The sequence below is a fragment of the Thermoactinomyces vulgaris genome, assembly GCF_005886755.1.
GTDB lineage: Bacteria > Bacillota > Bacilli > Thermoactinomycetales > Thermoactinomycetaceae > Thermoactinomyces > Thermoactinomyces vulgaris.
Genome location: NZ_CP039710.1, coordinates 969,108 through 1,026,778 on the forward strand (window position 1 = coordinate 969,108; position 57,671 = coordinate 1,026,778).

At 48.9% G+C, this 57,671-nt stretch carries 57 protein-coding genes, 1 riboswitch and 1 other annotated feature (2 of these 59 cut by a window edge); of the genes, 51 read left to right on the plus strand and 6 right to left on the minus strand.

Features of this window, described 5'->3' with window-relative positions; all coding sequences use genetic code 11:
* The 11 genes from leuS to FA954_RS05075 all read left to right on the plus strand — a co-directional run.
* Positions 1-1,243, plus strand: partial view of a leucine--tRNA ligase gene (gene leuS / locus FA954_RS05025; RefSeq protein WP_138614909.1) — the 3' portion only. 1,220 nt of this gene lie to the left of the window's left edge; the window shows 1,243 of its 2,463 coding nt (coding positions 1,221-2,463); the start codon falls outside the window, past its left edge; it ends in the stop codon at positions 1,241-1,243.
* A gap of 133 nt (positions 1,244-1,376) precedes the next feature.
* A complete protein-coding gene (locus FA954_RS05030) occupies positions 1,377-2,009 on the plus strand; it encodes a helix-hairpin-helix domain-containing protein (RefSeq protein WP_049720362.1) in 633 nt (210 codons plus the stop codon).
* 80 nt (positions 2,010-2,089) lie between these two features.
* Positions 2,090-2,204, plus strand: a riboswitch (SAM riboswitch).
* A gap of 101 nt (positions 2,205-2,305) precedes the next feature.
* Positions 2,306-3,454: an aminotransferase class I/II-fold pyridoxal phosphate-dependent enzyme gene (locus FA954_RS05035; protein ID WP_082240634.1), complete on the plus strand. Its 1,149-nt coding sequence runs from the start codon at positions 2,306-2,308 to the stop codon at positions 3,452-3,454.
* Between the two features lie 16 nt (positions 3,455-3,470).
* Positions 3,471-4,631, plus strand: coding sequence for an aminotransferase class I/II-fold pyridoxal phosphate-dependent enzyme (locus FA954_RS05040; protein ID WP_121874199.1), 1,161 nt, complete (start codon positions 3,471-3,473; stop codon positions 4,629-4,631).
* Positions 4,632-4,719: 88 nt separating this feature from the next.
* Positions 4,720-5,277, plus strand: a complete 558-nt coding sequence (dcd, locus tag FA954_RS05045) for a dCTP deaminase (protein ID WP_037994582.1) — start codon at positions 4,720-4,722, stop codon at positions 5,275-5,277.
* A 63-nt stretch (positions 5,278-5,340) separates the two neighbouring features.
* Positions 5,341-5,640 (plus strand): DUF6881 domain-containing protein, encoded by a 300-nt coding sequence (locus tag FA954_RS05050; RefSeq protein ID WP_121874200.1) that lies wholly within the window; start codon positions 5,341-5,343, stop codon positions 5,638-5,640.
* A gap of 93 nt (positions 5,641-5,733) precedes the next feature.
* Positions 5,734-8,157 (plus strand): DNA internalization-related competence protein ComEC/Rec2, encoded by a 2,424-nt coding sequence (locus FA954_RS05055; RefSeq protein WP_138614910.1) that lies wholly within the window; start codon positions 5,734-5,736, stop codon positions 8,155-8,157.
* 96 nt (positions 8,158-8,253) lie between these two features.
* Complete coding sequence (locus tag FA954_RS05060) at positions 8,254-8,811, plus strand: RNA polymerase sigma factor (RefSeq protein WP_037994578.1); 558 nt, start codon at positions 8,254-8,256, stop codon at positions 8,809-8,811.
* A complete protein-coding gene (locus tag FA954_RS05065) occupies positions 8,793-9,482 on the plus strand; it encodes an anti-sigma factor (RefSeq protein WP_037994576.1) in 690 nt (229 codons plus the stop codon). Before FA954_RS05060 ends, FA954_RS05065 begins: the two co-directional genes overlap by 19 nt.
* A gap of 17 nt (positions 9,483-9,499) precedes the next feature.
* Positions 9,500-10,525 (plus strand): DNA polymerase III subunit delta, encoded by a 1,026-nt coding sequence (holA, locus tag FA954_RS05070; protein WP_037994574.1) that lies wholly within the window; start codon positions 9,500-9,502, stop codon positions 10,523-10,525.
* An 87-nt stretch (positions 10,526-10,612) separates the two neighbouring features.
* Positions 10,613-11,182 (plus strand): hypothetical protein, encoded by a 570-nt coding sequence (locus FA954_RS05075; protein WP_037994572.1) that lies wholly within the window; start codon positions 10,613-10,615, stop codon positions 11,180-11,182.
* Between the two features lie 43 nt (positions 11,183-11,225).
* Here FA954_RS05075 and FA954_RS05080 read toward each other — a convergent pair whose 3' ends face one another.
* Both FA954_RS05080 and FA954_RS05085 read right to left on the minus strand, forming a co-directional pair.
* Complete coding sequence (locus tag FA954_RS05080) at positions 11,226-12,515, minus strand: phytoene desaturase family protein (RefSeq protein ID WP_082240625.1); 1,290 nt, start codon at positions 12,513-12,515, stop codon at positions 11,226-11,228.
* Positions 12,516-12,660: 145 nt separating this feature from the next.
* Positions 12,661-13,182 carry a CcdC family protein gene (locus FA954_RS05085; protein ID WP_049720358.1) on the minus strand — a complete coding sequence of 174 codons (522 nt, stop codon included), beginning with the start codon at positions 13,180-13,182 and terminating at the stop codon, positions 12,661-12,663.
* 126 nt (positions 13,183-13,308) lie between these two features.
* Positions 13,309-13,529 (plus strand) — a binding site (T-box leader).
* Positions 13,530-13,583: 54 nt separating this feature from the next.
* Here FA954_RS05085 and trpS point away from each other — a divergent pair.
* Entirely contained in the window at positions 13,584-14,561 is a 978-nt protein-coding gene (trpS, locus tag FA954_RS05090; protein WP_049720357.1) for a tryptophan--tRNA ligase, read from the plus strand.
* 90 nt (positions 14,562-14,651) lie between these two features.
* Here the strand turns inward: trpS and rpsT are convergent, their stop codons facing one another.
* Entirely contained in the window at positions 14,652-14,915 is a 264-nt protein-coding gene (gene rpsT / locus FA954_RS05095) for a 30S ribosomal protein S20 (RefSeq protein ID WP_037994564.1), read from the minus strand.
* Positions 14,916-15,072: 157 nt separating this feature from the next.
* Between rpsT and gpr the strand changes: the two genes are divergently transcribed.
* From gpr to FA954_RS05165, 14 genes are all read left to right on the plus strand, one after another.
* Entirely contained in the window at positions 15,073-16,185 is a 1,113-nt protein-coding gene (gene gpr / locus FA954_RS05100; RefSeq protein WP_037994560.1) for a GPR endopeptidase, read from the plus strand.
* Positions 16,186-16,387: 202 nt separating this feature from the next.
* Positions 16,388-17,527, plus strand: coding sequence for a stage II sporulation protein P (gene spoIIP / locus FA954_RS05105; protein WP_082813523.1), 1,140 nt, complete (start codon positions 16,388-16,390; stop codon positions 17,525-17,527).
* Between the two features lie 22 nt (positions 17,528-17,549).
* Positions 17,550-17,903: a DUF3679 domain-containing protein gene (locus tag FA954_RS05110; protein WP_037994558.1), complete on the plus strand. Its 354-nt coding sequence runs from the start codon at positions 17,550-17,552 to the stop codon at positions 17,901-17,903.
* 135 nt (positions 17,904-18,038) lie between these two features.
* Positions 18,039-19,856, plus strand: a complete 1,818-nt coding sequence (gene lepA, locus FA954_RS05115; RefSeq protein WP_062843142.1) for a translation elongation factor 4 — start codon at positions 18,039-18,041, stop codon at positions 19,854-19,856.
* A gap of 58 nt (positions 19,857-19,914) precedes the next feature.
* A complete protein-coding gene (gene hemW / locus FA954_RS05120) occupies positions 19,915-21,066 on the plus strand; it encodes a radical SAM family heme chaperone HemW (protein WP_082240633.1) in 1,152 nt (383 codons plus the stop codon).
* 94 nt (positions 21,067-21,160) lie between these two features.
* Positions 21,161-22,183: a heat-inducible transcriptional repressor HrcA gene (hrcA, locus tag FA954_RS05125; protein WP_037994556.1), complete on the plus strand. Its 1,023-nt coding sequence runs from the start codon at positions 21,161-21,163 to the stop codon at positions 22,181-22,183.
* An 87-nt stretch (positions 22,184-22,270) separates the two neighbouring features.
* On the plus strand, positions 22,271-23,815 hold the full coding sequence (locus FA954_RS05130; protein ID WP_236533723.1) for a TCP-1/cpn60 chaperonin family protein: 1,545 nt from the start codon (positions 22,271-22,273) through the stop codon (positions 23,813-23,815).
* A gap of 13 nt (positions 23,816-23,828) precedes the next feature.
* Positions 23,829-24,461, plus strand: coding sequence for a nucleotide exchange factor GrpE (gene grpE / locus FA954_RS05135; protein ID WP_062843144.1), 633 nt, complete (start codon positions 23,829-23,831; stop codon positions 24,459-24,461).
* A 47-nt stretch (positions 24,462-24,508) separates the two neighbouring features.
* Positions 24,509-26,359 carry a molecular chaperone DnaK gene (dnaK, locus tag FA954_RS05140; protein WP_138614911.1) on the plus strand — a complete coding sequence of 617 codons (1,851 nt, stop codon included), beginning with the start codon at positions 24,509-24,511 and terminating at the stop codon, positions 26,357-26,359.
* Between the two features lie 125 nt (positions 26,360-26,484).
* A complete protein-coding gene (dnaJ, locus tag FA954_RS05145; protein WP_049720353.1) occupies positions 26,485-27,606 on the plus strand; it encodes a molecular chaperone DnaJ in 1,122 nt (373 codons plus the stop codon).
* 58 nt (positions 27,607-27,664) lie between these two features.
* Entirely contained in the window at positions 27,665-28,609 is a 945-nt protein-coding gene (gene prmA, locus FA954_RS05150; RefSeq protein ID WP_138614912.1) for a 50S ribosomal protein L11 methyltransferase, read from the plus strand.
* A gap of 17 nt (positions 28,610-28,626) precedes the next feature.
* Positions 28,627-29,373, plus strand: a complete 747-nt coding sequence (locus tag FA954_RS05155) for a 16S rRNA (uracil(1498)-N(3))-methyltransferase (protein WP_037994549.1) — start codon at positions 28,627-28,629, stop codon at positions 29,371-29,373.
* The gene (gene mtaB, locus FA954_RS05160; RefSeq protein WP_037994545.1) at positions 29,370-30,716 is read left to right on the plus strand and encodes a tRNA (N(6)-L-threonylcarbamoyladenosine(37)-C(2))-methylthiotransferase MtaB; all 1,347 of its coding nucleotides are present in this window, start codon (positions 29,370-29,372) and stop codon (positions 30,714-30,716) included. Before FA954_RS05155 ends, mtaB begins: the two co-directional genes overlap by 4 nt.
* A 78-nt stretch (positions 30,717-30,794) precedes the next feature.
* On the plus strand, positions 30,795-31,223 hold the full coding sequence (locus FA954_RS05165) for an NUDIX hydrolase (protein WP_037994539.1): 429 nt from the start codon (positions 30,795-30,797) through the stop codon (positions 31,221-31,223).
* On the opposite strand, the gene FA954_RS05170 is transcribed toward FA954_RS05165, so the two are convergent.
* Both FA954_RS05170 and FA954_RS05175 read right to left on the minus strand, forming a co-directional pair.
* Positions 31,220-32,158, minus strand: a complete 939-nt coding sequence (locus FA954_RS05170) for a Na/Pi cotransporter family protein (RefSeq protein WP_037994536.1) — start codon at positions 32,156-32,158, stop codon at positions 31,220-31,222. The genes FA954_RS05165 and FA954_RS05170 overlap by 4 nt on opposite strands.
* Before the next feature lie 93 nt (positions 32,159-32,251).
* A complete protein-coding gene (locus tag FA954_RS05175) occupies positions 32,252-32,635 on the minus strand; it encodes a hypothetical protein (RefSeq protein ID WP_037994535.1) in 384 nt (127 codons plus the stop codon).
* A 102-nt stretch (positions 32,636-32,737) separates the two neighbouring features.
* On the opposite strand from FA954_RS05175, the gene FA954_RS05180 reads away from it, so the two are divergent.
* The 18 genes from FA954_RS05180 to glyS all read left to right on the plus strand — a co-directional run bounded on the left by FA954_RS05180 (position 32,738) and on the right by glyS (position 47,408).
* Positions 32,738-33,082, plus strand: a complete 345-nt coding sequence (locus FA954_RS05180; RefSeq protein ID WP_037994532.1) for a histidine triad nucleotide-binding protein — start codon at positions 32,738-32,740, stop codon at positions 33,080-33,082.
* A 254-nt stretch (positions 33,083-33,336) separates the two neighbouring features.
* Positions 33,337-33,510, plus strand: coding sequence for a 30S ribosomal protein S21 (gene rpsU / locus FA954_RS05185; protein ID WP_037994530.1), 174 nt, complete (start codon positions 33,337-33,339; stop codon positions 33,508-33,510).
* Between the two features lie 44 nt (positions 33,511-33,554).
* A complete protein-coding gene (locus FA954_RS05190; protein WP_425329140.1) occupies positions 33,555-33,968 on the plus strand; it encodes a GatB/YqeY domain-containing protein in 414 nt (137 codons plus the stop codon).
* Positions 33,969-34,030: 62 nt separating this feature from the next.
* The gene (locus FA954_RS05195) at positions 34,031-34,690 is read left to right on the plus strand and encodes an NfeD family protein (protein WP_049720350.1); all 660 of its coding nucleotides are present in this window, start codon (positions 34,031-34,033) and stop codon (positions 34,688-34,690) included.
* A gap of 15 nt (positions 34,691-34,705) precedes the next feature.
* Positions 34,706-35,695, plus strand: coding sequence for a flotillin-like protein FloA (floA, locus tag FA954_RS05200; protein ID WP_413470650.1), 990 nt, complete (start codon positions 34,706-34,708; stop codon positions 35,693-35,695).
* Positions 35,692-35,874, plus strand: coding sequence for a hypothetical protein (locus FA954_RS05205; protein WP_037994524.1), 183 nt, complete (start codon positions 35,692-35,694; stop codon positions 35,872-35,874). The genes floA and FA954_RS05205 overlap by 4 nt, the downstream gene beginning before the upstream one ends.
* Before the next feature lie 131 nt (positions 35,875-36,005).
* Positions 36,006-36,194, plus strand: coding sequence for an alpha/beta-type small acid-soluble spore protein (locus tag FA954_RS13810; RefSeq protein WP_037994523.1), 189 nt, complete (start codon positions 36,006-36,008; stop codon positions 36,192-36,194).
* A 131-nt stretch (positions 36,195-36,325) separates the two neighbouring features.
* Entirely contained in the window at positions 36,326-36,583 is a 258-nt protein-coding gene (locus FA954_RS05215) for a YabP/YqfC family sporulation protein (RefSeq protein ID WP_037994522.1), read from the plus strand.
* A gap of 14 nt (positions 36,584-36,597) precedes the next feature.
* Positions 36,598-37,809, plus strand: coding sequence for a sporulation protein YqfD (gene yqfD / locus FA954_RS05220; RefSeq protein WP_037994520.1), 1,212 nt, complete (start codon positions 36,598-36,600; stop codon positions 37,807-37,809).
* Between the two features lie 4 nt (positions 37,810-37,813).
* Complete coding sequence (locus FA954_RS05225; RefSeq protein WP_049720348.1) at positions 37,814-38,800, plus strand: PhoH family protein; 987 nt, start codon at positions 37,814-37,816, stop codon at positions 38,798-38,800.
* A 13-nt stretch (positions 38,801-38,813) separates the two neighbouring features.
* Entirely contained in the window at positions 38,814-40,958 is a 2,145-nt protein-coding gene (locus FA954_RS05230; protein ID WP_175413172.1) for an HD family phosphohydrolase, read from the plus strand.
* A complete protein-coding gene (gene ybeY / locus FA954_RS05235; protein ID WP_037994518.1) occupies positions 40,955-41,425 on the plus strand; it encodes an rRNA maturation RNase YbeY in 471 nt (156 codons plus the stop codon). The genes FA954_RS05230 and ybeY overlap by 4 nt, the downstream gene beginning before the upstream one ends.
* 17 nt (positions 41,426-41,442) lie before the next feature.
* Positions 41,443-42,132 carry a diacylglycerol kinase gene (locus tag FA954_RS05240; RefSeq protein WP_062843146.1) on the plus strand — a complete coding sequence of 230 codons (690 nt, stop codon included), beginning with the start codon at positions 41,443-41,445 and terminating at the stop codon, positions 42,130-42,132.
* Positions 42,133-42,233: 101 nt separating this feature from the next.
* Positions 42,234-43,139 carry a GTPase Era gene (gene era, locus FA954_RS05245; RefSeq protein WP_037994701.1) on the plus strand — a complete coding sequence of 302 codons (906 nt, stop codon included), beginning with the start codon at positions 42,234-42,236 and terminating at the stop codon, positions 43,137-43,139.
* 82 nt (positions 43,140-43,221) lie between these two features.
* The gene (locus FA954_RS05250; RefSeq protein WP_082813526.1) at positions 43,222-43,356 is read left to right on the plus strand and encodes a YqzL family protein; all 135 of its coding nucleotides are present in this window, start codon (positions 43,222-43,224) and stop codon (positions 43,354-43,356) included.
* 22 nt (positions 43,357-43,378) lie between these two features.
* The gene (gene recO / locus FA954_RS05255) at positions 43,379-44,125 is read left to right on the plus strand and encodes a DNA repair protein RecO (protein ID WP_049720345.1); all 747 of its coding nucleotides are present in this window, start codon (positions 43,379-43,381) and stop codon (positions 44,123-44,125) included.
* A gap of 320 nt (positions 44,126-44,445) precedes the next feature.
* Positions 44,446-45,333 carry a glycine--tRNA ligase subunit alpha gene (gene glyQ / locus FA954_RS05260; RefSeq protein ID WP_082240614.1) on the plus strand — a complete coding sequence of 296 codons (888 nt, stop codon included), beginning with the start codon at positions 44,446-44,448 and terminating at the stop codon, positions 45,331-45,333.
* Positions 45,330-47,408, plus strand: coding sequence for a glycine--tRNA ligase subunit beta (gene glyS, locus FA954_RS05265; RefSeq protein WP_037994511.1), 2,079 nt, complete (start codon positions 45,330-45,332; stop codon positions 47,406-47,408). Before glyQ ends, glyS begins: the two co-directional genes overlap by 4 nt.
* Before the next feature lie 35 nt (positions 47,409-47,443).
* On the opposite strand, the gene FA954_RS05270 is transcribed toward glyS, so the two are convergent.
* The gene (locus tag FA954_RS05270) at positions 47,444-48,352 is read right to left on the minus strand and encodes an apurinic/apyrimidinic endonuclease family protein (RefSeq protein ID WP_138614915.1); all 909 of its coding nucleotides are present in this window, start codon (positions 48,350-48,352) and stop codon (positions 47,444-47,446) included.
* 168 nt (positions 48,353-48,520) lie between these two features.
* Between FA954_RS05270 and ccpN the strand changes: the two genes are divergently transcribed.
* From ccpN to FA954_RS05305, 7 genes are all read left to right on the plus strand, one after another.
* Positions 48,521-49,150, plus strand: coding sequence for a transcriptional regulator CcpN (gene ccpN / locus FA954_RS05275; protein WP_062843147.1), 630 nt, complete (start codon positions 48,521-48,523; stop codon positions 49,148-49,150).
* 29 nt (positions 49,151-49,179) lie between these two features.
* Positions 49,180-49,995, plus strand: a complete 816-nt coding sequence (locus FA954_RS05280; RefSeq protein WP_037994505.1) for a pyruvate, water dikinase regulatory protein — start codon at positions 49,180-49,182, stop codon at positions 49,993-49,995.
* Positions 49,996-50,042: 47 nt separating this feature from the next.
* The gene (gene ppdK, locus FA954_RS05285; RefSeq protein WP_062843193.1) at positions 50,043-52,643 is read left to right on the plus strand and encodes a pyruvate, phosphate dikinase; all 2,601 of its coding nucleotides are present in this window, start codon (positions 50,043-50,045) and stop codon (positions 52,641-52,643) included.
* A gap of 368 nt (positions 52,644-53,011) precedes the next feature.
* Positions 53,012-54,847 (plus strand): DNA primase, encoded by a 1,836-nt coding sequence (gene dnaG / locus FA954_RS05290; RefSeq protein ID WP_037994693.1) that lies wholly within the window; start codon positions 53,012-53,014, stop codon positions 54,845-54,847.
* A 56-nt stretch (positions 54,848-54,903) separates the two neighbouring features.
* A complete protein-coding gene (gene rpoD, locus FA954_RS05295) occupies positions 54,904-55,986 on the plus strand; it encodes an RNA polymerase sigma factor RpoD (RefSeq protein WP_082240632.1) in 1,083 nt (360 codons plus the stop codon).
* Between the two features lie 204 nt (positions 55,987-56,190).
* Entirely contained in the window at positions 56,191-57,330 is a 1,140-nt protein-coding gene (locus tag FA954_RS05300) for an acyl-CoA dehydrogenase (RefSeq protein WP_037994500.1), read from the plus strand.
* Positions 57,331-57,355: 25 nt separating this feature from the next.
* A protein-coding gene (locus FA954_RS05305; RefSeq protein ID WP_037994691.1) for an AMP-binding protein crosses the window boundary here: on the plus strand, positions 57,356-57,671 show its beginning. 1,340 nt of this gene lie beyond the right edge of the window; 316 of the gene's 1,656 nt are visible here — the first part of the coding sequence; the start codon lies at positions 57,356-57,358; its stop codon lies beyond the right edge, outside the window.

Sequence of the window (57,671 nt, forward strand, 5' to 3'; positions counted from 1 at the left end):
GGAAGAACGGGGACAAGGGAAATGGACGGTGAATTACCGGTTGCGGGATTGGTTGATTTCGCGGCAACGCTACTGGGGAACGCCAATCCCGGTGGTTTACTGCGATGATTGCCATATCGTGCCGGTTCCCAAGGATCAATTACCGGTTCTGCTGCCGGAAGATGTTGTTTTTGACGGGAAAAACAATCCGCTTGCCACTTCGGAAAGTTTTGTGCACACCACTTGCCCGAAGTGCGGAAAACCGGCCCGCCGCGAGACGGACACGATGGACACCTTTGTGGACTCTTCGTGGTATTTCTTGCGGTATACTGATCCGCATAATGAAGAAATCCCGTTTGCAAAAGAGAAAGCAGACCGCTTTATGCCGGTTGACGAATATATCGGCGGCATCGAGCATGCGGTGTTGCACCTGCTTTATTCCCGGTTCTTTACCAAAGTGTTTTATGATGCCGGCATGGTTTCGTTCGATGAGCCGTTTGAAAGCTTGTTGACACAGGGAATGGTGTTGAAAGACGGGTTTAAAATGTCCAAATCCAAAGGAAATGTGGTCAGTCCTTTGGAAATTGTGGAGAAATACGGTGCGGATACCGCCCGCCTCTTCATCCTGTTTGCGGCGCCCCCTGACCGCGATCTGGATTGGAGTGAATCCGGTGTGGAAGGGGTTCACCGTTTCTTGAACCGGGTATGGCGTCTGGTCGTACAGAACGAAGAGCTGTTCAAGCAACCGGTCCCGTCTGGTGCGAAAGCGGATGGCAAAACCAAAGAGTTGCGCCGTCTCTTGCATCAAACCATCAAAAAAGTGACCATTGAGATCGGGGAAAGAAACCACTTCAATACCGCGGTGAGCGCGATTATGGAGCTGGTCAACGGATTGTACCAACATGCGGGCGAAACGGATCCCGCCTTGTACAAAGAAGCGTTGGAGACGCTCGTGGTCTTGCTCGCTCCGTTTGTGCCCCATATATCGGAAGAATTGTGGTCCGTGATGGGGAAAGAAGGAAGTGTCCACCAGACAGCGTGGCCGTCTTATGATGAATCGGCGCTGGTCTTGGATGAAGTGGAATTGGCTGTTCAGATCAACGGGAAAGTGCGGGATAAAATCGTGGTGCCAACCCAGGCTTCCCGGGAAGAGATTGAAAAACAAGCGCTCGACAATGAACGGATTAAACATTGGACGGAAGGAAAAACGGTGCGTAAAGTGATCGTTGTGCCCGGAAAATTGGTGAATATTGTGGTGAAATAGATGACCACAGAAAAAACGGTTCGCCCATTTTGGCGGACCGTTTTTTATTTGCTTTGGAAGAAGGTTTTTTTGTGGAATCATGGAATAATTTGTAAAAGCATGTCCTTTGGCGAAAACGGAAAGGGGAAGGCCGATGGTGCAATGGGAGTGGGATTTTACTTCCCGGGAAAAGAAATGGATGATCTTGTCGGGCGGTTTGGCATTGGCGTTGATCGTTTGCCTTGTTTTTATCTGGCAACAGGATGAAAACCCAAATGAATCAGCGTCTCCGCTAACTCCTTATCAGCCTGTGGAAGCGGACGCACCCGATTCGCCGGACACGGCTGAAGAAAAAAATCCATGGGTGATGATCGATGTGAAAGGAGCCGTCAAAAAACCGGGGATTTACCGTCTGGATCCGGAGTCCAGAGTGCATGACGCCATATTGAAAGCAGGCGGTGCCCGGTCCGATGCTGATTTGGACCAAGTCAATCTGGCCGAACGCCTGACAGACGGAAAAGTGGTTTACATTCCCAAAAAAGGAGAAACGCAGCAAGGGATGGCATGGATGAATCCGTCCGCAGACGGAACGGGCGGAAAAATTAACATCAATTCGGCGACGGCTGAAGAACTGCAACAATTAAACGGTGTGGGAGCCAAAAAAGCGCAAGCGATTGTGAGCTATCGTGAGGAAAACGGGCCCTTTCAAAGCATTGAAGAGATCTCCAACGTCCCCGGAATCGGAGAAAAAACACTGGAGCAGTTTCGTGAGCAAATCACTTTGTAGCTCCTTGACTTTTTATTTTGTGAATCGGTATAATGTTCATATCACTTACGGCAACAACTTCATATGGATCAGGAACGATTCTCTTATCCAGAGTGGCGGAGGGACTGGCCCGATGAAGCCCGGCAACCTCGGTGCAGATCAGTGTACCGGATGGTGCCAATTCCTGCAGAAACCCCGGTTTCTGAAAGATAAGAGAAGAAGCTTGAATTTGCGTGCGATTGTGTTCAGCATAAAAGCCTCTTCTCTTATGGGAAGAGGCTTTTTTCATGATTGTCAACATCAAGGGAGGGGCAGCCATGAGATTGGAAACCAGGTTGGCGCAGATCGGCAATAAAAAAGAAAGGACCACCGGCGCTGTCAGTTTTCCGGTCTATTTTTCAACCGCCTATGAGCATATCTCCGGAAAAAGTACAGGCTATGATTATTCGAGAACCGCCAATCCCACCCGTGAGGTGGTGGAAGCCAGCATCGCCGAATTGGAAGAAGGAGATGAAGGATATGCCTGTAGTTCCGGCATGGCTGCGATTCACACCGTGATGGGATTGTTTGAAAAAGGCGACCATTTCATAGTGTCGCTGGATTTATACGGCGGAACGTACCGGTTGTTTGAACAAGTTTTGTCACAATACGGGTTGACGTTTTCTTATGTGGATTTACGCAATCCGGAAGAAATCGCGGAAGCGCTCCAGCCGAACACCAAAGGCCTTTTTATCGAATCCCCCACCAATCCGCTCATGCAGGTGGTCGATATCCGGTCGTTGTGCCGATGGGCCCGGCAAAAAAATTTGTGTGTCATTGTGGACAATACGTTTATGACTCCCTTTTTCCAAAAGCCGCTGACGTTAGGAGCCGACATTGTGATTCACAGTGCCACGAAATACTTGGGCGGGCATAATGATGTGCTGGCCGGATTGATTGTGGCCAAAGGAGAAGAATGGACCGAACGCCTGCGGTTTGTCCACAATTCCATCGGGGCGGTGTTGGGCCCTTTGGATGCCTGGTTGTTGATGCGGGGAATGAAAACATTGGCGCTCCGGATGCAAAAACACCAGGAAAATGCACACAAGCTGGCCAAATTTTTGGCCGCACATCCCCAAGTGGAACAGGTTTTTCATCCGGCCTTCGATCCGGCCGGGCGAAAAATCCTGGATGAACAGGCGGAGGGATACGGAGGCATGATTTCATTCCATGTGAAAGATCCGGATCAAATCCCCTTTATCCTTAATCATTTGAAGATTATTACTTTTGCGGAGAGTTTGGGCGGAGTGGAAAGCCTGATGACTTATCCGGTCACCCAAACGCATGCCGATATTCCCGAAGAGGTGCGGAAAAAGGCAGGCGTGACCGACCGGTTGCTTCGTTTGTCGGTGGGGATCGAACATGCTGACGATTTGATGGATGATTTGGTTCAAGCTTTCCGACAAGCCGCTTCAAAGACGAAATAAAGAGAGGAGATAGATGATGAACTTTGAAACGCAACTGCTTCATAACGGAAATGAAGTCGATCCTGTAACCGGGGCAGTGGGGATTCCTCTTTATCAGTCATCCACCTTTCATCAAAATGTGGACCGGCCCGGGGAATTTGATTACACCCGTTCGGGAAATCCCACAAGAAAAGCGCTGGAGGACACCATTGCCAACTTGGAAGGCGGTGAACGGGGATTTGCCTTTTCCTCCGGGATGGCTGCCATCTCCACGGTGCTGTTGCTCTTCTCGCGCGGGGATCATCTGATTGTTTCCCGGGATGTTTACGGGGGAACGTTTCGTGTCCTGACACAAGTTTTCCGGCGGCTGGGCATTGAAACGACGTTTGTCGATACCACCCGGACCGGGGAAGTCGAACAAGCCATCCGGCCCCAAACCAAAGCGATCTATGTGGAAACCCCGTCCAATCCCCTGCTTAAGGTGAGCGATTTAAAAGAAATTATCTGGTTGGCAAAAAAACACCGATGTTTGACCATTGTGGACAACACCTTTTTAACGCCTTATTACCAACAGCCGCTGAAGTTGGGAGCCGATATCGTCATTCACAGTGCGACGAAATTTATCAGCGGACACAGTGATGTGCTGGCCGGGTTGGTGGTGGCCAAAGACAAAGAGATGGCGGAACGGCTGGAACTGTTGCAAAATGCGTTTGGTGCCGTATTGGGCGTCCATGATTCCTGGTTGGTGTTAAGGGGTCTGAAGACATTGAAAGTGCGGTTGGAACAATCCACGCAAAGCGCGGAAAAAATCGCGTTGTGGCTGAATCAGCATCCATTGGTGGAAAAAGTTTATTATCCCGGCCTCCCGTCAAATGAATGGCATGATTTGCAATGCCGGCAGGCGACTGGGCACGGAGCGGTTCTCTCTTTTGATGTGGGCAGCAAAGAAAAAGCCCGGCAAGTGTTGAAACGGGTCCAACTGCCGGTCGTTGCCGTCAGCCTCGGAGCGGTTGAAAGCATCTTGTCCTATCCCGCGGTGATGTCGCATGCTTCCATGCCGCCGGAAGCAAGGCAAAAGCGCGGCATCACCGACGGTTTGTTGCGGCTTTCGGTCGGATTGGAAAATGCGGAGGACCTGATTGGCGATTTGGCCGCTGCCCTTCAAGAAGAAACGGTTGTTTCTTTTTCTGGAAAATAATACGTCTTTTTCGGGAGACGTTTTTCTTTCAGCCGTCATCATGTAAAATGAGAAAGGAAAATTGATGTTAGAAGGGGTACGTAAAACGATGGCGATCAAATCAGACAAATGGATTCGGAAAATGGCAGAGCAATACAAAATGATTGAACCATTTATTGACCGGAATGTCGGGAAAGGAGAAGCGGTCAGTTACGGATTGAGCAGTTACGGATATGACCTCCGGGTCGCTGATGAGTATAAGATCTTTCACAATGCCTTAAACCCGGTGATTGATCCCAAAGCAATCGATTCGGATTCTTTTCTGGATTATAAAGGGGATGTGTGCATTATTCCGCCCAATTCATTTGCTTTGGCCCGGTCCGTGGAATATTTCCGCATTCCGGAGAACGTGCTGGCGATTTGTGTGGGTAAATCGACCTATGCCCGTTGCGGGATCATCACCAATGTGACCCCGCTTGAACCGGGATGGGAAGGATATGTGACCTTGGAGATTTCCAACACCACGCCTCTGCCGGCCAAAATTTACTCCAATGAAGGGCTTTGCCAGATTCTTTTCTTGGAAAGTGATGAGGACTGCGAAGTTTCCTACCGGACGAAAAAAGGAAAATATCAGTTCCAATCCGGTATTACATTGCCGAAAGTATAGCCATGCATAGAAAACGTGCGGGAAATCCGCGCGTTTTTTGCTGAAGGAGGCTGAAGGTTCAACATGAGCCGGAGAACTTACATCATGGTAGATCATGTTCATTGCCACGACGACATGCCCGTGAGAATCTGTTCCGAACTGGACGAAAACCGGTACGAACTGCGAAAAGTGGAAGTGTTCCGGGACGGAAGCATTGGATATGCTTATGATGATATCGAGGCAGGTCCGACCGGATTGGGAAAGTTGCCGGTTCCGCCGCTGGAGGAGATCGCGCAAGACCCGTATGAAATCTTTTTTCCGAAGGAAATCACCCAAGAAGAGTTTGAACAAATTTGGAAGGAGATAGTGGAGGGCGCACGGTGAATCCGTGCGTTTTTTGGAGTGAAGATAGGCGGCCAAAAGGAAATCGTCGGAAAATGTCGAAAGGAATGGAAACGGAAGAAAGGAAGATGGGCATTGCAGCGTCCTTTTGTGGTTGCAGGAATTGCCTGGGGAGCCGGGATTTTGTTGGCGGACCGGATGGGGAACCATGCGGCTTTGTTCCTCGGACTGGCCGTTTCTTTCTTGCTTTCGGGCGTCTGCTATGATTACCTCTTTCGCAAGGGACGGCCGGTTTGGATTTTTTTGTCGGCGCTGTTTTTGGCCGCTGCGCATTTTTCCTGGGTGGACGGGCAGAATCGGAGCCAAATCCCGTCAACGGTGGAAGGGGAAGAAATGACCGTCGCCGGAACCATCATTTCTTCGCCCGTCGTGGACGGGGATGTGCTCCGCTTTGACCTGAAACTGGACCGCTTGCAACAAAAGGATCGTGTGATCAACGGAAACCGGGAAAAAATCCGGGTTTTCCTTTCACTCCAATCAAAAGAAGAAGCGGAAAAGGCTGGACAATTGCGTCGTTATTCCCGGATTCGGCTTCCGATCCGGATGGAAAAACCATCTCAACGTTCCAACCCGGGGGGAATGGACTACCGGGCTTATTTATTTCGGCAAAAAATTCATTGGACGGGAAAAGGAAAGGGTTTGCATTCTTTGGTGATGTTAAAAGAAGCCCCGCCACATCCGGTGGGATGGGTGGATGCATGGCGGAAGAAGTTGGCCGGACAATTGGAAAAACTGTATGACGAGCCGGTGTCCGGTTATTTGCGCGGCTTGCTGCTGGGGGAGCGCTTGGAAGTGGATCCGGACTGGGAACGGCAATACACCCGGTTGGGCTTGGTTCATTTGTTGTCGATTTCCGGATTGCATGTTACGGTTCTGACCGGGATCGTATATTATATTTTAAAATGGATCGGCCTGACCAGAGAAAAGGCGGCATGGGTTGTCCTCGGATTGCTGCCGGTCTATGCGGTTCTCACCGGTCTCGGAGCCCCGGTGGCCCGTGCGGCGGTCATGGCGGGGTTGACGATGGTTGCCTTGATTTTCCGCAAGCCGGGGGACAGTTTGTCCTTTTGGGGGATTGCTCTTTTGCTTCTGTTGGTGTGGGATCCCTATCAATTGTTTGAAGCCGGATTTCAGCTCAGTTTTTTGTTGACGGCCGGATTGATTGTCTGGACGGAACCGGTGTCCGGACAGCTCACATGGCTCCCCTCACCGCTTCGTTATCCGGTCGCAGGGAATCTGGTCGCGGAATGGCTGTCTTTTCCATTGGTGATTGATCACTTTCATGAATACTCTTTCATGTCTTTGCCCGCTAATCTGCTGTTTGCTCCCATCGTCAGTTTTGTCGTGCTTCCGGTCTCTTTGCTCCTTTTGGGGCTGAGCTGGATCTGGGAGTCCGGGAGCATGGGGGTGGCCAATGTGATGGAAACGGGGATCCGGATGATGCAGGGAGGGATGGAGTGGCTGAGTACATGGAAGGCATTTTGTCCGGCTTTTCCATCTCCTCCAGAGTGGTGGATCCTCCTTTACTATCTCTCTTCGGCGATGGCGCTTTGGTCATGGCTTCGGCGCGGAAAACCGGTTTTTCTTGCGGCAAGCGTGGCGGCACTCAGCCTGCTGTTGTGGGCGGAGCCGGGAAAAGAAGACGTTTTGGCACGCCTTGCTTTTCTGGATGTGGGCCAAGGGGATGCCACGGTCATTGAGACGGCAAACGGTCAAACCGTTTTGGTGGATGGAGGCGGCCATGTACGTTACGATAATCATGAAGCATGGCGAAGGCGAAAGCATCCGTTTCGGGTTGGCGAGGATGTGATTGTGCCTTACTTAAAATCACAAGGAATCCAAAAAATCGATTGGTTGATCCTGACACACGGCGACCAGGATCATATCAATGGATTATTGGATGTGATCCGGCGGTTTCCGGTGCAAAAAGTGGTGCGTAATGCCCGTTTGCCTGCAAATGAGGAGGAACGGCAACTCATGACGGAGCTCCACAGACAAAAAGTTCCGGTCTATGTGTCCCCTGTGGGCCGCACGTTGGAAATTGAAAGGGGAACGGGGTTTGCGTTTTTGCACCCGGATCCGGTCCGGCATGGAGGCAAAGGGGAAGCAACAAACGAAGATTCGGTGGTCTGTTTGTTTTCCGTTCACGGCATCAACGTTTTGTTTCCCGGAGACATCGGCACGGAGACAGAAAAAAGGTTGCTTCAACGCTGGCGTTGGCCGGCAGTGGATATTTTAAAAGTCGCCCATCACGGCAGTGGCTCTTCCACCCATGAAACCTGGCTGGACGTGCTCAAGCCCAAGCATGCGGTGATTTCGGCCGGACGTTACAACACCTATGGACATCCTGCCCCGGAAGTGATTTCGCGGTTGGAGAAAAGAGGCATTTCCATTTGGCGGACCGATCAACAAGGAGCTGTGATCTTTGAGATCGGGAAGAAGGGAATGACCGTCAGTTCCGTCAGGGATGCAACCCGGAAGATGTTCCATTTAAAATGAATCCGTTTTTTCTTTATACTACTTTTGTATACATAAATCTCCTGTTTGCAACTAACATGTGGGAAAATAGGTCAATAAATATGGGGGGTTATTTTTTTGCTTGACTCGGAATTGATTCAGCGGGCACAGGCAGGGGAGCGAAAAGCACTGGTTGAGATTTTGCGACAGTTGGAAACGCCGCTCTATCGCACTGCTTACTACATCATGGGGAATGAACAGGATGCGCTGGATGCAACCCAGGAAGCATTGCTGAAAGTGTATCGGTATTTGCCTTCGTATAAAGGGGATGCCATGATTTACACGTGGGCGCAACGCATTGTCACTAATGTGTGTATGGATATGTTTCGCAAACGGAAGAAGGTGGTGTTCATGGAGGAGGATTTTGTTCAGGAAGATTACCATGCAGGCAAAGAGATAGAAAAGGGCGCCATCATCTCCGATTTAAAGCAAGCGATCCGGCGTCTTCCGATGCCCCAGCAAACAGCGATTATTCTACGGTATGTCCAGGACTATAATTACAAGGAAATTTCAGAAGCCATGAATTTGCCGTTAAATACGGTGAAATCTCATTTGTTCCGGGGACGGAAACAATTGCAAAAGTGGTTGTCCGAATATCAGGAAGGAGGGGATTACCTGTGGCGGATGAAAAAATAAACGAATGGGTGCAACGTGATCTGGATGATGATTTGTCAGAAGCGGAAAAAAAGATGCTAAACAAACATCTGGCAGAATCAGTGAAAGATCGCGAGAACGCTGAGAAGCTGATGGAGGTTTCGCGTCAGCTGTCCCTTCTTCCCAAAGTGGATCCACCCCGCGATATTGTGGGCGATGTCTTGGCTCAAATCGATCAAGAGGAGGCTTCCCGTCTGAAGAGAGAAGCTTCCGTCCGGCGCCGGTTTGGATGGCCGCTGGCGGCAAAGGCATTGGCGGCAGTGGTGGTGATCGGTTTCATTGGCTTTTATGCGTGGATGAATTTTCAACCGGCGGAGAAAGAAAACGGAACCTTCATGGGAGATTCCACCCCGAAGGAAGAAGTGAATGTCCTGATGGAGAAAACGGATGGTCCGGCACCGGACGGGGAATCCGGTGCACAAGTTTGGTCGCCGGATGAAACCTATCAGGCGGAATGGAGACAAGGAACGCTGGTTGTCACCAAAGCGGACGGGACCATTCAATTTGAGCGTTCTTTTGCGGGAACGGGTGCGCGTTTGCAAAAAATCGAGTGGTTGACCGATCAAACCCTGAAAATGACCATTCAGGAAGACCAAAAAGCTCCTCAATCGATCACCATTGATGTGGAGAAAAAGGAAGAAGTTCATCATTAGGGCAAGAGGTGGAACAAGTGGATCATTCCCGTTTGGAAGAATTGAAAAGAAAAGGGCCGCATCCGGTATATTTGCTTTACGGAACCGAGTCTTTTTTGATCGAGGAAACGGTTCGGTGGATGAAAACCAATTGGATGCCTGCCGATGATCCGTTTGGCAACATGATCGCTTTTGATCTGGAGGAAACGCCGGTTCAAATGGTGGTCCAAGAGGCGGAAACACTCCCTTTTTTTGGTGACCGGCGGTTTATTGTCGGGCATCATGCCCATTTCCTCACAAGCGAAAAAAAGGCTGCGGGGATTCAGCATGATGCGGATGCCTTGCTGAAGTACCTGGAAGATCCTCTTCCATCCAGCATTCTTGTGCTGACGGTTTATTCCGAGCAACTGGACAAGCGAAAAAAAGTGGTAAAGGCCTTGCAGAAAAAAGCCTTTACCCTTTCGTTTCCCCCTCTGAAAGGGAAGGAATTGACGGATTGGGTAAAAGGGCGGTTTGCAGCACATCAAGTTGCCATCGATCCTTCCGCATTGAAAGAGTTGGTTCTTTTGGTCGGAGAGAACTTGCAATTGTTGAATCAAGAATGTATGAAGCTGGTCACTTACGCGGGAAGGGGAGGAACGGTGACGCGGCAAACGGTGTCAGAGCTTGTCCCGCGGACACTGGAGCATAATATATTTAAACTGACGGAAAAGATGGCCGAGCGGAAAATTGATCAGGCGCTCATGGTTTGGCAGGATTTGTTGTTTCAAAAAGAAGAGCCGATCCGGATTCTTGCCTTGATGATCCGGCAAATCCGGTTGATGTTGCAAGTCAAAGCCCTGGCAAAGAAAGGGATGCCCGAAAAAGAGATGGCGGGTTTCTTGAAAGTCCACCCTTATCCGGTGAAACTGGCCTTGAAAAACGGTGCCAAATTTACAGAGGACCAACTGCGGCAATTTTTGATTTCCGCCATCGCCACCGACCAGGATATCAAATCCGGAAAAGCGGATAAGGAACTGGCGGTTGAACGGTTACTGTTCGCCATTCATCATTCCTTTGCTTGAAGAAGATGTGCCGATCCTGTTTCCTTCATCAACACAGCAATGCTAAGATACTAAAGAGAAGGGAAGCTGTGGAAGGAGTTGATCAAAATGGATCCGGCAAAACGGAATGAACTGCGTAAAAAGCAGCGGATTTATACCAATGTGCTCATTCTCGTCTATCTGGGGATTCTTGCTTTGCTGTCTCTGGCACAACTGTCATCGCTTGTGATCTACACGCTTTTGGGCATTTTGTGTTTTCTTGTTGCACTCAGCAGCTTTTGGCTGAAAACCTTTCACCCGACCTTGCTGCTTTTTCCGGGGATGAAAGAATTGATCCGGTACGAGAAAGAAAAGCTGGGTGAAACTTGGAAGAAATATCATCTGTCATCGGTGATTTTGGCCGTTGTGTTGGGGATCTTTTTCTTGGGGCAGGCTTGGTTTCGCCAGGATTTGTACTTTTTGGAAGGGATCCCGGTTTGGTATATCGCGGTTTTCATCGTGGGAGTGTTTCTGATCGGGAATTTGAGTTTGATTGCCCATGCCCGCCGCTTTGACCGGTTGTCGGCGGAACAAATCCGTGTACATGCGTCAGAGCGGAGTTTGTTTACCGTTATTTTTGCTTGTGTTGTATTAGGCATGACGTTGTTGGGATCCGTTTTTATCCTGCTCATTTCTTGAACCGGGTGAAAAAGGCCGGCAATGAAGGCGCCGGCCTTTTTGTTTATGATGCGGTGGTTTTATTCATGATCCGGTTGGTGACTTCATAGGCCGAGGAGAAGGAAAGTTCGGAGAGTTGGCCTTCACCCTGGCACCAGTCTCCGGCGAAATACACATTATCCAAACTGTACAGTTTCACCGGCAGCAGTTTTTGGTCATGAATACATTTAATTTCCTGAACAACCGCTTTTTTCGAAATTCGTTTGGCGACGAGTTGATCCCGCCAGCCGGGGAAGTGTTTATCGTAAACGGATTCAATGTCCGCCACTTTCTCGTTGGCCTTGTTGGCAGCCGCTTCTTCATCATTGAGATAAGCGATGGCTTGCATCAACTGACCGCCTTCCGGGATGCAGGTCGTATCATAGTAGGAAATGTCTGTGATAAACACTTTCTTTTCTTTTTGATATACATAGGTATACGGGCTGGGGATCCGTTCTTTCAATCCCACATCATAGACGACCACTTGGGTGGGCGAGTAGTTGCGATAAATTTCGAATGTCGATTCATACGGGGTGTCGGCAAAAAGCTGGTGTAACTCTTTCGGCGGAATGCACAAAATGAACTCATCGGCTGTGTAAGTGGTTTCTTTCCCGATGATTTTGGAAATTCGGTTGCCGTCCAGTTCGATGCCGCTGACTTTTTCTTTGGTGATGATTTTTCCCCCGTGATCTTCAATGATTTTGGAGAAGGATTCCACAATCGCCTGCCAGCCTCCCCCGATGTAACTGACGGCACGTTGTGTGGAGAATAAGCGTTTGTAATATTGGAAAAACAGCGGGGAAGGAATTTTTTCAGGCTCATTGGTAAAGAAGTTGGATGATGCAATGGTCAACAGCAAATCCCTGACTTTTGGGGGCTCTTTCTCCAAATATTGCCCGATGGGAATGCCTTCTTCCCCTTTTTCGATGGAAGCCATGGTTTTGAACACTTCATAGGCGAAACGCCATTTGTTTTGGGAATCCAAAATTTTTGTGCGGTAAAGCCCTTCCAATGTGGCAGGCATTAAGGTTGTATAAGACCCCAGATCGTAATAAGCTTTGGATGGGGAAAAATTTTTCCAGTCCACTTCCAATCCGATTTCGCTTTCATAACGCCGCAAAACGGATTTGTCCCGGGCATAAATGGCATGGGCGCCAAAGTTAAAGTTAAACCCCTTCAAAGGGATGGTGATGGCGCGTCCGCCCAGTTTCGGTGCTTTTTCCAGCAAAGTCACATCATATCCATTGTAAGCGAGTCGGGCTGCTGCGCTTAAACCGGCCAAACCTCCACCCGCTACAATCACTTTTTTAGACACAAGACACACTCCCTTGAGATCGTTTGCAATTTTTATAAAGAAATATCGATCTACTTGTAATATTGTAGCAAGTTTAATCACAAGAGGATAGTTTTTTTAGATATTCGAAAATTTCAATCGAATGAAACAAAAAAATCTCCCGCGATCAGGGAGATTTTTGGGGCATGGGTTTTCGGGACGCATCTTTTTCTGTGGACAAAAGTTTTTTATATTGGATATACATGGCGATCCGCCAGGGCAGCAGCATGCCGAAAGCCAGAATAAAAAACAAACTGGCCGTTTGGTAATAGCTGATGAAATGTTCGATGTATGTGTGCAGTGACATGCGGATGACAAACAAGATCAACAGAATGTAAATGAACGCCCGGGAACGTTTCAGGTAAACTTGTCCGTCGATGATTTCATATTTGGACGTTTGAATCAAAGGAATGGACAAAAAAAGAGCCCCGACCAAGAAAGATGCGATGGCCCAAGACCAAGGGATATGCACAGGCGGGTACAGGAACATTAAAAAACCTGTGCTCATTCCAAGCGGTGGAATGAGTATTTTTTTGGCGTTGGTCGGTTTGTCAGCCGCTTTGATTCGAACGAAAATCACGGTCAGTGCCATGATGAAGGCAAAAATGGGTGCAATGACTTTGACATTCACGGGGATAGAATGCATCATGCCCGTCCCTCCTTGTATGATAAAAAAACTAGCACAATTTAAGAAGCTTGTAAATAATATATACTTGACTTTTCCGGATCGTTCTAGGAAAATATTCTTCAATCGTCAGGTACAAATGGATAAGGACAGAAAGTGTTGAAAAAGAGGAGTAGCACAGGGGAACTGTTCAGAGAGTTGGCGGGTGGTGCAAGCCAATCAGGGACCTGTGTGAATGGACTTTGGAGCTTTTTTTCCGAACGGGGCATGAGTCCTCAGTAGGGAAAAACGGGAAGACCGTTATCTGTTGAGTGCACCTTGATTTCTCAGGTGAACGAGGGTGGTATCGCGGGCAAAAACCCGTCCCTTTTGGGGGGCGGGTTTTTTATATGAATATTTTTTGCATGGCAAAGGAGTGATTTTGGATGACGCGAGTATTGTCCGGAGTGCAACCGACGGGGATGTTGCATTTGGGAAATTATCTCGGGGCCATCAGGCAGTTTGTCGAGTTGCAAAATGAAGCGGAATGCTACTTCTGCGTTGTGAATCTGCATGCGCTCACCATTCCGAAAGATCCCAAGGAGGTTTTGGAAAGAACCAAAGATGTCGCCGCTTTGTATCTGGCGGTCGGGCTGGATCCCGAAAAAGTGACCTTGTTTGCCCAGTCACAGGTGAAAGCCCATGCGGAAGCAAACTGGCTGCTTCAATGTGTCGCCCGTGTCGGGGAATTGGACCGGATGATTCAGTTTAAAGAAAAAGGAAAAGGATCGGAATCGGCACTGGTCGGATTATACACGTATCCGGTGCTGATGGCGGCAGATATTCTGCTGTACCAGGCGGACAAGGTGCCGGTCGGGGAAGACCAAAAGCAGCATTTGGAACTGACCAGGGATTTGGCACAACGATTCAACCGGGATTATGCGGAAGTGTTCACCATTCCCGAACCGCTGATCGGAAAAGTGGGGGCCCGCATCATGGGGCTGGATCAACCAAAGAAAAAAATGAGCAAAAGTGCGGAAAGCGCAATGAATTACATTGCGATGTTGGATGATCCGAAAACCATTGAGAAAAAATTGAAACGCGCGGTGACCGATTCGGACAACCAAGTCCGTTTTGACGTGGAGAACAAGCCGGGGATCAGCAATTTGCTGTCGATTTACAGCCTGCTCTCCGGAAAGTCCATCCCGGAATTGGAGAAACAATACGAAGGGGTGGGCTATGGTAAATTTAAAAAGGATTTGGTCGAGGTGACGGTCGATCATCTCACGCCAATCCAAGAGCGGTACCGGGAAATCCGGCATACCGATTATGTGGACAAAGTATTGGATGAAGGAAAAGAAAAAGCCCGGCTCGTGGCCGAGGACACTCTGCGCAAAATGAAAGATGCGATGGGAATCTTGTGAGGCAAAAAAAGATGCCCCGGAATCTCCGGCGGCATCTTTTTTGTATAAAAAAGCGACCCGGTCAAAGGGGTCGTTTTATGGAACCGTGCATCAGGCCAAAGCGTTCAACTTTTTGGCAAGACGGGATTTTTTGCGGGCAGCTGCGTTTTTATGGATTAAACCCTTGGTTACAGCTTTGTCCAAGCTGCGGGTTGCTTGACCGAAAAGAACTTGTGCTTGTTCTTTGTCCTGATTTTCCACAGCGGTCAAAAACTTTTTCACAGCCGTACGCATTGCCGATTTTTGGGAAGCATTGCGTTTGCGGCGCTCTTCGTTGGTTTTCGCACGTTTAATTGCCGATTTGATGTTTGCCAATGAATTCACCTCCCGTACAAGGATTCCGCATCCCTAAAATGCAACATGCAATATTCTAGCATGGGAAGGGGCAAAAAGCAACAATCCCCCAAGAATAAATCCAATGACATCAAGCAAACTAAAAACAGGAGGAAGTGAATGGAAGGAGAAAAGAAACATGAATCAGGATCCATCGCAAGGTCATCAGGTTGATTTGAGCCGGTATAACATCCGGACCGATTTGGCGCGTGAATCGCATGAATTGGCAACCAAAAGAAACAGGAGCGGGAACGGTTCCATTCCGGGAGTGCGGATCGAGGAAAAGACGGAGGACGGGATCACAACCAGCTGGATTTGGATTGAAAATGACCGGGGCGCGGAAGAGATGGGAAAAGTGCCAGGCACTTATTTAACCATTGAAGCTCCGGAACTGAGATCGAGAGATTCCGTCTTCAGCCAGAAAGTGGCGGGCCATTTTGCAGAACAGTTTGCCCGGTTTTTAGATGAAGCCGGAATTGGGAAAGATGATTCCTGCCTGATTGTCGGGTTGGGTAACTGGAATGTCACGGCCGATGCATTGGGGCCCCTGGTGGTGAAGCACACCATGATTACTAGGCATTTGTTTGAGCTGGAACCGGAATCCGTTGAGGAAGGATACCGGTCGGTCAGTGCGTTGTCCCCGGGCGTGTTGGGGTTGACCGGACTGGAGACGAGCGATATTGTACGGGGAGTGGTTGACAAAGCCAAACCGGATTTTGTCATTGCTTTTGATTCGTTGGCTTCCCGGGCTTTGACCCGTGTGAATACGACCATTCAGGTGGCGGATACCGGCATCAATCCGGGATCCGGGGTGGGAAACAACCGGAAAGCGTTAACCCGGGAAACGTTGGGGGTTCCCGTGATTGCCATCGGTGTTCCCACCGTGGTGGATGCGGTGACCATTGCCTATGACACGATTGATTTTGTCATCTCCCATCTGGGAAGAGAAATTCATGGCGAAAGAAACAACCCGCTGGATCCTTACAACCGCCCGACAGTGAAGGATTTGAAAAATTATCAGCTTCCTTCCGGCACCGCGCGGGAAGTGTTGGGAATGTTCGGTCGTCTGAATGAACAGGAAAAACGCCAGCTCATTCATGAAGTTCTTTCCCCGCTGGGACAGAACCTGATCGTGACCCCAAAAGAAGTGGACTCCTTTATTGCCAATGTGGCCAAAATGATCGCCAACGGTGTCAATTGTGCCTTGCATGATGCGGTGACGATGGATAATGTGGCTTCGCACGTCAATTGAAGACGGCGTACGGGATCAAAAACGGAAGCTTGTGAGCGGAACAGGCTTCCGTTTTTATGTCCGCCTGTTTGTTGAAGGGGCGGGGTTTTGTTCCGGATTTCTATCAACCCTTCTCCTGTATTTTTTAAGTCTCATAGGTTCTACTTTTGCCGGTTTTTTCATAGCTTAGGGATGAGAGACAAGCTGGCAAAGGGTGAACCGGATGAATCATCGGTATCGAAGGTTTATGACGTTAAACTTGGCACGTCCGCGGACCAGAAGAATCTTGGTTTTTTTATTTTTGGCCATCGCGGTGTTGTTTTCATTTGCGGGAGCCTGGGTCATGGTTCAGGCTGAAAACAGCATGCAGGGTTCGGATTTTAGCCGGGTGACTTCCCGCATTTCGGCCAAAACCCTGGCCATGGTGATGGGGGAGAACATCCCGTATTTTCAGGAAGAAATCGGTTCGGCCGGATTGGACGGGATTGTGTCCCGGATGACTTTTGAACTTTTAACCAGCATGAATTTACAAGATCCCCGTACCTTTCTGGGCCGGGAATTGCCGATGTACGCACTTTTTGACAGCGAAATTGACGTGGCGAGCGCCGATGTCGATTACACATCGATTCCCATTGAATCGGCTCCTCCTCCCGAATTGGAAAAAGAGATCATCAAAGCGATGGAAAAGCCGGATCAGGACCGCGCCAGCACAACCCAAAGCGGGATCAAACAGAAAAAAGTATTGATTTACTCGACGCATTTTTGGGAGTCTTATCTTCCGGAGTTGGGAGAAAAAAATCCGCAGAAAGCATCGCATATCGAAAAAAACATCACCCTCGTTTCTCAACATCTGGCCCAAGTGCTCGAGAAGATGGGCATCGGGGCGGTCACGGCGGAACGGAAATACACTTGGGATTCGGGAGCGTACAAGCAATCGAGGAAAATGGTGCAATCCGTGATGGGGCAGCATGAAGGGATCACTTATCTGATCGATTTGCACAGGGATGCGCAACGAAGGGACAAAACCACCAAAACTTACAACGGGAAAAGCTATGCCCGGTTAGCTTTTGTCGTGGGAAAATCGAGCAAGCATTTTGAGCAAAATCTGAAGCTGGCCCGTGAGTTGCACAAAGAAATCAACAAACAATATCCCGGATTGTCACGGGCGGTGATTATTAAAGAACGGACAAATGGGAACAACGGTGAATATAACCAGTCTTTATCCCCCAATAGCATGCTTGTGGAAGTGGGAGGGGTGGATAACACCTTCGAAGAAGCATACCGGTCGGTCGAAGTGTTGGCGGAAGTGCTGGCGCAACGGATTCATGATGCCACGCCGGTGATGCGGCAAGAAGGATCTTAAAACAGTTTTGAGGTGGAGAAACATGCGGGTTTGGGTGCAGATAATCGGGCTTTTGGCCATGTTGGTTTTCGGTATTTTTATCGGGATGGATGTTGCGGAACGGAATATGCAAAAAATGCAAGGGATCGAAGGGGCGCCACGGGCCATTCAAATTACTCCACAGGAAGGGAAAATCGAAATCTCCGTCTTCGGACAAACCATCGGATCCGAAGAAGCGTCGGCGAAAGCCGGTTTAAAGAATCCGGAAAAAAGCGCTGGTCAGGAAATGAGGGAAGGAACCAATTATCTGGCTGAAACCGGAAATCAGGTCGGCACGATGATCCGTGAACTGTTGCGCGAGTTGGCCGACCGGTTGTTTGCCTGGACAAGATCATAGTTTTTTCCATCTCAAATCCGGCGGATGCATGGGGGTCGCGGTCCCATGCTTTTTTTATGTCGTTGAAACCTCCTGTGTCTGCTGATATAATTTAGGAATGCAGTCTTGCATTTTGCAGGAGGGAAAAGAACGGGAATGGAAAACAAGAATCATCAGAAACAAATACGTAATTTTTCTATCATCGCCCATATTGACCATGGAAAATCGACGTTGGCAGATCGGATTTTGGAGAAAACGGGTGCTTTGTCCGAAAGGGAAATGCAAGATCAATTCCTGGATCAGATGGATTTGGAAAGAGAACGGGGAATTACCATCAAGTTGCAGACCGTGCGTATCCCCTACAAAGCCAAGGATGGGAAAGAGTATGTGTTAAACCTGATTGATACGCCGGGACATGTTGACTTTTCCTATGAAGTTTCCCGTTCTTTGCAAGCATGTGAAGGAGCGTTGTTGGTGGTGGATGCTTCCCAGGGGGTGGAAGCGCAGACGCTGGCCAACGTTTATTTGGCTTTGGAAAACGATCTTGAAATCATTCCCGTTATCAATAAAATCGATCTACCCAGCGCGGACCCGGAGCGCGTGAAGCAGGAAATTGAAGACGTGATTGGTTTGGATGCCAGTGATGCAGTCTTGGCATCGGCGAAAGCCGGCATCGGGATTGAAGAGATTCTGGAGCAGATTGTGGAAAAGGTTCCCCCGCCGGAAGCGGATGAATCCAGTCCGCTTAGGGCGCTCATTTTTGATTCGGTTTATGATTCCTATAAAGGCGTCATTATTTATACCCGTGTTTTTGAGGGGACGATCAAAAAGGGCATGGGCATCCGGATGATGGCATCGGGAAAAACCTTTGAAGTGACCGAAGTCGGCGTTTTCACACCGCGCCCCGTGATCACCAATGAGTTGAAGGCCGGTGAAGTGGGATTTGTCTGTGCCAACATCAAAAACGTGCGCGACACCCGGGTGGGGGACACGATCACCGACCGGGACCGTCCGGCTGCAGAGCCGTTGGCCGGTTACCGGCGCATCAATCCGATGGTCTTTTGCGGGTTGTATCCGGTGGATTCGTCCGACTACGACAATTTGCGGGAAGCCCTTGAAAAGCTGGAATTGAATGATGCTTCCTTGTCTTTTGAGCCTGAGACCTCACAAGCGCTCGGATTCGGTTTCCGTTGCGGTTTTCTGGGGCTTTTGCACATGGAAATTGTCCAGGAACGGATTGAACGGGAATTTGGAATTGAATTGATCACCACCGCTCCCAGTGTGGTATACCGGATTCACAAAACCGATGGCACGATGTTGGAAATCGAAAATCCGACCTTGATGCCGCCGGTGCAGGAGATTGACCGGGTGGAAGAGCCGTATGTGAAAGCCAGCATCATGGTTCCCAATGACTATGTCGGTGCGGTGATGGAAATATGTCAAAATAAAAGAGGACAATACGTCAATATGGATTACCTGGATCAAAACCGGGTCAACCTGGTTTATGAGTTGCCTTTGGCCGAGATTGTATACGACTTTTTCGACCAATTGAAATCCAACACCAAAGGGTATGCCTCCTTTGATTATGAATTGATCGGTTACAAGGAAGCGAATCTGGTGAAACTGGACATTCTCCTCAATGGAGAGATTGTGGATGCCTTGTCGTTTATCGTCCACCGGGATCGTGCCTATCAGCGCGGCCGGGCGTTGGTGGAAAAGCTGAAAAGCCTGATTCCGCGGCAAATGTTTGAAGTGCCCGTACAGGCGGCCATCGGCAACAAGGTGATCGCAAGGGAAACCATCCGTGCCGTACGGAAAAATGTTTTGGCCAAATGCTACGGCGGCGACGTCAGCCGCAAAAGAAAGCTGCTTGAAAAGCAAAAAGAAGGAAAGAAAAGAATGAAGTCTGTGGGAAGCGTGGACGTTCCCCAGGAAGCATTCATGGCCGTGCTGAAGATTGACGAACAGAAATAAAGAGGAAAAGCCGCAGGCGGGTGCAACGCTTGCGGCTTTTATCAAGGAGGTGGGGGTTTTGCCGCCCAAATCGGTTTATGTTCATATTCCTTTTTGTACAAATAAATGTTATTACTGTGACTTTACGGCTTATGTCGTGGGCGGACAGCCGGTGGATGATTATTTGGATGCGCTGAAGCGGGAAATGGAGATGGTGACGGAAGCAGCCAAGCCGCAAGAAATTGAAACCATTTTTATCGGAGGCGGCACCCCGACCGTGTTGACTCCAAAGCAAATGGAAAAACTCCTTCGGGATTTGCGTCTTCATTTTCCGGATTGGTCCGACCAGCTTGAATTCACCGTTGAAGCCAATCCCGGCACCACCAGTCCCGAACTGCTTTCCGTCATGCGCGAAGGCGGCGTGAACCGGATCAGTTTTGGGGCGCAAACCTTCCGGCCGGATCTGTTAAAGCGAATCGGGCGCATTCACAGCGCCGGGGAAATCCGGGAAAGTGTCGACGCCGCCCGCATGGCCGGTTTTGACAACATCTCACTGGATCTGATGTTCGGCCTCCCGACGCAAACCGTCGACGATCTGAAACATACATTAAATGAAGCCATGTCACTCGATCCGGGTCATTTTTCCTGTTACAGTCTGAAAATTGAAGAGGGTACGGTGTTTTATCACTTGCACCAACGGAAGGAATTGCCGCTTCCGACGGAGGACGAAGAGTTTGAGATGTACCAATGCATCCGTTCGTTTATGCGGGAAAAGGGGTATATCCAATATGAAGTGAGCAATTTTGCCAAACCCGGAAGGGAGAGCAGGCACAATACCACGTATTGGCTGAATGAGGAATACTATGGTTTGGGAACCGGGGCGCACGGCTATGTCGGTTCCACCCGCTACGCGAACGTGACGGGGGTTCGGGCCTATATCGATCAAATCCGGCAGGGGCATTTGCCGGTGAAAGAATCGTATCAGGTCAGTCCGGAAGAAGATATGGAAAACTTCATGATCCTGGGGCTTCGCCTGTTAAAAGGGGTGAAACGATCCCGTTTTGACCGCCGGTACGGTTGCCGGCCGGAAGAAGTGTTTGATACGGTTTTGAGGAATTTGCAAAGTCAAAAATTCATCAAAATGGAGGGAGACTGGATCTCCTTGACGGAAAAAGGGCTTTTGTTTGGAAATGAGGTGTTCGCCTCATTTCTCAACGGCGTGGAATTATAGAGGCATCCGTTGACATCATTTCAGCCGTTTGGTAATTTAAAAATAGTATTTTTAGCACTCGTCCTTCAGGAGTGCTAACAAGGAGGGAAGGCAGATGTTAAGCGAGCGGCAGAAGATGATCCTTTGGGCAGTCATTGATGATTACATCTTATCGGCTGAACCGGTTGGTTCACGCACGGTTTCCAAAAAGGAAGGAATTCATTTTAGTGCCGCAACGGTTCGCAACGTCATGGCTGATCTGGAAGAGATGGGATTTTTGGAACAACCGCACACATCTGCCGGAAGAGTACCTTCACAAAAAGGGTATCGTTTTTATGTCGATCATTTGTTGAAGCCGTATATGTGGTCAAAGAAGGATTTAATGGCTTTGCATGATTATTACGTCACACGGATGGATCATGTCGAGCAAGCAATCAAACATACCAACTCGATTTTGTCACAACTGACCAATTATATGACCTTTATCTTGGGGCCGAAAATTTCGGAAAGCAGATTGAAACACCTGCAAATCGTTCCGCTGAATGACCGGACCGCAGTTTCCATATTGGTTACGGATACGGGCCATGTCTATCAACAGCACATCACCGTTCCTGAAGGGGTATCATTGTCGGAGATTGAGCGGTTGACGAATTTCCTCCGTTTCCGTTTGACCGGTTCTCCCATTTCCAAATTAAAGCGGATTGTCGTCAAAGAGCTGGCTGACGAATTGCAGAGACATGTGGACCATTTTGAAAAACTGACAGACTTGCTGGACCAAATTCTGCTGGCCCGGCCGGACGAACGCTTGTATACCAGCGGGACGACGAAGATTTTGGAACAACCTGAATTCCGCGATGTGGATAAAATGAAATCCCTGCTCGACTTCCTTGAAAATGACGATGAGATCATATCCCTTCTCCAAACTTCTTCCGAAGGGGTGCAGGTCCGCATTGGGTATGAAAACCATTTGGAAGCAGTGAGGGATTGTAGTATCATTTCCGCATCGTATATGATTAATGGGGAACCTGTTGGCACAATCGGCGTGTTGGGCCCGACCCGGATGGATTACGGGCGGGTGATCGGAATCATTCAGTTGTTGGCAAAAGATTTCTCAAGGCGTTTGGATTCGTTTTTTTGAAAATGGAGATTAATGGATTATCATGGTTTTGAGAGGGAGGGGGATCTGAATCCCCCGTCCCTGTGTATAGAAAGGGGGGAATACCCGTTGCCCGAAAACGAGTCTTTTGTCCGTAATCCGGATGCGCGGATTTCGGCGTTGGAGAGTAATGCCAAAGCCGTAAAAGAGGTGGCTTCAGCCGTATCTTCCACCCTGGGGCCCAAGGGGCTGGATACGATGCTGGTCAACTCCAAAAACGAAGTGGTGGTCACCAATGACGGCGTTACCATCCTCGAATTGATGAAGACGGAGCATCCGGCTGCGAAAATGATTGTCAACGTTGCCAAAGCACAGCAGGAGGAAATGGGGGATGGAACGACCACCGCCACGTTGCTGGCCTCCGCGCTGGTGGATGAAGGGGTTAAACAAGTGGCGCACGGGGTTCCTGTAACCAAAGTCATTGACGGGATACAAAAGGGAATCCGGTTTGCATTGCACAAAATGCAGGAAAAAGCACGTCCCATTTACGAATTAGATGATGAATGGCTGCAGCGGATTGCCTTCACCGCCTGCCGCGAGGATGAAGACATCACAATGGCGGTGACGGAAGCCGCGTATATATTGGGACGGGAAAAGTTGTTGGATAAAGGATTTAAGTTTTCATCCTGTGTAATGGCCCATCCCCGTAGCGAGACACGGGTGGTTCCGGGGGTCCTTCTCAAGCAGCCTCATATGGACAGTGAGGTGCAGCGGAAAAAAGGAGAGACGCTTGTGCTCGTTTTGGCGGATTCTCTGGAGCCGGATCAAGATCCGAAAGATTTCGCGTCGGATGATGAGAACAACAAACAAGAAAGATTAAAAGAAGAGTTTTATGTGATGTTGGAACACATCATCCATTTAAATGTGGGGCTGATTGTGGCAGGAGGTTCTGTTGATCCGTATGCAGAGAGTGTTTTTGCGGATGCAGGGATTGTCGTGGTGGAAAACGTGGCAGAGGATGATCTGAGAAAAGTCGCGGAACACACCCGCGCGAGGATTGTGAAGCGGAGTGCTTTGCGCCGCAGCTTGCCGGACGGCATGAAGCCGTTTTTGGGTGTGTGCAAAGAGGTTGCCGGCGACAACGAGCTTCAATGTGTGAGCGTGACCGGCGGTCAAGGAAAGCCGTATGCCACCATTGTTGTCGGAGCGACCACGGAAGATGTGATTAAAGAGCAGGAACGCATTGCCAAAGATGCGGCATCGGCGGTGCAGGCTGCCATCCGGGGCGGTTTTGTGCCGGGAGGAGGCGCCGTTGAGTTGTTTATTGCCCGCCATGTGGAACATTACCGGGAAACCATCCAGGGAACGGAACGGTTTGGCGTGTCTGCCGTGGCGGAAGCTCTCCAAAAGCCGATGAAACAAGTTGTGGCCAATGCAGGCTTTAATCCGTTGGAAAAGATCGAGTCCGTCAAGGTTTTTCAAGCCAAACGTCAATCCGACTCCTTGGGGGTGGATTGCGATCGTGGCACAATTGTCGATATGATTGAAATGGGTGTGGTCGATCCGTTGTTGGTGAAAGCACATGCACTGAAAACAGCCGGTGAGGTTGCGATCGCCATCTTGCGAATTCATGCCATTGTGAAAATGAAGGAAAACCCCGTTTCAAAAACTTAGGAGGATTTTTAAGATGAATCAAGAAAAAGATGAGCTCCAGCATCAACCGGAAGAAGCCCGTTTAGAGCAGGAGCAAAATCGGGAAGAAAAAGAATTACATATCCAAAAGGAACCACCGAAGGAAGAGGCAGTTTCCGAAGAAGAAAAAGACGGCGGGAAAGTGCTTGAAAAGTTGGAGGCAGAGTTGGAAGAAGCGAGACAATCTGCAGATCATTGGAAAAAACAAGCAGAAGAAAACAAAGAATTGTATTTGCGGGCGTTGGCCGATTACGAGAACTACCGCCGGCGTGCCCGCAAGGAAAAAGAGGAAGCGTTGAAATACAGTGTGGTTCCTTTTTTGGAAAATCTGTTGCCGGTCCTTGACAATTTCGAGAGGGCGCTTGATGCCGCTGACGCCAATCAGGATGTCCAGGCGCTTCAAGAAGGCATAGAAATGGTGTACCGGCAATTTTTAAATGTGTTGTCCCAAGCGGGACTCACTTTGATTGAAACTGAAGGGAAACCATTCAATCCTCATGAACACAATGCGGTGATGCAGGTTGAAGCGGATGATGTGGAATCCGGAATGGTGGTTGAGGAATTGCAACCGGGGTACCGGTATTTGGATCGCGTCATTCGTCCTTCAATCGTGAAAGTCAGTAAATAGATAACATCTATCTTCATATTTGTCACTGAAGTGGGAGGTAGCAGTTTATGGGTAAAGTGATTGGAATTGATTTGGGTACAACCAACTCATGTGTCGCGTTTATGGATGGTAAAGAAGCGGTGGTCATTGCCAATGCGGAGGGAGGGCGCACCACTCCTTCGGTTGTCGGCTTTTCGAAAACCGGGGAACGTTTGATCGGGGAAGCTGCAAAACGGCAAGCAATCACCAACCCGGACAAAACCATTGTTTCGATCAAACGTCACATGGGAACGGACTATAAAGTGGACATTGACGGAAAAAAATATACTCCGCAAGAAATCTCGGCGATGATCCTGCAAAAGCTGAAACAAGACGCTGAAAGCTACCTGGGGGAAGAAGTCACGCAAGCGGTCATTACCGTGCCGGCTTATTTTAATGACAGTCAACGTCAAGCCACCAAAGATGCGGGAAAAATTGCCGGGCTTGAAGTGCTTCGGATCATTAACGAGCCGACGGCCGCCGCGCTTGCTTATGGTTTGGACAACACCGATGATCAAAAAGTTTTGGTGTTTGACCTCGGTGGAGGAACCTTTGACGTTTCCATCTTGGAGTTAGGCGATGGGGTTTTTGAAGTTTTGGCCACCAGCGGAGACAACCAATTGGGTGGGGACGACTTCGACCAAGTGATCATGGATTATCTGATCGAAGAGTTCCAAAAAGAAAACGGAATTGATTTGCGGAAAGATCCCAATCACACCCAAGTGATGCAACGTCTGAAAAATGAAGCGGAAAAAGCGAAAAAAGACTTGTCCGGTGTGTTGACCACGACGATTTCCCTGCCGTTTTTGACCGCTGATGAAACCGGACCGAAACACTTGGAAGTCACCTTGACCAGAGCGAAATTTGAAGAGCTGAGCGCGGATTTGATTGAAAGAACGATGGTTCCGACTCGCCAAGCTTTGAATGATGCCGGATTGAAACCGGAAGACATTGACCGGGTTCTCCTGGTAGGGGGATCGACACGGATTCCGGCCGTTCAGGAAGCCATTAAAAAATTGATCGGAAAAGAACCCAGCAAAGGGGTCAATCCGGATGAAGTGGTGGCCATGGGTGCGGCCATTCAAGGCGGTGTCTTGTCCGGCGATGTGAAAGACGTTGTTCTTCTGGATGTCACCCCGCTTTCCCTTGGAATCGAAACCCTCGGTGGCGTCTTCACCAAATTGATTGAACGGAATACGACCATCCCGACGGAGAAATCTCAAATCTTCTCCACTGCCGCCGACAACCAAACCACGGTGGATATTCACGTTCTGCAAGGGGAACGGGAAATGGCAGCGGACAACAAAACATTGGGACGTTTCCAATTGACCGACATTCCGCCGGCACCTCGCGGCATCCCGCAAATCGAAGTCACCTTCAAAATTGATGCAAACGGGATTGTCAATGTATCGGCGAAAGATAAAGCAACCGGAAAAAGTCAAGCCATCACCATTCAATCTTCCAGCGGTTTGTCCGACGAAGAGATTGAACGGATGGTGAAAGATGCCGAATTGCATGCGGAAGAGGATAAAAAACGAAAAGAAAAAGTGGAGCTTCGTAACAAAGCCGACCAGCTGATTTTCACCACGGACAAAACCTTGAAAGATCTTGGCGACAAAGTGGACGCCGGAGATAAAGACAAGGCGGAAAAAGCCAAAGATGAGTTGAAAAAAGCCTTGGAAAAAGATGACGACGAAGCCATCAAAAAAGGCATTGAAGAACTGGAACAAGCCGTACAACAACTTTCCATCAAACTGTACGAACGAATGCAACAACAAAGTGCCCAACAAAGCCAAGGGGGCAGTGACAACTCCGGTCAGAAGAAAGATGACAATGTCGTGGAAGCCGAATACGAAGAAGTGAAAGAGGATGAGAAGTAAGGAGGAGCAGGAAGAGTTCTCCTCGACTGGAAAGTCAGCGTCGGGGCTCTGCCTTGAGTTGACTTTCCCTTTTTTTGTGAAAGGTCAAAACCAAATCGTTTCATCAATGAAGGGGAGGTGACCCGGTGAGCAAGCGCGATTATTATGAGGTGCTTGGCGTGAGTCGTGATGCCTCGGAAAGCGAGATACGGAAAGCCTATCGGAAATTGGCGCGTAAATACCACCCGGATGTAAACAAAGAAAAAGATGCGGAACAGAAATTTAAAGAGATTAAAGAAGCTTATGAAGTCTTGAGCGATCCGCAGAAAAAGGCACAATATGACCGCTTTGGACATGCCGATCCCAACCAGGGGTTCGGGGGGGCTGGCGGTTTTGAAGCCGATTTTGGTTTTGGAGACATTTTTGACATGTTTTTCGGCGGCGGCCGCCGCAGCACCAATCCGCATGCTCCCCGCAAAGGGGCTGATTTGGAATACCGTTTGACAGTGGAGTTTAAAGATGCGGTTTTTGGGAAAAATGTGGAAGTGGCGATTCCGCGAACCGAAACGTGTGAAAAATGTCATGGTTCCGGGGCCAAACCCGGAACCCAACCGGAAACCTGTTCCACCTGTCAAGGAACCGGTCAATCCGAAGTGGTGCAAAATACGCCTTTCGGCCGCATTGTGAACCGGCGGATTTGTCAGGTATGTAACGGATCGGGTAAAATCATCCGTGAAAAATGCAGCGGATGTTCCGGAACCGGCCAAGTGAAACGGAAAAAGAAAATCAACGTCAAAATTCCTGCCGGGATTCATGAAGGTGCCCAACTGCGCGTGAGCGGGGAGGGAGAACCCGGCCAAAACGGCGGACCGGCAGGGGACTTATACATTACCGTTTATATCAAACCGCATGAATTCTTCAAAAGAGAAGGTGACGATTTGGTCTGTGAACTGCCGATCACCTTTGGACAGGCTGCATTGGGAGATGAAGTGATCGTCCCCACCTTAAACGGCCGTGCCAAACTGAAAGTTCCTGCCGGCACACAGACCGGAACCGAGTTTCGCCTTCGCGGAAAAGGTGTTCCCCGTTTACGCGGATACGGGGAAGGGGATTTGCGCGTGAAAGTCCGTGTGGTCACACCAACCAAATTGACGGAGGAACAAAAAGAAGCCTTGCGCCATTTCAGCCATTTATGCGGCGAATATATCAAACAAGAACAAAGCACGAACTTTTTCGATAAGATGAAACAGGCATTTCGAGGCGAGTAAAGAGGGAAACGGGCAATTTCGCCCGTTTTTTCTTTGAGGTGAAGGGAGCAATGAGCGGATGGATTGGCTGGAAGTGAGTGTCCGTACAAGCCACGAGTCGGCAGAAGCCATCAGTGAATTCTTACAGGAGATGGGGGCCGACGGGGTTGCCATAGAAGATTCGAACGTCTTGCATCAGGATTTTGAAAAGCGTTATGGGGAAATCATCGAATTGACCCCGGAGGATTATCCGGAAGAGGGCGTGGTCATCAAAGCTTATTTGTCTGATTTGCAATCGGTCGATCCGGAAATCCTGAAAAAAAGAATCAAGGAGAAATTGGAATCGCTGAAGCAATACGGATTGTCCCCCGGGCAAGGGTTGGTGGGGATCCGAAGCATGAGTGAACAGTCTTGGGAAAATGAATGGAAAACATACTACAAGCCGGTCCGGGTGACGGATACGATCACCATCAAGCCGGTGTGGGAGGATTATCAGCCGGAAAGCCCGGATGAAAAAATCGTCCGGCTGGATCCCGGAATGGCCTTTGGAACCGGGACGCATCCGACAACCAAACTGTGTATCCAGTGTTTGGAAAAATATTTGCCGCGCGATGCCAAGGTGATAGATGTGGGATGCGGAAGCGGCATTTTAAGCATTGTATCCGCCATGCTCGGTGCGAAAAACGTTTTGGCGTTGGATTATGATCCCCTGGCCGTGGAAAAGGCAAAAGAAAACATTGGTCTCAATCCAATCGAAAGCGGGATCCGGGTGGAAAAAGGCGATTTGTTAAAAGGGGTGTCCCAAACGGCGGATGTTGTCGTCGGCAATCTGTTGGCCGAATTGATTCTGCCGATGGTTCCGGATTTGCCGCGTGTCTTGGTGCCCGGCGGCATTTTTATCGGCTCGGGGATTATTGAAGAAAAAGCCGATGCAGTGGAACAGTCTCTGGTTTCGTGCGGGCTTCAAGTGCTGGAAAAGATTCATATGGATGGCTGGGTAGCCATTGTGGCAAAAAAATGGTAAAATGGCAGGAGTGTCAAATGCAAAGATATTTTGTATCCGAAGACGCATTTCAAGGTGAATTCGTTTGGTTAACAGGGGAAGAAGTGCACCACATTCGCAACGTGATGCGGTTTCAGCCCAATGATCAAATCATTGTCTGTAAAGAAGATGGAATGGATTATCTGTGCTCCATTTCGGAAATCAACCGCAACGAAATCCTTTGCGAAGTGGTGGAAAAACGGCCTTCGAAAGGAGAGCCGAAAACTAGGATTACTGTTGCCCCTTCTTTGGTGAGAAGCAATAAACTCGAATGGATCATACAAAAGGGGACCGAAATCGGTGCTGTTTCCTTTCAGCCCTTTTGTTCTGAACGTTCATTGATCCATATAGATGATAAAAAGGAAAGAAAGAAGCGGGAGCGTTGGCAACGGATTGCAAAGGAAGCGGCCGAACAGTCGCATCGCGGCAAAGTGCCGGCTGTCTTGCCTGCTTTGTCATGGAAAGAATTTCTCGCTGAGATGGAAAGGTTTCCGCTTGTTCTCATCGCGTATGAAAAAGGGGGAGTCCCCATCCGTCAAGCGATGGCCGGCTCGCAAGCGGATGAAATCATGCTTGTGACCGGACCGGAAGGCGGGTTTACTGAAGCCGAAATCGATGAGGCCAAAGCAAGGGGAGCCGTGCCGGTCACATTGGGAAACCGGATTCTCAGAGCCGAGACAGCACCGCTGGTTGCTCTTTCTTGCATATTGTTTGCAAGACATGAATTGGGAGGTGAAACACAGTGAAAACGGTGGCTTTTCATACGTTGGGTTGTAAAGTGAATGCCTATGAAACCGAAGCCATCTGGCAAATGTTTAAAAAAGCGGATTACAAACGGGTGGAATTTGAAGAGGAAGCCGATGTTTATGTGATCAACACTTGTACGGTCACCAATACGGGAGACCGGAAAAGCCGGCAAATGATCCGCCGGGCGATCCGGCGCAATCCTGACGCGGTCATCGCGGTGACCGGTTGCTATGCCCAAACCTCCCCTGCCGAAGTGGCTGCGATTCCCGGGGTGGATGTCGTGGTCGGGACACAAGGGCGCGAAAAGCTGATCGATTATGTGGAACAATACATGCGGGAACGTGAACCGATCAACGCTGTGGGGAACATCATGAAGCAACGCAAGTTTGAAGAATTGGATGTGCCCACGTTTTCGGACCAAACCCGGGCATATCTCAAAATCCAGGAAGGATGCAACAACTTTTGCACGTTCTGCATTATTCCCTGGGCGAAAGGGTTGTCCCGCAGCCGTCAGCCTGAAAATGTCCTGAAACAAGCGCGCCAGTTGGTGGATGCCGGTTATAAAGAGATTGTCCTGACCGGTATTCACACAGGTGGTTACGGGGATGACTTTGAAGATTACAAGCTGGCTGACTTGTTGTGGGATTTGGATAAAATTGAAGGGTTGAAAAGAATCCGGATCAGTTCCATTGAAGCCAGCCAGATCGATGACCGGGTGATCGAGGTGTTGAACGCATCCGAAAAAATGTGCCGCCACCTGCATATTCCGTTGCAGGCGGGAGATGACGCCGTGTTAAAACGGATGCGCCGCAAATATACGACAGAAGAATACAGGGAAAAAATCATGAAGTTGCATGAAGCCATGCCGGATGTGGCGATCACCACCGACGTGATTGTCGGCTTCCCGGGAGAAACGGAAGAACAATTTGAGCGCGGATACCGTTTTATTGAAGACTTGAAAATGTATCAGCTGCATGTCTTCCCATACTCCAAAAGAACCGGAACCCCCGCCGCCCGCATGCCGGACCAAGTGCCGGAAGAAGTGAAACACGAACGGGTCCGCAAGCTTATTGAACTGTCCAAACGGTTGACGGTGGAGTATGCCCGGCGTTTTGTGGGCGAAGTGGTGGAAGTGATTCCGGAACAACCGTTTAAAGAGGACCCGGACAGCGGGCTTTATATGGGTTATTCGGATAACTACCTGCAAGTGGTTTTCCCGGCTGATCCCGAATGGGTTGGAAAAGTTTGCCGGGTGAAAATTGATCGTGTTGATCCGGAGTATTGTTACGGCACTTTCGTGCGTGTGGTGGATGAAGTGCCCCGTCCGGCCAGGGTTGGTTGAGGTCGGGATGGAAAAAGGTTGTTAACCGGTCGGGGTTGACAACCTTTTTTCTTACCTTTTTTTAAAGGAGGAAGGAAGTTGAAAGAGATTTCTGCAGGCGGTGTTGTGTTTCGGGAAAAGCACGGAAGATACGAGATTTTGATGATTAAAGACCGTTTTGAACATTGGACGTTGCCGAAAGGAAAACAAGAGCCGGGCGAAACCGTTGAGGAAACAGCCTTGAGGGAAATCGAAGAGGAAACGGGGATCAAAGGGGAAATTCTGCGTCCCCTGGTGACCGTGCAGTATACATATGAACATCTGCAGCACGGGGAAACGGACAAGGTTGTGCACTATTTTTTGGTGAAAGCGATGGACGGAACAGAATCCCCTCAGTTGGAAGAGATAGATGATGTCACATGGCTCACGGTGAAAGAAGCGTTGTCAAGACAAGCGCTTCACGGCTATTCGAATAATCAGGAGGTCATGGATCAGGCAGTTGATTTCCTGACCAATGAGTGCGGTTAAAAGCTTGCTTTTTCGGGAACCAGACGGGTGATAAAGCGGGCGAATTGGTCGCAAAACGGAAGCACCGCGATGGAACAAATGAGATTGAACAAGGTCTGAATGTGGGCGATTTGCGTTGCCGGATCTCCGGACAAATACGGAGCCAGCCGGGCGATGACCGGTATGAACGGGGTGAACAAGATGGCGCCTGCCACATTTAAGATCAGATGGGAAAGGGCGACTTGTTTGGCGGCAGGGATGGTGCGGATGGACGCCATGAGTGCTGTGACGCAGGTGCCGATGTTGCTTCCGAACACAACGGCAATAGCAAAAGGAAGCGGAATCACCTGGGCGGCATAAAATCCCATGGCCATGGCGATGCAGGCGCTGCTGCTGTGAATCAGCGCCGTAACCAGGATGCCTGCGGCAAGACCCGAAACAATGGGGTTTCCGCCGTGATGGATGAGCCAGGAAACCCATCCTTGTTCCTTCAGGGATTCCGTGATGCTTTGCATCCATTCGATTCCCCAAAAGATGGCTCCAAATCCGAGACAGACCGAGCCGGTGTTTTTGAGGAACGGATTGGAAAGCAAAGTGAGGCCGCCGCCGATGACCAACAGCGGAATGGCAAAATCTTCGATTTTCAAGGCCAGGATTTGGGTGGTGATGGTGGTTCCCACATTGCTTCCCAGGATGATTCCCAACGATTGGGAAAAAGTGAGCATACCGGCATTGACGAAACCGATGGTCAACACCGTCACGGCACTGCTGGACTGCAAAAAAGCGGTGGTGACCGTTCCGGTCCAAAAACTGCGCACCGGTGTTTTCGTGAATCGCAGCAACACGGACTGCAAGCGGTCACGGGCCAGGTTTTCCAAGCCTGTCCGCATCTTGGAAAGTCCCCATAAAAAAATAAAAAGACCAAACCCGAACGGAACCAACAATTGAATCGGCATCGGCTTGTTTCCCTCCTTGATTTGATTTATATGTGGACATGCGGAGGGAATGACCGATAAAATAAATAAAAGCCCTGCAACAGGGCTGGCGCATTATGCTTTTCTTTCTTCCGGTGCTGTTTCAACGGACAGGTCGCCCGGCTTTTCCCGGGGATGTTTCGGGATGAACGGGGGAGCGTCAAACCCGGTGAAGTCTGGGCGGTACAATTCCGGAAAGCCGGGCAAAGCACGTGCATGTTCTGAGCGGGTTTGGACCGGTGCCAGTTCCGGTGTCCCGAAAATGGCCCAAGTGCCCGTATGGGGATCTTCCGCCATGCGCGGCGGTTTGATGGACGGCCCGTCTTCCATTTGTTCCGGCAGCGAAGCGGAATTGTTTTCCTTTTTTGACTCCGCAAAGAATTGGCTCAGTTCTTCCCGGACGATTTTCCGGATCAGTTTCCGCAGTTGCGATGCCGATGGATGATTGCGTTGTGTCATGGTTTTCACCCCTTTTTTCCTTTCAGGCTGATATAGTGTATGTCAAACGGGAAAAATGGGTGAATACATAGATTGCCCTGAAAAAGTAGGGAGGGAACTTGTATGGCGGATTGCATTTTTTGCCAAATCGTGGAAGGGAAAATGCCTTCCAAAAAAGTGTACGAAGATGAATATGTTTACGCTTTTCATGACATTTCCCCGGCTGCTCCGACGCACATTTTGGTCATTCCGAAAAAACATATTCCGACGATCATGGACTTGAAGGAAGAAGACCAGATGCTGGCAGGGAAAGTGATGGCGGCAATTCAAAAAATTGCAAAAGAGTATCATTTGGATGAAAGAGGATTTCGGATTGTAAACAATGTCGGAAAAGAAGGCGGACAAACCGTCTATCACATTCATTTCCATTTGTTGGGTGGACGGACCCTGACCTGGCCTCCGGGTTGATTTTGACAGGAACCATTCTTATAAGATATAATATAAAATGATTATTTGTGTCTCCAACGGTGGTTCTCAGACGACTGTCTTGGAACCTTATTTTGGGCATCGTTGGCTGATTTTTTGAGCAGGTGTTGTTGTGCTGACCCTCCTCTGGGGGAAGGCCGCTCTCTTGTTTTTTTGCTTGAAATGTGTGGGTCTTTTTCCTTTGTTAGGCTGCCGGCCCAAAGCGGTCTAGCTGACCCGTGGAGGGAGGGAATAGCATGGTTGAAACTCGCGTTCGCAAAAACGAATCACTCGATGCCGCTTTGCGTCGTTTCAAGCGTTCTTGCGCCAAAGACGGGATTTTGGCCGAATACAGAAGACGCGAGCGCTATGAAAAGCCGAGTGTAAAACGCAAAAAGAAGTCGGAAGCGGCACGTAGAAAGCGCCGTTAGTGAGGTGGCATTTTTTGAGTTTGACGAATCAGTTGGATCAAGAGATGAAAATGGCACTGAAAAATAAGGATAAACAAAAATTATCCACCATTCGCATGTTGAAATCAGCGATAAAAAAAGAAGAAATCGATAAAAAGCGTCCGTTAAACGACGATGAAATCATCAGTGTCATCATGCGTGAAGTAAAACAACGCAAAGATTCATTGGCTGAATACAAAGCTGCCGGACGCGATGATTTGGCAGAGAAAGAGCAAGCTGAAATTGACATCCTCTCTGCTTATTTGCCGGAACAAATGTCCGAAGAGGAATTGAAAGCCCTTGTGCAACAAGTCATTGATGAAGTGGGGGCCGGTTCCAAAGCGGACATGGGCAAAGTGATGAGTGCGATCATGCCCAAAGTGAAGGGACGGGCAGAGGGAAGATTGGTCAATCGAATGGTTCAAGAAGCACTTCAGTAATGATTGCAGCGTGTTTATCCAAACACGCTGTTTTTTGTACCGGGAGGGGAGGGCGAACCGGGATGGAACTATCGGAATTTTTGATGAATCCCGCGGTGATGATGGTTATCCTTACCATCGGGCTCGTGGGTTTGCTGGTGGAGTTGTTTTCCCCGGGAGTCGGGCTTGGAGCGTTCATCGGTTTGGCCAGTTTTGCCGTTTTTTTCGGGACTTATATTCATGCCGGAACGGCCGGTGCAACCGAACCGTTGCTTTTTATCGCCGGAATCATTCTGATCTTGTTGGAAATTTTTTTGCCGACACTGGGGATTGTTGGAACAATTGGTTTGATTTTGGTGGCGGTTTCCATTTTCAATGCCGTTCCCATATTGAGCGAGGCCATTTGGATCGTGGCCGGAGCGGTCCTGCTCACGGCGGTGATCGTGTGGATCTTGATCCGTTTTTTGGGATGGGAAGTGAAATGGAACCGAGTGGTGCTCCGATCGTCTCAATCCAATGAGGAAGGGTATACGTCTTCAAAAGACCGGAACGAATTGCTCGGGCAAGTCGGAATCACTTTGACTCCGTTGCGCCCGTCCGGTTTTGCCAAGTTTGGCGATCGGAAGGAAGATGTTGTCAGTGAAGGAGAAATTATATCAAGAGGAGAAGAGGTAAAGGTTATTCATGTTGAAGGAATGCGTGTGGTTGTGAAGCGTGTGAAGGATTTGGATTCTGACCATTAACAACAAAAAGGAGAAATGGGTATGGATTTTGGTTCGTTGTTTTCGGTTATCTTGATTATCATCGCGATTTCCCTGTTTTTTTCCTTTGTTCCGGTCATGCTGTGGATCACGGCCATGGCCTCGGGGGTTTACATCGGTTTGACCACCCTGATCGGTATGCGGTTGCGCCGGATTACTCCTGCCCGCATTGTCAATCCGTTGATCAAGGCGCGTAAAGCCGGATTGAATGTGGATATTTCCCAATTGGAAACGCATTATTTGGCAGGCGGAAACGTGGATCGTGTGGTGGATGCTTTGATTGCGGCACAACGTGCCAATATCGACCTGGTGTTTGAACGGGCGGCAGCCATTGATTTGGCTGGACGGGACGTGCTGGAAGCCGTGCAGATGAGCGTCAACCCCAAAGTGATTGAAACCCCGGAAGTTTCTGCAGTTTGTAAAGACGGAATCGAAGTCAAGGTGATTGCGCGGGTGACGGTGCGTGCCAACATCGACCGTTTGGTCGGAGGCGCCGGTGAAGAAACCATCATTGCCCGCGTGGGGGAAGGGATTGTCACCACCAACGGATCGGCGGAAAACCACAAAGAAGTCTTGGAAAATCCCGACATGATCTCCAACACTGTTTTAAGCAAAGGTTTGGATGCGGGGACAGCGTTTGAAATCTTGTCCATTGACATTGCGGATGTCGATATCGGAAAAAACATCGGCGCTTCTTTGCAAATTGACCAAGCCGAAGCGGACAAGAAGATTGCCCAGGCGAGAGCCGAAGAACGGCGGGCCATGGCGGTGGCCGCGGAACAGGAAATGAAAGCACGCGTTCAAGAGATGAAAGCCAAAGTGATCGAGGCGGAGTCCCAGGTTCCATTGGCTTTGGCCGAAGCGTTGCGTTCCGGAAAAATGGGCTTTATGGATTATTACATGTTGCAAAATATTGAAGCCGACACCAAAATGCGCCGTTCCCTGCGCGGAGATGACCTCAAGGAGAATGGTGGAGATAAAGAATGATTTTTGAAGAAGTGAAGGAGAAGGTGGAAGGGAATCAGAGAGAGGAGACAAAAAATGATCCGGAGGCATCGCTTTGGCTGACCCGTTCCGAGCTTCGCCGGGGATTTTTGATGAGTGAAATTTTGGGAGCGCCCCGGGCCTTGAAACCATTTTCCTGGGTCCGGTATCGCCGCTTTTAATGCATATCAAACAAAAAGTCCGTTCCTTGCGGGGGAACGGACTTTTCTTTTTTATCCCAACCAAGGAAATAAATCTCTGTCATGGATTCAATCCGTACACTCATACTAAAAAAACAAAGGAGGTGAAGAAGGTGGCCAACCGTTCCAACCGATTGCTCGTTCCCGGTGCCCGGCAGGTCTTAAACCAGTTCAAAGAAGAAATTGCTTCGGAATTCGGAGTGAAGTTGGGTTCTGACACGGCGGCCCGTGCCAATGGTTCCGTCGGCGGTGAGATCACGAAACGGCTCATTTCGCAAGCGCAAAAACAATTGAATGAATAAACGGGTTGACAAGCATGGGTGATTCACGGTTCCCATGCTTTTTTGGTTGGAAGGAACGAAACATAACGGAGTACATCGAAGCATAAGGATGGTACAAAAGAAGGGGCGGGTGGAGAGGAAGGCTGAAAACCATGCGCAAATGGGCTTCGGATTGGTTGGATTTACCGGTTCATGTGGCAAGTGATGCTCCGCGGATTGAGATCATCGGCTCAATGACCATGCAAGTGGAAAATTATCAGGAGATTGAGAAATTTAACGCCGATGAATTGTTGCTAAAGACAAAAACCGGAATTTTGAAGATCGAAGGAAAGCAATTAAAAATCAAAGCCATTCAGCCTGAAGTGGTATGGGTTGAAGGAAAAATTCAGGGCTTTCAATTTCAGGAATAAGAGGAGGACCCGGCGTGTCATCCAACATCTTACCATCCAATTTCAAAGGAAAAATCGAATGTATTTGCGAAGGGGAGCATTTGACTTCTTTGCTAAACCAAGCGGTTCAGCAGGGGATGGAACTGGAAAATATCGAATGGCTGGACGGGCATCGCATCCGGTTAAAAGTGCCACTGTCGGAGTTTCTCTCTTTCTACCGGATTGCGCGTAAATCACGCAACCGGGTGAGGATTGTGAAAAAAGAAGGACTTCCTTTTTTATTAAAGCGCTTGAAAAGGAGGAAGTTCTTCGTTGCGGGCTCTGTTTTGTTTTTTGTCTTGATTCTTTTGTTCACCTCGCTGGTGTGGAATGTGAAAGTGGAAGGGACGGAGAAGATTCCCGTGCAACACGTACAAGCTTTATTAAAAAAAGAAGGCGTGTATCCAGGCCAATGGAAGATGCGTTTGCCGGACCGGGAAGAAGTCCAATACCGTTTGCTGTCCCAACTGCCGCAGGCTTCCTGGGTCGGCGTCCGCGTTGAAGGGACACGGGTGGTGGTGACCGTGGTGGAAAAAAGGGAGAAGGATCCGTCCGGGGAACAAAACGGCGATGCCGGACCCGTGCATTTGGTTGCCACCAAAAACGCATTGATTTACGATCTGAAAGTGGAACGGGGCAATCCGATGGTCGAGGTGAATGATGTCGTCAAAGAAGGCCAAATTTTGGTATCGGGAATTTACGGGGACTTAAATGATTCAAAATCGAAAAAAATAGTGGGTGCAAAGGGAAAAGTATGGGGAGAGGTTTGGTATGAGTCCAGTGTCGAGATTCCGCTCGAACGAAAAAGAAAAGTGTATACGGGACGACGCGAAAAACATGTTTATCCTTATCTGTTTTCCCATGTGATGAAAAATCCTTTTCACAGAAAACCGCCGTATAAATCAACCGAGGTAATGGATCATTTTCACTTTCTGAAGTTGGGCCGGTGGGAACTTCCTGTTGGCTGGGTGGAACGGGAAGAGTTGGAAATGGAGTGGATGAAAGAACGGTTGTCGGTTGATGAAGCCGTTCAGGAAGGACTGGTTCACGCCAAGGAGGATTTACTTAAAAAAACCGGATCGGACGGGCGGATTTTGGGGCAAAAAGTTTTGCAGAAGCGCCAAGAGAATGGTAAAGTTTATTTGAAAGTACACTTTGATGTGATTGAAAATATCGCTAAAATCCAACCGATTCTGCAAGGAGAATGAGCCATTGCAAAATCCACGTGAAGAGAACAAAACCGTAAAAATTCATTTGCGCAACGGGGCGGAAGCCCTGAGCCTTTTTGGCCCCCATGATGCTTATTTGAAACAAATTGAAAGAAACACCAATGCCCAAATCATTTCGCGCGGGGGAGAGGTGCTGATCCAAGGTCGGCCCGGGGATGTTGAAATATTGGAGGAATTGTTCCGGGTACTGATCACCCTCATTCGCCGCGGGATGCAAGTGACCGAAAGGGATGTGGTGTATGCTCACCGCCTGGCGGAACAGGGGATGGCCGATGAATTGCTGGAATTGTACCAGGAAGAAATCGGTGTGACCCAAAAAGGGAAAGCCATCCGGGTCAAAACGTTGGGACAGCGCCATTACGTGACGGCCATTCAAAAATCGGACATTGTTTTTGGTGTGGGTCCGGCCGGAACCGGTAAAACGTTCTTGGCGGTGGTGATGGCCGTGTCGGCACTGAAAGCCCATCGGGTGAAACGGATTGTTTTAACCCGCCCGGCTGTCGAAGCTGGAGAAAATCTGGGCTTTTTGCCCGGGGATCTGCAGGAGAAAGTGGATCCTTATTTGCGTCCGCTTTATGACAGCTTATATACGATGCTGGGCACCGAGCAAATGAATAAAATGATGGAACGGGGGTTGATTGAAGTTGCCCCGTTGGCTTACATGAGGGGCCGGACCTTGGAGGATTCGTTTGTGATTTTGGATGAAGCGCAAAACACGACCCCTGAACAGATGAAAATGTTTTTGACCCGTCTAGGTTTTGGTTCCAAAATGGTGGTCACGGGAGATGTGACGCAGATTGATTTGCCGAGAGGCAAAAAGTCCGGTTTGAAAGAAGCCGAACGGATTTTGAAATCGATTCCGGAAATCAGCTTTGTTTATTTGGGACAAGCCGATGTTGTCCGCAATACCTTGGTACAGAAAATCATTGATGCTTATGAAGCCGATTCAAAAGAAGAGGAGAACAGATAAGGAGCCGGTTTCGATGAAAGAGAGCAAAGAACCGACCTCTGGTGTGAGCCATTGGTTTCTTTTAAAGGATTGGAAAACAAGCTGGCGTGTTAAGATTCTGATGTACGCGATCTTCGGGATCGCGTTCTATTTATTGCTGATCCATCATGTGTTGCCCGACCAATATGATATCACCCTCGGGGAGCCCAGTCCGGCTACGGTGGTGTCCCCCGTTACCAAAGTGGATGAATATGCGACCAATCAGGCAAGGAAAAAAGCGGCTGCATCCGTGGAGCCGGTGTACATCAAAGATGATCATTTAACCATGCAGCAAATCGGAAAGATTGATTCCATTTTTGTGATGGCCAAAGAAATTTTGGAGAAGCCGATCGATGCGGATGAAAAGCGGGAGAAATTAAAAAATGATTTTGAAGCCACTTTTTCCTTGGGGTTTTCAGACGGGTTTTACCAAAAACTGTTGAATGTTTCGCTGAACCGCCTGCAAGTGATTCGTTTGACCGCCCGCCAAATTGTGTCTGAAATCTTACAAGAAGGGGTTCGGGAAGACGAACTGAAAAAAATGCAGGAAAAAGTGGATCAGACCTTATATCTCAGCGTTAACACCCTGAACAATGAAGAGCAGGCCCTGGTGAGTGAACTGGCGAAAAAAAGCCTGGTTGTCAATGAATTTTATGACAAGAATCAGACCGAACAGCAAAAACAGGCTGTACAGGAGGCGGTCAAGCCGATTCCCATCAACAAAGGGCAAATCATCGTCGCTTACGGAGAAGTGGTGACGGATGACCAGTATCGAAAATTGCAAGAATTGGGCCTGCTGAAAAAAGATACCCAATTGCAGACACATCTGGGAATCCTTTTGTTTGTCTTTACCATCATGGGTCTTTTATATTATTACATTTACCGCTTTGATCAGGAAAATCACCATAATAACCGGAACTTGTTGTTGCTGTTTTGCATCTTGCTGCTCACGCTGATCGGGATGAAAGTGGTGTCTTACGGCCAAAATCTCGAATGGAGCAAAATCGGATATCTGGTTCCGGTCGGATTGGGATCCATGCTGATCACTTTATTGCTCAACATACGCTTGTCTTTGATCTGCACGGTCTTTTTGTCGATCTTCTGCAGTGTGTTGTTTAACGGGGATAATCATTTGCTGTTTGATTACCGGTACGGTCTGGTTTCACTGGTGAGCGGGATGACGGCGGCGTTTGCGTTGGGCGATGTGCGAAAAAGAAGCGCCATTTTGAAGGCGGGGCTTATTTCTTCGCTGGCTTCCGTGATTCCGGTGATGGCCATCTGGTTTATGATGCCGGTGGAGGGAACCTTGAATGAATTGTTGCAGTCGATCGGTTTTGCCATGTTGGGCGGGATCTTTTCGGCTGTTTTGACCATGGGTTTTCTCCCCTATTTGGAAACGCTTTTTGGCATTTTGTCCCCGATGCGTCTCATTGAACTCGGAAATCCGAACCATCCGTTGTTGCGAAAGTTGCTGATTCAAAGTCCGGGGACTTACCACCATTCGGTGATGGTCGGAAACTTGTCGGAAGCGGCGGCCGAAGCGATCGGCGCCAACGGATTGCTGGCGAGGGTGGGGGCTTATTATCATGATGTGGGCAAAACCAAACGTCCGCAATTTTTTATCGAAAATCAATTGTCCAAGGAAAATCCCCATGACAAAATATCGCCCAATTTAAGCAAAAGCATTATCATTTCCCATGCCAAAGACGGGGTGGAGTTGTTAAAGTCCCACAATATCCCCAAACCGATTCAGGATATCGCCGCCCAACATCACGGAACCACCTTGATCAAATATTTTTATTTTAAAGCCAAAGAACAAATGGAGAATGTGCGTGAAGAAGATTACCGTTACCCCGGGCCCAAAGCACAATTTAAAGAGGCCGCGATTGTCGGAATCTGTGATTGTGTGGAAGCAGCTGTCCGGTCGCTGTCCAGACCGACTCCGTCCCGCATCGAAAACATGGTCAAAAAGATCATTCGGGAGCGGTTGGAGGACGGACAGTTCAATGAATGTGACCTGACCCTGAGGGAGCTTGATTTGATTGAAAAATCGGTTTGCGAAACCTTGCAGGGAATCTTTCATTCGCGCATCGAATATCCGGATGAAACAGGAAATGCCAAAGGAGTCAAGAAAGAATGAGTTTAGTCATCGATTTGCAAGTGGAAACTCCCTTAAACGAAGCCGAACAAGAGTCACTTTCGGTGATATTAAAAGCGCTCCGGGCCGCCGCCCGGGCTGAAAACCTGCCTCCGGCGGATGTGGCGGTCACGGTGGTGGACAATGAACAGATTCATGCGTTGAACAAGGAGTATCGCCAGGTGGACCGTCCCACCGATGTCTTGTCGTTTCCCCTGTGGGAACCGGGGGAGGAATGGGTGATCTCGGAAGAAGAAGAAACCGTGCCGCTCGGGGATATTGTGATTTCTTACCCCAAAGCGAAGGAGCAGGCGGAAGAATACGGCCATTCCCTCGAACGGGAACTGGGCTTTCTGGCCGTACACGGTTTTTTGCATTTGTTGGGATATGATCATGAAACGGCGGAAGAAGAAAAGGAAATGTTCCAAAGACAGGAGGAGATCTTACAGCAAGCAGGTTTGCACCGGTAAAAGGGAGGATGTCTTTCATGAAAGTGACCAAACTGTTACGCAGTTTTGTCTACGCTTTGGAAGGATTAAAATACACGATTGTGACGCAACGGAACATGCGGTTTCATTTTTTGGTGGCATTGGGGGTTCTTTTGCTGAGCCTCACGCTCCCGATGAACAAAGTGGAAGTTCTGGTCTTGTTTGTCGCAATCGTCCTCGTCCTGTTTGCTGAATTGATTAATACGGCCATTGAAGCCGTCGTCGATATGGTCACCGGTGAGTATCATCCGCTTGCCAAAGTGGCCAAAGATGTCGCAGCCGGTGCGGTGCTTCTTACCGCCGGATTTGCCGTGATCATCGGAATCAGTGTTTTTTATCCGCATCTGGATGCTTTGTTTACCCTGGCCATCAACCAAAAGACGATTCCGGCCAATATCAGTCTTGCAGTCATCATTGTGTTTGACTTTTTCCTCACGCTTTTCATAAAGGGCTGGTTGCAACGTGTGGATCGTGGAAGTTGGGAGCCCAGTATGGTTGCATCCATTGCCGGTTGTGTTTCGGTATTACTGATCGGTGTCATCGGTCATTTTTTGATCACCTTATTGGTCCTTGTGCTTTTTGCCATGTTGATCGGCACCCGCCTCCGCTTCCGTTCTTCGCGGAAACCGGTGTTTTTTGGCGTCTGCCTGGGGATTTTGGTGGCCCTGATTGGCGCGCAGTTCTTGTAAGAACCGGCCGTTTCCGGTGAAAATAGATAAAGAAAAAGACCATTGCTTGGCAACCATTCTTTACAAGAAGGGCCAAGCAATTTTTGAAAGGGGATATTGACTTGGGAAGTGAATTTCGTTCAGGATTTGTAGCCTTGATCGGGCGACCGAATGTGGGAAAATCGACTTTGATGAATCATGTGATCGGGCAAAAGATCGCCATTATGTCCGACAAACCGCAAACCACCCGCAACAAGATCCGGGGGGTTTACACCGAAGAAAACGGACAAATTGTTTTCCTGGATACACCGGGGATTCACAAGCCGCAATCCAAATTGGGGGAAATGCTGGTCAGGGCATCGCACAATGCCTTGGAAGAAGTGGATTTGATCCTGTTTCTGGTGGATGCGGTCGCAGGAAAAGGTCCCGGGGATGAATTTATCATGAACCATTTAAAGGATGTCAAAACACCTGTTTTTTTGGTTGTCAATAAAATCGACCAGGTGCATCCGGATGATCTGTTGCCGCTCATTGACAAATACCGCAAAGATTTTTCGTTTGCGGAAGTGGTGCCGATTTCGGCGCTGAACGGAAATAATACGGGAACGCTGATCCAACAGGTTTTTCAGTATTTGCCGCAAGGGCCGAAATATTATCCGTCCGACCAGGTGACCGATCATCCCGAACGGTTTATCGTCAGTGAATTAATCCGGGAAAAAGTCCTCGAACTGACCCGGGAAGAGATTCCGCATTCGGTGGCGGTCGTTGTCGAGGAAATGAAGCGGAGACCCGGGAAGGACATCGTGGATGTGTTGGCAACGATATATGCTGAGCGGCCTTCACAAAAAGGCATCCTGATCGGAAAAAAAGGAGCCTTGCTGAAAGAAGTCGGCACGCGTGCCCGGGTTGAAATCGAGCGTTTGCTGGGTGTGAAGATTTTCCTTGATTTGTGGGTCAAAGTGAAAAAAGACTGGACCAATGAAGATATCATGTTGCGTCAACTGGGTTACACGGAAGAAGAGATCTGAAAAAATGACAAATTTTCCTTCTTATACTCTCCCGCTCAAAAGGTCATCCTAAAGTTGTAAAATACGGAAAGGGTGATACTGGTTGCGCAATTTCTTATGGAGTTGCTTTGAAGTGACTGGCAGTATCGATGCATATCTCTTGCTCAAAAGCCTCGAAAACATAAAAGAGAATGAAGAAAAAGCGCAAAAAGAGCGGGATGAGAAGGAAAGCGGCTGACACGGGAAAGGGCGGTTAACTGGTGTTAAACAAATATGAGGGGATTGTCCTGAAAGCTCGCGATTACGGAGAGAGCCATCAAATTCTAACCGTTTATACGAAAAACCAGGGGAAAGTTTCTTTTATGGCCAGAGGCTCCAAGAAAACGAAAAGCCGTTTTGGAGCCGTGACCGAGCCGTTTACCCGGGCTCATTTTGTCAGTTTTGGAAACGGGAACATCGCGACGTTGTCGCAAGCTGATCTCATTTCTTCTCATCATTTATTGCGTTCTGATCTCTTGTTGACGTCATATGGCGCCTACTGGCTGGAGTTGATCGACAAAACGACGGAAGAAAAAGAAGCGGATCCTTCTATGTACGATTTGTTGACCAGCTTGTTGGAGCATTTGGAACAAAAAAAGGACCCTGACATCTTAACCTTTATTTTGGAACTCAGAGTGTTGAGGACGGCGGGATACACTCCGGAGACGGACCGGTGTGTTTCTTGTTGTTCCGGACGGCGTCCTGTCCGTTTCAGTATCCGTCAGGGCGGTTGGTTATGCGAAAGTTGTCAGGATCAGGATCGAGACGGGATTTTGGTATCGGAGGCAAGCATCCGGATTTTGCGGATCCTGCAACAAGTCGATCCGCACCGGCTCGGTAAAATCGATGTGAAACCGGAGACCAAAGAGCAGTTGGAAAAAATGATCCGGGGATTTGTTGAAGAGTATTTGCCGGTTCGGCTGAAATCCTTGCAACTGCTGGAGCAGTTCAAAAAAATCTGGACGTGAGACTTCCGGATTTTTTCATGGATATTGACATTTGAAAGGATTTTTGCTATACCATTATTAAAATTTGAAGATCGGCGCGATGAGAGAAAAGGAGTAGCCAAATCTGTCTGTGTGAACAGCGAGCCGGGGATGGTGGGAGCCCGGTCCGGGCAATTGGTGAAGGCAGTTCTTAAGCGCTGTATGATAAAAAGCGGGCCTGGACCAAGTCCGGGTCAAATAGGGTGGAACCGCGGGAAAACCTCTCGTCCCTATGAGAAAACCATGGGTTTTGTCAGGGATGAGAGGTTTTTTAGGTGGAAATTTGACGGAGGTGGAAAGCTGTGAACATGCAGGAGATGATCAAACGATTGCAAGATTATTGGGCTTCGCATGGTTGTATCCTCGCCCAGCCCTACGATACGGAAAAAGGGGCCGGAACCTTAAATCCAATGACTTTTTTAAGGGCGTTGGGTCCGGAACCGTGGAACGTGGCGTATGTGGAACCTTCCCGGCGTCCGGCGGATGGCCGTTACGGGGAAAATCCCAACCGCCTTTACCAGCACCATCAATTTCAAGTGCTGTTAAAGCCGGCACCGGACAACATTCAGGAAATCTATTTAAAAAGCTTGGAAGCGTTGGAGATTGACCCGTCCAAGCATGATATCCGGTTTGTGGAAGACAACTGGGAAAACCCGACATTCGGCGCGGCCGGACTGGGATGGGAAGTATGGCTGGACGGGATGGAAGTGACCCAATTTACATATTTCCAACAAGTGGGCAGTCTGGATGTGGATCCGGTTTCCGTGGAATTGACTTACGGATTGGAACGCTTGGCCTCTTACATTCAGGAAAAGGAAAATGTCTTTGACCTTGAATGGGTGGATGGCGTAAAGTATGGCGATGTGTTTGGCCAGCCGGAATATGAGCATTCCAAATATACCTTTGAAGTCTCCAATAAAGAGTGGCTCTTCCGCCAGTTTGACGACTTTGAGAAAGAAGCGATGAGGGCTTTGGAGGACCAATTGGTTTTCCCGGCATATGACTATGCGCTGAAATGCTCGCATGTCTTCAATCTGCTGGAAGCCCGGGGAGCGATCAGTGTGACGGAGCGGACCGGTTATATCGGACGGGTGCGAAACCTGGCCCGGAAAATCGCCAAAGCTTTCGTCGAGCAAAGGGAGAAATTGGGTTATCCCTTATTAAAACAAGAAGGGGGAAGAAGCAAATGAGCAAGGATTTGTTGCTGGAAATCGGTTGCGAGGAAATTCCGGCCCGGTTTGTGGATGATGCGGCGGCCCAGCTGAAAGACAAGTTGACCGGTTGGCTGGAAGAAAACCGGGTTCAATACAGCCATTGCAAAACCTATGCAACCCCGCGCCGGTTGGCCGTTTGTGTCACAGGCGTTTTGGAACGGCAAGAAGACGTGTATAAAGAAGTGAGAGGGCCTGCGGAAAAAATCGCCAAGCTGGAGGATGGCACCTGGAGCAAAGCGGCTCAGGGATTTGCCAAAAAACAAGGGGTGGATCCCGAACAACTTGTTCTCAAAGAGGTGAAAGGGGAAAACTACGTTTTTGCCAAAATTCACCAACCCGGAAAACGGACGGCGGAGTTGTTGCCGGAAGGGATTCCGTCTTTGCTGAACCAATTCCATTTTCCAAAGACCATGCGCTGGAATTCGCGGGTCAGGTTTATCCGTCCGGTGCGCTGGCTGGTTTGTCTGTTGGGAGACGAAATCATTCCCGTCCGGTGGGCGGGGCTGACGGCAGGCAATCAAACCAGGGGGCATCGCTTTTTGGGAAGCGAAGCGGTGATTCCGGAAGCCGGTGCTTATGAAGAGGTGATGAATCAGCAATATGTTTTGGCCGACGTGGAGACGAGAAGAAATGCCATTTTGAACCAGCTGAGAAGGTTGGAGGAAGAAAAGGGTTGGGTGATTCCGACAGAGGAAGGCTTGTTGAAGGAGATTACCCATCTGGTGGAATACCCGACGGTGTTGTACGGGCAATACGATGAAGAGTTTCTGATTCTGCCGCGTGAAGTGTTGGTCACCACCATGCGGGAACATCAACGTTATTTTCCGGTGGAAGATCAAAACGGCCGGTTATTGCCTTATTTTGTGACGGTCCGCAACGGAGATGACCAATATTTGGAAACGGTGGCCAAAGGAAATGAGAAGGTGCTCCGTGCCCGCTTGTCTGATGCCCGCTTCTTCTATGAAGAAGATTTAAAGCTTGCGTTGGATGATGCCGTACAAAAATTGGATCAGATTGTGTATCAAGATGAATTGGGAAGCCTGGGAGATCGGGTGCGCCGGCTCGTAGCACTTGCCGCACAACTGGCTGACGGGATCGGCCTTTCGGAAAAAGAGCGGTCTCAATTAAAACGGGCGGCGCACATTTGCAAGTTTGACGCCGTGACCCAGATGGTCGGGGAATTTCCCGAACTGGAAGGAATCATGGGGCGCACTTATGCACTGAATGCCGGAGAGGAAACGGAAGTGGCCGAAACCGTGTATGAGCACCATTTGCCCCGTTTTTCCGGAGATGCCCTCCCAAGCCGGAGAATTGCCGGATTGCTCTCGCTTGCTGATAAAATCGATGCAATTGTGTCCAGCTTTGGAATCGGGATTCAGCCGACCGGATCACAAGACCCCTACGGCTTGCGCAGAAAAGCGCAGGGGATCATCCAGATTTTGTTGGCCGGGGATTACCACAAGCTTTCTTTAAAGCAATTGTGGCAACTTTCCTTGGCGCAACTGGACGATGCCGGATTGCTTCAAAAGCATCCCGGCGAACTGGAAAAAGAACTGCATGAATTCTTTGCGCTCCGCCTGCGTACGGTATTGCAGGAGCAGCAAATCCGGTATGATGTGATGGATGCGGTATTGGCCTCCGATCTTTCCCATCCCGTGCAAGTCGTTGAAAAAGCCCGGGTATTGATGGGGCAAGTCGGACGGGAAGCGTTTAAAGAAGAAGTTGAAGGGTTTACGCGTGTTGCGCGATTGGCGAAAAATGCCGAAGATTCCACGCCGGATCCGTCCCTTTTCCGGGAGGATGCTGAAAAGGCGCTTTACCGCCGGTTGGAAGAAGTGAAAGCCGGTTATGAGGAAGCGGAAAAGCAACAAGATTTCCTTGGCATGTATCAAGCCCTGGCGCAAATGGCACCCGATATTCATCACTTCTTTGACCGGGTGATGGTGATGGTGGAAGAAGAGGAAATCAAAAGTAACCGCCTTGCATTGCTTAGTGACGTCACCCGATTGATTCACCGGTTTGCTGATTTTAACCAGATCGTTTTCGCTTAAAAAAGAAACAGCTTCAAAGCTGTTTCTTTTTTTGCTCAGCTTTTTTTCAATTGATGGAGGGTTTGGATCATTTCCTCCAAATGTTCCCCCGGGAGAATGACGGGGGTTTGCTCCCGGATCAGCTCGGCAAATTGAATCAATTCCCCGTAAGCAGACGGAGGGAACGGGATGTGGTGAGTGGTTTTGGTGTCCCCCCAGCTGTGGGCATAAGAAAGGCGGACCAATCCCACATGTTTTTGAATCTGTTGATAAAAATCCACCCAGTTGTTGGTTCTGTGGGTGATTTCTTGTTCGGTTGCCCCAGCAAACAAACTCCGGGATCGGTGCATGTAGGTGAGCACATTGGACGTGATGCAGGCGTTGGCAGTGTCAAAACAAAGGCGCACACCCGTGTTTTCGGCGATTTCCAGTAAATGTCGGGGGGTTCGCAGAGCCGGATACAAATCGGCGCGTCCCGGTTCAAAGTAGTGTTCTCCCCCCATCGGGGCATTTTCCAAATACAGTTCAAACCCAAGGGGCCGGCAAAGTTTTTGAATCTCTTCCAGTTGGGATGCGATGGTTTTCACATATTGATCTTTAAAGTCCTGCAATGCGGAAAAGTCCGTGGGATGACGGTCCAGGTATTCAAATATAATGCCGAGCGGAACTTTCCGACCGCTGCAGATGAGGCGGCGGCCTTTTTCATCGGTGGATTGATGCAAAAGATGAAGCCATTTTTCCCAGTCTTCAGGGTTGAATGCCCCGGTTCCAAGCCCCGCGGAAGGCGGCATCCGAAAAGCGACGGGCCGGAGCCGGCCGGTGTTGATCATGTCCCGGAATTGGCCGGGATCAAAGGGCTTTTCAGGAAGTTGAACTTCAATATACTGCACATCATGGGCTTTGGCATGATGAAAACAAGAATAATCACACGAACAACTGACTGCAATCGGATGGTTGAATAACATGGTGTGTCCTCCATCATCGGGATTCAAATCTACCCTTATGTTAACTCAAAAAGCGATAAAAATTACACTGGTAAGAAGGATGAAAAATGTTATATACTAAACATGGATTTTTGATCAAAAGTATGTCACAATTAATAAAAGCAAGGCTTTCGTGGGAGGTGTGAAAAAATCGAGCTCACAAAGCGTCAAGAGAAAATCCTGGAGATTGTCAAGGAAGAGGGTCCGATTACAGGAGAACATATTGCCGACAAACTTCACTTAACCAGAGCCACGTTGCGGCCTGATCTGGCAATCTTGACCATGGCCGGTTTTCTTGAAGCCAGACCGCGTGTCGGCTATTTTTACTCGGGAAAGACCGCGAACCAACTGATGGGGGAACATATCCGTCATTTGCTGGTGAAAGATTACAAATCCCGCCCGGTGGTCGTACAGGAACACACATCGGTTTATGACGGGATTTGCACCATGTTTTTGGAAGATGTCGGTTCGCTCTACGTGATAAAAAAAGAAGGCAATCTGGTCGGTGTTGTGTCACGGAAAGACTTATTGCAGGCGGCGATGGGAAAACAAGAATTGCAATCGATGCCCATCGGGGTCGTGATGACCCGGATGCCGAACATCATCACTTGCAAGCCGGAAGATACCCTTTACTATGCGGCGAAACAGATGATGCGCCATGAAGTGGATTCTTTGCCGGTGGTTCGCCCGGTCGACGGGGATGAACAGCAACTCGAAGTGATCGGCCGGATCAGCAAAACGACGCTGGTCAAAGTATTTGTCGAGCTTGGACAACCTTGAAGAAATTAAGGGAGGGAGTATGACCTTATATGTCAGAAAAGCAACGAGTCGTATATGTCGTTTCCGATTCCGTGGGAGAGACAGCAGAACTGGTGGTCAAAGCTGCTTCCAGCCAGTTTAACGGGGGAGAAATCGAAATCCGCCGCATCCCTTATGTGAACGATGCGGATACCGTCATTGAGACGGTACAAGCCGCCAAAGAGGAAAAAGCGCTGATCGCTTTTACTTTGGTGGTTCCGGAATTGCAAGAGCTCCTGATCACAGAGGCCGGACGCAAGCAAGTCCCTTATGTGGATATCATGGGGCCGATGATTCAAGGCATGTCTGAGCTGTTTCAGCATGAACCCAAATACAAGCCGGGGCTGATCCACCAGTTGGATGAAGATTATTTCCGCAAAGTGGAAGCGATCGAATTTGCCGTGAAATATGATGACGGCAAAGATCCGCGGGGCCTTTTGAAAGCCGATGTCATATTGGTGGGGGTTTCCCGGACTTCGAAAACACCGCTGTCCATGTATTTGGCCCACAAGCGCTTTAAAGTGGCCAACGTCCCGCTTGTTCCGGAAGTGGAACCGCCGGAAGAGTTGCTGCAAGTTCCCTCACATCGCATTATCGGCCTGACCATTGATCCGGAACAATTAAATCACATCCGGACGGAAAGGCTGAAAGCATTGGGGCTGGCTTCCGGTGCCAACTATGCGAGCATGGAGCGGATCCTGGAAGAGCTGGATTATGCAGAACGGGTGATTCGCCGCCTGGGATGCCCGGTGATCAACGTATCCAACAAAGCCGTGGAAGAAACAGCAAATCTCATACTGGATATCATTCAAAAAGGGGGACAATAGCAGTGGGTTTGAAACAGGTTTACCGTTTTCATGAAGGAAACAGGGACATGAAAGATTTGTTGGGAGGCAAAGGGGCGAATCTGGCAGACATGACCCGTGTCGGTCTGCCCGTTCCGCCGGGATTTACCATCACCACCGAAGCGTGCAATGACTTTCTGAAAAGCGGGGAAGGGTTAAAAGAAGAATTATTGGAGCAGGTGAAAGAAGCGATATCCGGTCTGGAAAAAGAAACCGGAAAAAAACTGGGCCATCCCAAGCGCCCGTTGCTGGTCTCGGTCCGTTCAGGCGCCAAATTTTCCATGCCGGGCATGATGGATACGATTTTGAATCTGGGGCTCAATGACCAAACGGCGGCCGGCCTGGCCGGGCAAACCGGCAATCCCCGCTTTGCCTATGATTGTTACCGACGGTTTATCCAAATGTTCGGGGATGTCGTGTTGGGCGTGGATCATTACAAATTCGAACAAGTCATCCAAAAGGTGAAAGAGAAAAAAGGCGTTGAACTGGATACCGAACTGGATGCAGAGGATTGGCAGGAAGTGATTCGCGCGTTTAAAGAACTGATTTGGAAGGAAACCAAAAACCCTTTCCCCCAGGAGCCGATGGAGCAATTGAAACAAGCCATTGTAGCCGTGTTCTCTTCATGGAATAACAACCGGGCCAAAATTTACCGGAAAATGAACGGAATTCCGGATGATTTGGGAACGGCCGTCAATGTGCAAACCATGGTTTTCGGGAACATGGGGAATGAATCAGGGACGGGGGTTTGCTTCACACGAAACCCTTCCAGCGGGGAGAAAGAGTTATACGGGGAGTTTTTGTTTAACGCGCAAGGGGAAGATGTGGTGGCCGGCATTCGCACTCCCAAACCGATCGCCGATCTGGAAAAAGAGATGCCGGATGTTTATGAGGAGTTGGTCCGCATCTGCAACCAATTGGAAAGCGCTTACCGGGATATGCAGGATATTGAATTTACCATTGAAAATAAAAAATTATACATTCTGCAAACGAGAGTTGGCAAAAGAACTTCGCAAGCTGCGGTGAAGATTGCCGTTCAGATGGCCGGGGAAGGAATCATCTCGCGCGAAGAGGCCCTGATCCGGGTCGAACCGGAGCAATTGGAACAGATGTTACACCGCCGGATCGACCATAACGCCAAGCTGACCGCATGGGCCAAAGGATTGCCCGCATCGCCTGGAGCGGCTTCCGGACAAATTGTTTTTGACGCGGACACGGCGGAAGCCTGGGCCAAAGAGGGCAAACGGGTGTTGTTGGTCCGGCCGGAAACGACGCCGGAAGATATTCACGGTGTTTTGGCGGCACAAGGGATTTTGACAAGCCGCGGCGGAATGACAAGCCATGCTGCCGTGGTCGCCAGGGGAATGGGAAAAGCATGCGTATGCGGATGTGAACAGTTGAAAATCGATTTGCGCCAAAAAACGGTGACCGTAGAGGATGTGACCCTCCGGGAAGGGGACGTTTTGTCCATCGACGGGGGAACCGGACAAGTGTTTATCGGCGAAGTTCCGATGAAGGATCCCGAATTGACTCCCGAGTTCCGGGAATTGCTGAAATGGGCGGATGAAATCAGAAGGTTGAAAGTGCGCACCAATGCTGACAATCCGGAAGATGCGGAAAAAGCACGGGAACTGGGGGCGGAAGGAATCGGATTATGCCGCACGGAGCACATGTTTATGGATCCCAAGCGGATTCCGATCGTGCAACGGATGATTCTGGCCGATGACCAGGAAGAAAGACAACAGGCGCTCGATGAGCTTTTGCCCATGCAAAAAGAAGACTTCAAAGGAATTTTCCGGGCGATGGACGGATTGCCGGTCAACATCCGGCTGTTGGATCCACCGCTGCATGAATTCCTGCCGAATATGGAAGACTTGCTGGTGGAAATCACCAAAATGCAAGTGGCGGGGCAAGAAGGCACCGGGGAGTACCGCCAAAAAGAACATTTGCTTAAAAAAGTGCGTTCCCTCCATGAGTTTAACCCGATGCTGGGGCACCGGGGATGCCGTCTGGGGATCATTCACCCCGAAATTTACCGAATGCAGGCAGAAGCGATCTTCCAAGCGGCAGTGGAATGCATCAAAGAAGGCATCCGGGTGGAGCCGGAGATCATGATCCCGCTGGTGGGGCATGTGGAGGAATTGAAACGGATGCGTGCCTTGGTGGAACAAGTGGCGGCTGAAGTCATGGCGGCTGAAAATGTAAGCGTTTCATATCAGGTGGGAACCATGATCGAGATTCCGAGAGCAGCCTTGACGGCAGACCAAATTGCAGAAGAAGCCGATTTCTTCTCTTTCGGAACCAATGATTTGACCCAGACGACGTTCGGCTACAGCCGGGATGATGCGGAAGGCAAATTTTTGCATACCTATGTGGATCAGAAAATCCTGCCGGATAACCCGTTCATCCGCCTTGACCGCGAAGGTGTCGGGGAGCTGGTTCGCATCGGGACGGAAAAAGGAAGAAACACAAAGCCAGCCTTAAAGACCGGCATTTGCGGGGAGCACGGCGGAGAAAAAGAATCCATCCGATTTTGCCATGAAGTCGGGATGAATTATGTCAGCTGCTCTGTCTTCCGGGTTCCGTTGGCAAGGCTTGCCGCCGCACAAGCCGTCATTTTGGAGAAATAAGCTTGCAAGAATATGAAAGTAGTACTAGAATAAATTTATTTAAAAAAATACCCACGCGTTGGGTATTTTTTCTTTAAAAAGATTTCTTTACAAAATTAAAATAAAATGCAATGATATGATGATGAATTCATTCCCCTGGTTTTTTATCCTCCTGATTTTTAAAAGAAGGCACCTAGAAGGAGAAGCGATTTTTAATGTAGAATAAGGGGATAGGGAAAGGTCAAAGCACTTTTTGCAGATATTGCCATTTTATAAAAAAAGGATTGAAGGAGGAGTTTGCCGAATGTTGGCGAATAGTTAACATTCGTGCAGGGGAATCAATCCATCCATACCTTTTATTAGGAATTCTTTAGAAAGCAGTGATGGATATGAAAGGAAGGATTCCTGATGAAGTCATTGACCAAGTCAGAAAAGAGTATGATATTGTCGATGTGATTGAACAGACCGTTTCCCTGAAAAAAAGCGGTAAGAATTATTTTGGATTGTGCCCTTTTCATTCAGAGAAAACTCCTTCCTTTTCGGTCGCGCCTGATAAACAGATTTTTTATTGTTTCGGTTGCGGGAAAGGCGGAGATGTGATCAAATTTGTCATGGAGCTGGAGCAGTACACGTTTGTCGAAGCCGTGACGCATTTAGCTGAACAAGCCGGCATTCCCGTTCCCAAGCCGGTTGCGGAAGATCTTTCCGATGAAGAGGAACAAATGCGCCGGCAAATGAGAAAAGCTCTCGATCTGACTGCAAAGTTGTATCATTATGTGCTCCTTTCCACAAAGTACGGCCGTGTTGCAAGACAATATCTCAAGCAACGGGAAATCCTGCCGGAGGCCGTCAAAGAGTTTCAACTTGGCTATGCACCTTCATCTTTTCAATTTCTACTGTCATTCCTTAAAAAAAGAGGGTTTTCCGAAGAGATCCTCGAAAAAGTTGGATTAATCACATCGCGTGAACAAGGATACACTAAAAAATATTATGACCGTTTTCGACATCGCCTGATGTTTCCGATTCATGACGCCCAGGGAAAAGTGATCGGCTTTGGCGGACGGGCATTGGGAGACGGACAACCGAAGTATTTGAACAGTCCTGATACAATATTATTTCATAAACGGAATCATTTATATAATCTTCATCGTGCACGTTCTCACATACGTAAACATTCCAAAGCCGTTCTGTTTGAAGGATACATGGATGTGATCTCTGCCTGGCAGGCAGGGGTTCCCAATGGTGTTGCGACGTTGGGAACGGCTCTGAGCGAAACCCAAGCACGAATCCTGAAGAGAAATTCAGACCATGTCATTTTGAGTTACGATTCCGATGAAGCCGGGCAGAATGCGGCTTTCAGAGGAATTGAATTGTTAAAAAATGAAGGATGCACGGTCAAAGTCGCGCAAATGCCCTTGGGATTGGATCCGGACGATTACATCCGGCGGTTCGGAAAGACGGCGTTTAAAGAAGAAATTTTGGCGGCGGCCATGCCATTAACGGCATTTAAATTGGAAATCCTAAAGAAAAAATATGATTTGCAGGATGAAGACGAACGCATGAAATATCTGGCCGAAGCGGTCGGTGTCATTGCCAGGTTGCCTCAAGCCATTGAACAAGATCACTATCTTCGCCGGTTGGCCGGAGAGTTTCATCTTTCATTGGATGCCCTGAAAGATGAACTGCGGAAAGCAAAGCGGATAAAGCAGAAAAGCAAAAGGGATAAAGATGGCTCCAAGTGGAATAATGGGTATCAAGAGATTGGCAAACATTTGATCGGAGGTGCTCAACCCCGGTCGATTGCCGAGAAATCGGAGATGTATCTGATTGCCCATATGATGAGAAGCAGATCAGTGACGGAATGGGTGAAAACCCATTTGGGAGCTGATTTCAATACAGAAATTTATGCCGTGTTGGCAGCTTATCTTTATTCTTACTATGACCGGGACAGCCCGGAAGATCCCGGAGCCTTTATCCGTACATTGACCGACCCCGATCTGGAATCAGTGGCCGCAAAACTTGCTTTCATGGAGTTGCCCGATGAGATTTCGGAAAAGGAATTGAGGGATTGTGTTCACCATATACGAGATGTTCCTCTCCTGAAACAGATTGAAGAAAAGGAGAGACAGATTGAACAACTATCGCGTGCTGATGAACCCGTCAAAGCCGCAAAGTTGTTAAAGGAAGTTACGCAGTTGCGTAATCAGTTGCATATGCGGATTTAGGAAACGAGTTCATCAGAAAGGAGGAGGAAAGGAACTTGGCGAACAAACAAAATGAAATGGAACTAACTTTGGATCAAGCCAAAGAACAATTGGTGGAAAAAGGCAAAAAGCAAGGTGTTTTATCTTATAAAATGATCATGGAAAAAATGTCTCCTTTCGACCAAAGTTCCCAACAAATGGACGAGTTTTTTGAACACTTGCATGATCAGGGAATCGAAGTGGTCAATGAAGAAGACGATTCGGATTTTGATGAAACCGAGGTCGATGACGAGGAGTTTGTGGATGATGATTTAAATGTTCCGCCGGGAGTTAAAATCAATGACCCTGTCCGGATGTATCTCAAAGAGATTGGCCGTGTTCCTTTGCTGACTGCGGAAGAAGAAGTCGAATTGGCTAAACGGATTGAACAGGGGGATGAAGAAGCCAAGCAGCGGCTGGCTGAAGCCAACTTGCGCCTGGTGGTCAGTATCGCCAAGCGGTATGTCGGACGGGGAATGTTGTTCTTGGATTTGATTCAGGAAGGAAATATGGGGCTGATTAAAGCCGTTGAAAAGTTTGATTTCCGTAAAGGATTTAAATTCAGCACGTACGCAACCTGGTGGATCCGGCAAGCCATCACCCGCGCCATTGCCGATCAGGCCCGCACCATTCGAATCCCGGTTCATATGGTGGAAACCATTAATAAATTGATTCGCGTGTCCCGTCAATTGTTGCAAGAACTCGGCCGGGAGCCGACACCGGAAGAAATTGCCGAAGAAATGGGTTTAAGCCCTGAAAAGGTACGGGAAATCATGAAAATTGCCCAAGAACCCGTTTCGTTGGAAACGCCGATCGGAGAAGAAGATGACTCCCATTTGGGCGATTTCATTCCGGATGATGATGCACAAGCACCAGCGGATGCCGCGGCTTATGAATTGTTGAAAGAACAGTTGAAAGATGTGTTGGATACCTTGTCGGAACGGGAAGAAAATGTTTTGCGTTTACGTTTTGGATTGGATGATGGACGCACCCGCACTTTGGAAGAAGTCGGGAAAGTCTTTGGCGTGACACGGGAACGGATTCGTCAGATTGAAGCCAAAGCACTTCGCAAATTGCGTCATCCAAGCCGCAGCAAACGTTTAAAAGATTTCCTCGAATAAAATTTGGCGGTTTGACGCACCCAACCGGGTGCGTTTCTTTTTTGTTGATTCAATTTTATCCCTTTTCAACCCTCATTGCAAATAAGTTTCGGACAATTTTGGGCCCGTTTGGGGCGAATAACCGAAAATTATTGAATAAATAGAATAAAAAAATTTATAATAAAAATGAAAACGCTGTCATTCGGACCGAAGGAGTGGGGAAACATGAACTACGAATTGACATCCGAGCAACAAATGATCCGATCTTTGATGCGTGATTTTGCCGAAGGAGAGGTGGCTCCGGGAGCGGATGAAAGGGATCGAAGCAAGCAATTTCCCAAGGATATTTTTCAGAAAATGTCCAATCTTAAATTAATGGGGTTGCCCTTTCCGGAAGAATACGGAGGAGCGGGTGCAGATACGATCAGCTTTGCCATTGCCGTGGAGGAATTGAGCCGGGTTTGTGCTTCCACCGGAATCACTTATTCTGCTCACATCTCATTGGGGTGTGCTCCACTCTATCTCTTTGGAACCAAAGAACAAAAAGAAAAATATCTGGTTCCGTTGTGTGAAGGAAAGACCTTGGGGGCTTTTGGGCTCACCGAACCCAATGCCGGTTCCGATGCCGGAGGAACCAAAACCCGCGCTGTCAAAAAAGGGGACGAGTGGGTCATAAATGGCAGCAAATGTTTCATCACTAATGCCAGTTATGCAAAGTATTTGGCTTTGACCGCCGTGACCGGCCAATCCGGAGACCGCAAAGAAATCACCGCGTTTATCGTTCCGACGGATGCGCCCGGGTTCCAAGTGCTGGATCATTATGTGAAGCTGGGGTTAAACAGTTCCAATACCACCGAATTGGTGTTGGAAGATGTGCACGTTCCGGAAGAAAATATTTTGGGGGAAAGGGGAAAAGGGTTTAAACAGTTTTTGATCACCCTGGACGGGGGCCGGATCGGGATCGGGGCCATGGCGGTCGGAATAGCGCAGGGAGCCTATGAATTGGCTTTGAAGTATGCGAAAGAACGGAAACAATTTGGCCAATCTCTGTCCAAGTTTCAGGCGATTCAGCATAAATTGGCGGATATGCACATGAAAATTGAATTGGCCCGGACTTATGTATATAAAGCTGCCTGGTTGAAGGATCAGGGAAAACGGTTTACCAAGGAAGCTTCCATCTGTAAATTGTTTGCTTCGGAAGTGGCCATGGAAGTTGCCAATCAAGCGGTGCAAATTCATGGCGGCTGGGGATATATGCACGATTATAAAGTGGAGCGGTATTTCCGTGATGCCAAATTGACCGAGATCGGGGAAGGAACCTCGGAGATTCAGCGCAATATCATTGCACGTGAAATCGGCTGTTGAAAAGGGAGGTCATATCTTGGCGGAACTGGTTCATTACACGCTGGGGGATTTGTTGGACGAACAAGTGAAGCTCCATGGAAAAAAAGAAGCGGTGATTTATCCGGAGAAAGGCATTCGCTGGACTTATGAGGACTTTCAAAAAAAGGTGATCGAAGCTGCCAAAGGATTGATTAAGCTGGGGTTGGACAAAGGGCATCACCTGGCCATCTGGGCTCTGAACCAACCGGAATGGTTGATTTCCCAATTTGCCACCGGCATGACCGGGGTGGTTTTGATTACGGTCAACACCAATTACCGCGTGCGCGAACTGGAATATTTGCTGAAGCAATCGGATACGGAGA

What these genes read in the sequence shown, in the direction of transcription:
- FA954_RS05030 (WP_049720362.1), top strand. Translation starts at nt 1,377, where the DNA reads ATGGTGCAATGGGAGTGGGATTTTACTTCCCGGGAAAAGAAATGGATG.
- FA954_RS05035 (WP_082240634.1), top strand. Translation starts at nt 2,306, where the DNA reads ATGAGATTGGAAACCAGGTTGGCGCAGATCGGCAATAAAAAAGAAAGG.
- FA954_RS05040 (WP_121874199.1), top strand. Translation starts at nt 3,471, where the DNA reads ATGAACTTTGAAACGCAACTGCTTCATAACGGAAATGAAGTCGATCCT.
- dcd (WP_037994582.1), top strand. Translation starts at nt 4,720, where the DNA reads ATGGCGATCAAATCAGACAAATGGATTCGGAAAATGGCAGAGCAATAC.
- FA954_RS05050 (WP_121874200.1), top strand. Translation starts at nt 5,341, where the DNA reads ATGAGCCGGAGAACTTACATCATGGTAGATCATGTTCATTGCCACGAC.
- FA954_RS05075 (WP_037994572.1), top strand. Translation starts at nt 10,613, where the DNA reads ATGGATCCGGCAAAACGGAATGAACTGCGTAAAAAGCAGCGGATTTAT.
- FA954_RS05085 (WP_049720358.1), bottom strand. Translation starts at nt 13,182, where the DNA reads ATGATGCATTCTATCCCCGTGAATGTCAAAGTCATTGCACCCATTTTT.
- trpS (WP_049720357.1), top strand. Translation starts at nt 13,584, where the DNA reads ATGACGCGAGTATTGTCCGGAGTGCAACCGACGGGGATGTTGCATTTG.
- gpr (WP_037994560.1), top strand. Translation starts at nt 15,073, where the DNA reads ATGAATCAGGATCCATCGCAAGGTCATCAGGTTGATTTGAGCCGGTAT.
- spoIIP (WP_082813523.1), top strand. Translation starts at nt 16,388, where the DNA reads ATGAATCATCGGTATCGAAGGTTTATGACGTTAAACTTGGCACGTCCG.
- FA954_RS05110 (WP_037994558.1), top strand. Translation starts at nt 17,550, where the DNA reads ATGCGGGTTTGGGTGCAGATAATCGGGCTTTTGGCCATGTTGGTTTTC.
- lepA (WP_062843142.1), top strand. Translation starts at nt 18,039, where the DNA reads ATGGAAAACAAGAATCATCAGAAACAAATACGTAATTTTTCTATCATC.
- hrcA (WP_037994556.1), top strand. Translation starts at nt 21,161, where the DNA reads ATGTTAAGCGAGCGGCAGAAGATGATCCTTTGGGCAGTCATTGATGAT.
- grpE (WP_062843144.1), top strand. Translation starts at nt 23,829, where the DNA reads ATGAATCAAGAAAAAGATGAGCTCCAGCATCAACCGGAAGAAGCCCGT.
- dnaK (WP_138614911.1), top strand. Translation starts at nt 24,509, where the DNA reads ATGGGTAAAGTGATTGGAATTGATTTGGGTACAACCAACTCATGTGTC.
- prmA (WP_138614912.1), top strand. Translation starts at nt 27,665, where the DNA reads ATGGATTGGCTGGAAGTGAGTGTCCGTACAAGCCACGAGTCGGCAGAA.
- FA954_RS05155 (WP_037994549.1), top strand. Translation starts at nt 28,627, where the DNA reads ATGCAAAGATATTTTGTATCCGAAGACGCATTTCAAGGTGAATTCGTT.
- FA954_RS05170 (WP_037994536.1), bottom strand. Translation starts at nt 32,158, where the DNA reads ATGCCGATTCAATTGTTGGTTCCGTTCGGGTTTGGTCTTTTTATTTTT.
- FA954_RS05175 (WP_037994535.1), bottom strand. Translation starts at nt 32,635, where the DNA reads ATGACACAACGCAATCATCCATCGGCATCGCAACTGCGGAAACTGATC.
- FA954_RS05180 (WP_037994532.1), top strand. Translation starts at nt 32,738, where the DNA reads ATGGCGGATTGCATTTTTTGCCAAATCGTGGAAGGGAAAATGCCTTCC.
- rpsU (WP_037994530.1), top strand. Translation starts at nt 33,337, where the DNA reads ATGGTTGAAACTCGCGTTCGCAAAAACGAATCACTCGATGCCGCTTTG.
- FA954_RS05190 (WP_425329140.1), top strand. Translation starts at nt 33,555, where the DNA reads ATGAAAATGGCACTGAAAAATAAGGATAAACAAAAATTATCCACCATT.
- FA954_RS05195 (WP_049720350.1), top strand. Translation starts at nt 34,031, where the DNA reads ATGGAACTATCGGAATTTTTGATGAATCCCGCGGTGATGATGGTTATC.
- floA (WP_413470650.1), top strand. Translation starts at nt 34,706, where the DNA reads ATGGGTATGGATTTTGGTTCGTTGTTTTCGGTTATCTTGATTATCATC.
- FA954_RS05205 (WP_037994524.1), top strand. Translation starts at nt 35,692, where the DNA reads ATGATTTTTGAAGAAGTGAAGGAGAAGGTGGAAGGGAATCAGAGAGAG.
- FA954_RS05215 (WP_037994522.1), top strand. Translation starts at nt 36,326, where the DNA reads ATGCGCAAATGGGCTTCGGATTGGTTGGATTTACCGGTTCATGTGGCA.
- FA954_RS05230 (WP_175413172.1), top strand. Translation starts at nt 38,814, where the DNA reads ATGAAAGAGAGCAAAGAACCGACCTCTGGTGTGAGCCATTGGTTTCTT.
- ybeY (WP_037994518.1), top strand. Translation starts at nt 40,955, where the DNA reads ATGAGTTTAGTCATCGATTTGCAAGTGGAAACTCCCTTAAACGAAGCC.
- FA954_RS05240 (WP_062843146.1), top strand. Translation starts at nt 41,443, where the DNA reads ATGAAAGTGACCAAACTGTTACGCAGTTTTGTCTACGCTTTGGAAGGA.
- glyS (WP_037994511.1), top strand. Translation starts at nt 45,330, where the DNA reads ATGAGCAAGGATTTGTTGCTGGAAATCGGTTGCGAGGAAATTCCGGCC.
- FA954_RS05270 (WP_138614915.1), bottom strand. Translation starts at nt 48,352, where the DNA reads ATGTTATTCAACCATCCGATTGCAGTCAGTTGTTCGTGTGATTATTCT.
- FA954_RS05280 (WP_037994505.1), top strand. Translation starts at nt 49,180, where the DNA reads ATGTCAGAAAAGCAACGAGTCGTATATGTCGTTTCCGATTCCGTGGGA.
- ppdK (WP_062843193.1), top strand. Translation starts at nt 50,043, where the DNA reads ATGAAAGATTTGTTGGGAGGCAAAGGGGCGAATCTGGCAGACATGACC.
- dnaG (WP_037994693.1), top strand. Translation starts at nt 53,012, where the DNA reads ATGAAAGGAAGGATTCCTGATGAAGTCATTGACCAAGTCAGAAAAGAG.
- rpoD (WP_082240632.1), top strand. Translation starts at nt 54,904, where the DNA reads ATGGAACTAACTTTGGATCAAGCCAAAGAACAATTGGTGGAAAAAGGC.
- FA954_RS05300 (WP_037994500.1), top strand. Translation starts at nt 56,191, where the DNA reads ATGAACTACGAATTGACATCCGAGCAACAAATGATCCGATCTTTGATG.